The 57,671-nt window shown below is 35.6% G+C and carries 59 protein-coding genes, 4 pseudogenes and 2 riboswitches; of the genes and pseudogenes, 20 read left to right on the top strand and 43 right to left on the bottom strand.

Features of this window, described 5'->3' with window-relative positions; translation table 11 throughout:
* Window positions 1-20: 20 nt before the first annotated feature.
* The 16 genes and pseudogenes from ACIQ7T_RS11870 to ACIQ7T_RS11795 form a co-directional block, all read right to left on the bottom strand.
* Complete coding sequence (locus ACIQ7T_RS11870; RefSeq protein WP_402870515.1) at window positions 21-284, bottom strand: hypothetical protein; 264 nt, start codon at window positions 282-284, stop codon at window positions 21-23.
* 554 nt (window positions 285-838) lie between these two features.
* Window positions 839-1,330 (bottom strand): annotated as a pseudogene (locus ACIQ7T_RS11865) (VanW family protein).
* Window positions 1,331-2,147: 817 nt separating this feature from the next.
* Window positions 2,148-3,305, bottom strand: coding sequence for a PD-(D/E)XK nuclease family protein (locus ACIQ7T_RS11860; protein ID WP_402870512.1), 1,158 nt, complete (start codon window positions 3,303-3,305; stop codon window positions 2,148-2,150).
* Window positions 3,306-3,333: 28 nt separating this feature from the next.
* Window positions 3,334-3,615, bottom strand: a complete 282-nt coding sequence (locus ACIQ7T_RS11855) for a hypothetical protein (RefSeq protein WP_402870510.1) — start codon at window positions 3,613-3,615, stop codon at window positions 3,334-3,336.
* 403 nt (window positions 3,616-4,018) lie between these two features.
* Entirely contained in the window at window positions 4,019-4,255 is a 237-nt protein-coding gene (gene tlp / locus ACIQ7T_RS11850) for a small acid-soluble spore protein Tlp (RefSeq protein WP_053595505.1), read from the bottom strand.
* Between the two features lie 135 nt (window positions 4,256-4,390).
* On the bottom strand, window positions 4,391-4,738 hold the full coding sequence (locus tag ACIQ7T_RS11845; RefSeq protein WP_370081094.1) for a YhjD family protein: 348 nt from the start codon (window positions 4,736-4,738) through the stop codon (window positions 4,391-4,393).
* Entirely contained in the window at window positions 4,731-5,069 is a 339-nt protein-coding gene (locus ACIQ7T_RS11840) for a YolD-like family protein (RefSeq protein ID WP_370081092.1), read from the bottom strand. The genes ACIQ7T_RS11845 and ACIQ7T_RS11840 overlap by 8 nt, the downstream gene beginning before the upstream one ends.
* 57 nt (window positions 5,070-5,126) lie before the next feature.
* Entirely contained in the window at window positions 5,127-6,383 is a 1,257-nt protein-coding gene (locus ACIQ7T_RS11835; protein ID WP_370081090.1) for a Y-family DNA polymerase, read from the bottom strand.
* 509 nt (window positions 6,384-6,892) lie between these two features.
* Window positions 6,893-8,323, bottom strand: a complete 1,431-nt coding sequence (locus ACIQ7T_RS11830; protein WP_370081088.1) for a DHA2 family efflux MFS transporter permease subunit — start codon at window positions 8,321-8,323, stop codon at window positions 6,893-6,895.
* 260 nt (window positions 8,324-8,583) lie between these two features.
* Window positions 8,584-8,733: an iron chelate uptake ABC transporter family permease subunit gene (locus ACIQ7T_RS11825; RefSeq protein WP_402870504.1), complete on the bottom strand. Its 150-nt coding sequence runs from the start codon at window positions 8,731-8,733 to the stop codon at window positions 8,584-8,586.
* Between the two features lie 204 nt (window positions 8,734-8,937).
* Window positions 8,938-9,099: pseudogene (locus ACIQ7T_RS11820) on the bottom strand (iron chelate uptake ABC transporter family permease subunit); the annotation flags it as partial.
* A gap of 157 nt (window positions 9,100-9,256) precedes the next feature.
* Entirely contained in the window at window positions 9,257-10,252 is a 996-nt protein-coding gene (locus ACIQ7T_RS11815; RefSeq protein WP_402870501.1) for an ABC transporter substrate-binding protein, read from the bottom strand.
* 18 nt (window positions 10,253-10,270) lie between these two features.
* Entirely contained in the window at window positions 10,271-11,602 is a 1,332-nt protein-coding gene (locus ACIQ7T_RS11810) for an NtaA/DmoA family FMN-dependent monooxygenase (RefSeq protein WP_402870498.1), read from the bottom strand.
* Window positions 11,603-11,903: 301 nt separating this feature from the next.
* Window positions 11,904-12,734 (bottom strand): AraC family transcriptional regulator, encoded by an 831-nt coding sequence (locus tag ACIQ7T_RS11805; protein WP_402870495.1) that lies wholly within the window; start codon window positions 12,732-12,734, stop codon window positions 11,904-11,906.
* A 462-nt stretch (window positions 12,735-13,196) separates the two neighbouring features.
* Window positions 13,197-13,400, bottom strand: a pseudogene (locus ACIQ7T_RS11800) (Y-family DNA polymerase); the annotation flags it as partial.
* Window positions 13,397-13,618 (bottom strand): transcriptional regulator, encoded by a 222-nt coding sequence (locus tag ACIQ7T_RS11795; protein WP_402870492.1) that lies wholly within the window; start codon window positions 13,616-13,618, stop codon window positions 13,397-13,399. The pseudogene ACIQ7T_RS11800 and the gene ACIQ7T_RS11795, both read right to left, overlap by 4 nt.
* Window positions 13,619-13,946: 328 nt before the next feature.
* Between ACIQ7T_RS11795 and ACIQ7T_RS11790 the strand changes: the two genes are divergently transcribed.
* The 3 genes from ACIQ7T_RS11790 (at window position 13,947) to ACIQ7T_RS11780 (ending at window position 15,891) form a co-directional block, all read left to right on the top strand.
* Complete coding sequence (locus ACIQ7T_RS11790) at window positions 13,947-14,657, top strand: cupin domain-containing protein (RefSeq protein WP_402870654.1); 711 nt, start codon at window positions 13,947-13,949, stop codon at window positions 14,655-14,657.
* Between the two features lie 150 nt (window positions 14,658-14,807).
* Entirely contained in the window at window positions 14,808-15,095 is a 288-nt protein-coding gene (locus ACIQ7T_RS11785; RefSeq protein WP_370081077.1) for a hypothetical protein, read from the top strand.
* A gap of 310 nt (window positions 15,096-15,405) precedes the next feature.
* Window positions 15,406-15,891: a DUF3231 family protein gene (locus ACIQ7T_RS11780; protein ID WP_402870489.1), complete on the top strand. Its 486-nt coding sequence runs from the start codon at window positions 15,406-15,408 to the stop codon at window positions 15,889-15,891.
* Between the two features lie 118 nt (window positions 15,892-16,009).
* Here the strand turns inward: ACIQ7T_RS11780 and ACIQ7T_RS11775 are convergent, their stop codons facing one another.
* The 3 genes from ACIQ7T_RS11775 to ACIQ7T_RS11765 all read right to left on the bottom strand — a co-directional run bounded on the left by ACIQ7T_RS11775 (window position 16,010) and on the right by ACIQ7T_RS11765 (window position 20,822).
* Entirely contained in the window at window positions 16,010-18,616 is a 2,607-nt protein-coding gene (locus ACIQ7T_RS11775; protein WP_402870487.1) for a cation-translocating P-type ATPase, read from the bottom strand.
* A 475-nt stretch (window positions 18,617-19,091) separates the two neighbouring features.
* Entirely contained in the window at window positions 19,092-19,376 is a 285-nt protein-coding gene (locus ACIQ7T_RS11770) for a hypothetical protein (protein WP_370081071.1), read from the bottom strand.
* A 255-nt stretch (window positions 19,377-19,631) separates the two neighbouring features.
* The gene (locus ACIQ7T_RS11765; RefSeq protein WP_370081069.1) at window positions 19,632-20,822 is read right to left on the bottom strand and encodes an MFS transporter; all 1,191 of its coding nucleotides are present in this window, start codon (window positions 20,820-20,822) and stop codon (window positions 19,632-19,634) included.
* A 62-nt stretch (window positions 20,823-20,884) separates the two neighbouring features.
* A riboswitch (purine riboswitch) is annotated at window positions 20,885-20,984 on the bottom strand.
* A 192-nt stretch (window positions 20,985-21,176) separates the two neighbouring features.
* On the opposite strand from ACIQ7T_RS11765, the gene ACIQ7T_RS11760 reads away from it, so the two are divergent.
* Window positions 21,177-21,383, top strand: a complete 207-nt coding sequence (locus ACIQ7T_RS11760; protein WP_370081067.1) for a hypothetical protein — start codon at window positions 21,177-21,179, stop codon at window positions 21,381-21,383.
* A gap of 60 nt (window positions 21,384-21,443) precedes the next feature.
* Here the strand turns inward: ACIQ7T_RS11760 and lepB are convergent, their stop codons facing one another.
* From lepB to ACIQ7T_RS11745, 3 genes are all read right to left on the bottom strand, one after another.
* Window positions 21,444-22,001 carry a signal peptidase I gene (gene lepB / locus ACIQ7T_RS11755; RefSeq protein ID WP_370081065.1) on the bottom strand — a complete coding sequence of 186 codons (558 nt, stop codon included), beginning with the start codon at window positions 21,999-22,001 and terminating at the stop codon, window positions 21,444-21,446.
* A 388-nt stretch (window positions 22,002-22,389) separates the two neighbouring features.
* The gene (locus ACIQ7T_RS11750; RefSeq protein ID WP_370081063.1) at window positions 22,390-22,518 is read right to left on the bottom strand and encodes a hypothetical protein; all 129 of its coding nucleotides are present in this window, start codon (window positions 22,516-22,518) and stop codon (window positions 22,390-22,392) included.
* Window positions 22,519-22,980: 462 nt separating this feature from the next.
* Window positions 22,981-23,916 carry an LCP family glycopolymer transferase gene (locus tag ACIQ7T_RS11745; protein ID WP_370081061.1) on the bottom strand — a complete coding sequence of 312 codons (936 nt, stop codon included), beginning with the start codon at window positions 23,914-23,916 and terminating at the stop codon, window positions 22,981-22,983.
* 496 nt (window positions 23,917-24,412) lie between these two features.
* Between ACIQ7T_RS11745 and ACIQ7T_RS11740 the strand changes: the two genes are divergently transcribed.
* The 3 genes from ACIQ7T_RS11740 (at window position 24,413) to ACIQ7T_RS11730 (ending at window position 26,388) form a co-directional block, all read left to right on the top strand.
* Window positions 24,413-24,874, top strand: coding sequence for a GNAT family N-acetyltransferase (locus tag ACIQ7T_RS11740; protein WP_370081059.1), 462 nt, complete (start codon window positions 24,413-24,415; stop codon window positions 24,872-24,874).
* A gap of 111 nt (window positions 24,875-24,985) precedes the next feature.
* Window positions 24,986-25,687, top strand: a complete 702-nt coding sequence (locus ACIQ7T_RS11735; protein WP_370081057.1) for a hypothetical protein — start codon at window positions 24,986-24,988, stop codon at window positions 25,685-25,687.
* 119 nt (window positions 25,688-25,806) lie between these two features.
* Window positions 25,807-26,388, top strand: coding sequence for a hypothetical protein (locus tag ACIQ7T_RS11730; protein WP_402870479.1), 582 nt, complete (start codon window positions 25,807-25,809; stop codon window positions 26,386-26,388).
* Between the two features lie 177 nt (window positions 26,389-26,565).
* On the opposite strand, the gene ACIQ7T_RS11725 is transcribed toward ACIQ7T_RS11730, so the two are convergent.
* Together ACIQ7T_RS11725 and dacB are read right to left on the bottom strand one after the other, a co-directional pair.
* Entirely contained in the window at window positions 26,566-27,405 is an 840-nt protein-coding gene (locus tag ACIQ7T_RS11725; protein ID WP_402870477.1) for an MBL fold metallo-hydrolase, read from the bottom strand.
* 385 nt (window positions 27,406-27,790) lie between these two features.
* A complete protein-coding gene (gene dacB, locus ACIQ7T_RS11720; protein ID WP_370083414.1) occupies window positions 27,791-29,224 on the bottom strand; it encodes a D-alanyl-D-alanine carboxypeptidase/D-alanyl-D-alanine endopeptidase in 1,434 nt (477 codons plus the stop codon).
* A gap of 175 nt (window positions 29,225-29,399) precedes the next feature.
* Between dacB and ACIQ7T_RS11715 the strand changes: the two genes are divergently transcribed.
* Window positions 29,400-29,771, top strand: a complete 372-nt coding sequence (locus tag ACIQ7T_RS11715) for a hypothetical protein (RefSeq protein ID WP_370083413.1) — start codon at window positions 29,400-29,402, stop codon at window positions 29,769-29,771.
* A 43-nt stretch (window positions 29,772-29,814) separates the two neighbouring features.
* Here ACIQ7T_RS11715 and ACIQ7T_RS11710 read toward each other — a convergent pair whose 3' ends face one another.
* Both ACIQ7T_RS11710 and ACIQ7T_RS11705 read right to left on the bottom strand, forming a co-directional pair.
* Window positions 29,815-31,548 (bottom strand): ABC transporter ATP-binding protein, encoded by a 1,734-nt coding sequence (locus ACIQ7T_RS11710; RefSeq protein ID WP_370083412.1) that lies wholly within the window; start codon window positions 31,546-31,548, stop codon window positions 29,815-29,817.
* Window positions 31,545-33,287 carry an ABC transporter ATP-binding protein gene (locus ACIQ7T_RS11705; RefSeq protein ID WP_370083411.1) on the bottom strand — a complete coding sequence of 581 codons (1,743 nt, stop codon included), beginning with the start codon at window positions 33,285-33,287 and terminating at the stop codon, window positions 31,545-31,547. Before ACIQ7T_RS11705 ends, ACIQ7T_RS11710 begins: the two co-directional genes overlap by 4 nt.
* 565 nt (window positions 33,288-33,852) lie before the next feature.
* Between ACIQ7T_RS11705 and ACIQ7T_RS11700 the strand changes: the two genes are divergently transcribed.
* The 5 genes from ACIQ7T_RS11700 (at window position 33,853) to ACIQ7T_RS11680 (ending at window position 37,629) form a co-directional block, all read left to right on the top strand.
* On the top strand, window positions 33,853-34,278 hold the full coding sequence (locus ACIQ7T_RS11700; RefSeq protein WP_402870471.1) for a VOC family protein: 426 nt from the start codon (window positions 33,853-33,855) through the stop codon (window positions 34,276-34,278).
* 548 nt (window positions 34,279-34,826) lie between these two features.
* Window positions 34,827-35,189 (top strand): fluoride efflux transporter CrcB, encoded by a 363-nt coding sequence (gene crcB, locus ACIQ7T_RS11695; RefSeq protein WP_370083409.1) that lies wholly within the window; start codon window positions 34,827-34,829, stop codon window positions 35,187-35,189.
* Window positions 35,186-35,515: a fluoride efflux transporter CrcB gene (gene crcB, locus ACIQ7T_RS11690; RefSeq protein WP_370083408.1), complete on the top strand. Its 330-nt coding sequence runs from the start codon at window positions 35,186-35,188 to the stop codon at window positions 35,513-35,515. Before crcB (ACIQ7T_RS11695) ends, crcB (ACIQ7T_RS11690) begins: the two co-directional genes overlap by 4 nt.
* 30 nt (window positions 35,516-35,545) lie before the next feature.
* Window positions 35,546-35,893, top strand: a complete 348-nt coding sequence (locus ACIQ7T_RS11685; protein WP_197143467.1) for a hypothetical protein — start codon at window positions 35,546-35,548, stop codon at window positions 35,891-35,893.
* Window positions 35,894-36,132: 239 nt separating this feature from the next.
* Window positions 36,133-36,240: riboswitch (SAM riboswitch) on the top strand.
* A 108-nt stretch (window positions 36,241-36,348) separates the two neighbouring features.
* Window positions 36,349-37,629 (top strand): Na+/H+ antiporter NhaC family protein, encoded by a 1,281-nt coding sequence (locus ACIQ7T_RS11680; RefSeq protein ID WP_370083406.1) that lies wholly within the window; start codon window positions 36,349-36,351, stop codon window positions 37,627-37,629.
* A 606-nt stretch (window positions 37,630-38,235) separates the two neighbouring features.
* Here the strand turns inward: ACIQ7T_RS11680 and ACIQ7T_RS11675 are convergent.
* The 6 genes from ACIQ7T_RS11675 to ACIQ7T_RS11650 all read right to left on the bottom strand — a co-directional run bounded on the left by ACIQ7T_RS11675 (window position 38,236) and on the right by ACIQ7T_RS11650 (window position 42,444).
* Window positions 38,236-38,394 (bottom strand): DUF3951 domain-containing protein, encoded by a 159-nt coding sequence (locus tag ACIQ7T_RS11675; RefSeq protein WP_370083405.1) that lies wholly within the window; start codon window positions 38,392-38,394, stop codon window positions 38,236-38,238.
* 356 nt (window positions 38,395-38,750) lie between these two features.
* The gene (locus ACIQ7T_RS11670; protein WP_370083404.1) at window positions 38,751-39,296 is read right to left on the bottom strand and encodes a DUF2812 domain-containing protein; all 546 of its coding nucleotides are present in this window, start codon (window positions 39,294-39,296) and stop codon (window positions 38,751-38,753) included.
* Complete coding sequence (locus tag ACIQ7T_RS11665; RefSeq protein WP_370083403.1) at window positions 39,296-39,613, bottom strand: PadR family transcriptional regulator; 318 nt, start codon at window positions 39,611-39,613, stop codon at window positions 39,296-39,298. The genes ACIQ7T_RS11670 and ACIQ7T_RS11665 overlap by 1 nt, the downstream gene beginning before the upstream one ends.
* A gap of 138 nt (window positions 39,614-39,751) precedes the next feature.
* On the bottom strand, window positions 39,752-40,858 hold the full coding sequence (locus tag ACIQ7T_RS11660) for a PA2928 family protein (protein WP_370083402.1): 1,107 nt from the start codon (window positions 40,856-40,858) through the stop codon (window positions 39,752-39,754).
* Between the two features lie 407 nt (window positions 40,859-41,265).
* A complete protein-coding gene (locus ACIQ7T_RS11655) occupies window positions 41,266-42,096 on the bottom strand; it encodes a CbrC family protein (RefSeq protein WP_402870464.1) in 831 nt (276 codons plus the stop codon).
* Between the two features lie 39 nt (window positions 42,097-42,135).
* Window positions 42,136-42,444, bottom strand: a complete 309-nt coding sequence (locus ACIQ7T_RS11650; protein ID WP_370083400.1) for an antibiotic biosynthesis monooxygenase family protein — start codon at window positions 42,442-42,444, stop codon at window positions 42,136-42,138.
* Between the two features lie 91 nt (window positions 42,445-42,535).
* On the opposite strand from ACIQ7T_RS11650, the gene ACIQ7T_RS11645 reads away from it, so the two are divergent.
* The gene (locus ACIQ7T_RS11645; protein WP_370083399.1) at window positions 42,536-43,222 is read left to right on the top strand and encodes an ArsR/SmtB family transcription factor; all 687 of its coding nucleotides are present in this window, start codon (window positions 42,536-42,538) and stop codon (window positions 43,220-43,222) included.
* A 36-nt stretch (window positions 43,223-43,258) separates the two neighbouring features.
* Here ACIQ7T_RS11645 and ACIQ7T_RS11640 read toward each other — a convergent pair whose 3' ends face one another.
* Window positions 43,259-44,149, bottom strand: coding sequence for a DMT family transporter (locus ACIQ7T_RS11640; RefSeq protein WP_370083398.1), 891 nt, complete (start codon window positions 44,147-44,149; stop codon window positions 43,259-43,261).
* Between the two features lie 163 nt (window positions 44,150-44,312).
* Between ACIQ7T_RS11640 and ACIQ7T_RS11635 the strand changes: the two genes are divergently transcribed.
* Complete coding sequence (locus ACIQ7T_RS11635; protein WP_370083397.1) at window positions 44,313-44,984, top strand: response regulator transcription factor; 672 nt, start codon at window positions 44,313-44,315, stop codon at window positions 44,982-44,984.
* A complete protein-coding gene (locus ACIQ7T_RS11630; protein ID WP_402870459.1) occupies window positions 44,984-46,219 on the top strand; it encodes a sensor histidine kinase in 1,236 nt (411 codons plus the stop codon). Before ACIQ7T_RS11635 ends, ACIQ7T_RS11630 begins: the two co-directional genes overlap by 1 nt.
* Window positions 46,220-46,275: 56 nt before the next feature.
* Here ACIQ7T_RS11630 and ACIQ7T_RS11625 read toward each other — a convergent pair whose 3' ends face one another.
* The 4 genes from ACIQ7T_RS11625 to ACIQ7T_RS11610 are packed head-to-tail and all read right to left on the bottom strand — an operon-like array spanning window position 46,276 to window position 48,646.
* Complete coding sequence (locus ACIQ7T_RS11625; protein WP_370083395.1) at window positions 46,276-46,827, bottom strand: ferric reductase-like transmembrane domain-containing protein; 552 nt, start codon at window positions 46,825-46,827, stop codon at window positions 46,276-46,278.
* On the bottom strand, window positions 46,828-47,727 hold the full coding sequence (locus ACIQ7T_RS11620; protein WP_370083394.1) for an FAD:protein FMN transferase: 900 nt from the start codon (window positions 47,725-47,727) through the stop codon (window positions 46,828-46,830).
* A gap of 13 nt (window positions 47,728-47,740) precedes the next feature.
* Window positions 47,741-47,983 carry a hypothetical protein gene (locus tag ACIQ7T_RS11615; protein ID WP_370083393.1) on the bottom strand — a complete coding sequence of 81 codons (243 nt, stop codon included), beginning with the start codon at window positions 47,981-47,983 and terminating at the stop codon, window positions 47,741-47,743.
* Window positions 47,984-47,995: 12 nt separating this feature from the next.
* Window positions 47,996-48,646: a copper amine oxidase N-terminal domain-containing protein gene (locus tag ACIQ7T_RS11610; RefSeq protein WP_402870454.1), complete on the bottom strand. Its 651-nt coding sequence runs from the start codon at window positions 48,644-48,646 to the stop codon at window positions 47,996-47,998.
* Window positions 48,647-48,915: 269 nt separating this feature from the next.
* Here ACIQ7T_RS11610 and ACIQ7T_RS11605 point away from each other — a divergent pair, with 269 nt between their 5' ends.
* The 3 genes from ACIQ7T_RS11605 to ACIQ7T_RS11595 all read left to right on the top strand — a co-directional run bounded on the left by ACIQ7T_RS11605 (window position 48,916) and on the right by ACIQ7T_RS11595 (window position 50,382).
* Window positions 48,916-49,383 carry a LytTR family DNA-binding domain-containing protein gene (locus ACIQ7T_RS11605; protein WP_402870451.1) on the top strand — a complete coding sequence of 156 codons (468 nt, stop codon included), beginning with the start codon at window positions 48,916-48,918 and terminating at the stop codon, window positions 49,381-49,383.
* 81 nt (window positions 49,384-49,464) lie between these two features.
* On the top strand, window positions 49,465-49,980 hold the full coding sequence (locus ACIQ7T_RS11600; RefSeq protein WP_402870449.1) for a hypothetical protein: 516 nt from the start codon (window positions 49,465-49,467) through the stop codon (window positions 49,978-49,980).
* Between the two features lie 15 nt (window positions 49,981-49,995).
* Window positions 49,996-50,382 carry a DUF3021 family protein gene (locus ACIQ7T_RS11595; RefSeq protein ID WP_370082613.1) on the top strand — a complete coding sequence of 129 codons (387 nt, stop codon included), beginning with the start codon at window positions 49,996-49,998 and terminating at the stop codon, window positions 50,380-50,382.
* Between the two features lie 110 nt (window positions 50,383-50,492).
* Here the strand turns inward: ACIQ7T_RS11595 and ACIQ7T_RS11590 are convergent, their stop codons facing one another.
* The gene (locus ACIQ7T_RS11590) at window positions 50,493-51,512 is read right to left on the bottom strand and encodes a DUF418 domain-containing protein (protein ID WP_402870445.1); all 1,020 of its coding nucleotides are present in this window, start codon (window positions 51,510-51,512) and stop codon (window positions 50,493-50,495) included.
* A gap of 239 nt (window positions 51,513-51,751) precedes the next feature.
* Here ACIQ7T_RS11590 and ACIQ7T_RS11585 point away from each other — a divergent pair.
* Window positions 51,752-51,868: pseudogene (locus ACIQ7T_RS11585) on the top strand (RNA-guided endonuclease TnpB family protein); the annotation flags it as partial.
* Between the two features lie 109 nt (window positions 51,869-51,977).
* Here ACIQ7T_RS11585 and fic read toward each other — a convergent pair.
* The 5 genes from fic to ACIQ7T_RS11560 form a co-directional block, all read right to left on the bottom strand.
* Window positions 51,978-52,580: a protein adenylyltransferase Fic gene (gene fic, locus ACIQ7T_RS11580; protein WP_370082609.1), complete on the bottom strand. Its 603-nt coding sequence runs from the start codon at window positions 52,578-52,580 to the stop codon at window positions 51,978-51,980.
* Window positions 52,581-52,781: 201 nt separating this feature from the next.
* Complete coding sequence (locus ACIQ7T_RS11575; protein WP_370082607.1) at window positions 52,782-54,020, bottom strand: HAMP domain-containing sensor histidine kinase; 1,239 nt, start codon at window positions 54,018-54,020, stop codon at window positions 52,782-52,784.
* A 1-nt stretch (window position 54,021) separates the two neighbouring features.
* A complete protein-coding gene (locus ACIQ7T_RS11570; protein ID WP_370082605.1) occupies window positions 54,022-54,720 on the bottom strand; it encodes a response regulator transcription factor in 699 nt (232 codons plus the stop codon).
* Window positions 54,721-54,805: 85 nt separating this feature from the next.
* Entirely contained in the window at window positions 54,806-56,785 is a 1,980-nt protein-coding gene (locus ACIQ7T_RS11565) for an ABC transporter permease (protein WP_402870441.1), read from the bottom strand.
* Between the two features lie 2 nt (window positions 56,786-56,787).
* A complete protein-coding gene (locus ACIQ7T_RS11560; protein ID WP_370082601.1) occupies window positions 56,788-57,495 on the bottom strand; it encodes an ABC transporter ATP-binding protein in 708 nt (235 codons plus the stop codon).
* Between the last annotated feature and the right edge of the window lie 176 nt (window positions 57,496-57,671).

Raw genomic sequence — 57,671 nt, 5'->3', positions numbered from 1 at the left:
ATAATGGTGGTTTTAACTTTTTATTTTGATAAGAATTCAGATACCACCAAAGCCGTAATACAATAAATATCTATTGGTATCAATAAGAGCAATCCTATTATCCAGTTTAATTTTATATATACATTAGGTGGTATTATTTTCGATGCTATTTTTGTATTTCCTACGAGTTCATTATTTTCCCGTACCCCTTCAGAAATATTCTCAACCTTCAGTTCTGCTTGAGTTAAATTAGGATTATGAAAATCAACCTCTAAAAATGCGTATTGAGGATTTGAAATCGACAATTTCACACTCCTTCGTTTCATCCTAATTCCTTAATAAAAGCTTAAATTGCACGTGGCATTTGATCTATTATATTCACAAGATAGTAACAATATTCACTATTAGATTACAAAGTTTTGCAATGAATACATCAACATGTCGATTAAGAGTGTTTTTCGTTCTTTTATAATTTAATATTTAACCTTTATAATCAAAATGCTTTTACGCTTTCAACAAAAAAATTAATATCCCTTCTTTAAAAGAAAGCCCAGAATAGTTACTTCAATGATCCTCAAAATATCCTGTTTACCGTATTTAATGCCCCGATAGCACAAGTGAACTAATAAAGGGTGATTTCCCATATTCAAGCATGTGTTAATAATGCAATGGAAGAGGATATCAATCCCCACGACTTCACTAGAAATACGGTGTTAAATTTCACAGTAAAAATTCTCTTTTTTTTTCGTCTTCACGGCAATTCAGGAGCGAGCGGTATAGGATACTTCACCTCTGAAAAGTTTTTGATTAGCAATTCCTCTTTTATCATTTGTCCCATTACCTTATCGATCGTCTTTCGTCAAATTTCATTTTGACGATAGTTTTTCCCGTCTCTTTTTAAAAATTGATGGTTTTTCTCCTCAATATGATAAGAGTAAGGCATTTCTTCATTAGCAAAAATAGCGCCTAAATGTTTATCTGTTACCCAAACCTTTATTTGAAAAGATTTAGATGTCGGATTATAAAATCGTAAATCTATATAATTGTAAAAAACACTTGCACCACTCCCAAATGGAAGCGTTCGCCCCGAATCAGGAAATGGGTCGAAACTATGATGATGTCTTTCCGTAACATTAAGAGGTGTGTGTAGCGCCATCCAATACAGTAGATTAGCGAGCTGCATGCCTTCAATATAGCCTTTTGCCTAAGTCGTTTTCCCTACTAGTTGCCAAAAAGAAAAAGTTTCACCAAGCTTAATGATTACGTCATCGATTGCACTAGTAGCAATTTTTAAATTGATTATTTTATTTTCTTGTAATTTAGGATCACTGTTTCCTAATTTTCTTTTCAACAATGATTGATGTTTTTTACAAGTATAGGGAAATGTAGTTGATCACTCTTTATGCGTGGCAAACCGTTTTCTTTCTTTTAAATTTGCTAAAAATCGAAAAAGTCTTTTTTGTTCGATTCGTGTGTGATAGAAGATTGGATGAAGTTCAGATAGTCTCAATACTATTTTCCTCCCTATTTTTAAATTAGAAAATAATAATAAACTTTCTATTTATTAATATGCTTTTTTAGTTGTTGAATTCGTTCCACATGGATTTTTTATACATTCCATCTTACTTCTTGTACAACTGAGCATCTGATTCATTTAAATACAAATTTTCTTAATTAATCCCTTTGCCCCGCTTCTTAAATTAGACTGATATCTTTATTCCTTTTTTAGAACTACAAAAAGAACGAATTCATTCTGTGAGAATTCGTTCTTAAGTAATTCTCAAACTACCTCCAACCACCCACCACTTCACAATGCCGTGGCCTAAACCTTTAACGTCCAGGATTAAGTCCCTTATAAAAGCTTTAAGAACATTTTTGTATAAAAACTACATTGCTTCTAGCTAATGATAGCAGTGTTATCATAGTTCTTCCTTGAGTAAAATTTGTGTAATATAAATTCAATTTTTATCGTTTTCTATCGTATCCATTAAAATAGAAAAAAACACAAACGTTGGTATAGCAACGTTTTTAGGCCTTTGAAGATTTCTTAACTTAACTAACGATATCGATAATAGGGATAAGACCATTTTCATCAAAGTCCTAATTGTAAATTAATTGTTATACAGGTTTTCATATTAACTAATAATGATTAGTTAATCCCTTTTTCATTAAAATGTCTCAACAAATATCTCCGTGAGCAAAGCACATCCCATACCATCCGGATTGTTGTCGTCTTTCCAATAAATCATCGCATTTATAGGAGGATTAGAAAAGTCTAACTTTCTAATCACTTTTTTATTGTTTTCATCTGGATAATAAAATAAATTTTTATATTCTTTATGTGCGCTATTCACACCGTAGTGCTTTCTATTTCGATCGTTTACAATGTACGAACGGTCAAAGTTTGCATTTTTTAATGTTTTGCCTGATGCTACTTTTACTATATCACTTACCCATTTTTTTAAATCCTCATGATTTATATCTTTTTCAAACGGTGAGCTATCATAAAAGTCTTTTATGTATTGAATGACTGGTTTTCCATAGTCTGATTTCTCGTTTAAAAGATTTTTTTCTTCTTTATATGATTTAAAGCCTGAGTAAATGAAAGAGATGAATGACTTAATTGTATGCTTCGTGTAATCATAAATCGGTTCAATTTTTCCTATGGCTTCTTCTTTAAGAATCTTACTGAGCAAATCAACTATAGTAATCTCCAAGCTATCTAGTTCTTCTCTACCCCAAGACAGATGATAACAAGGTACTGATAACTTTTCTACTTCTATAGTAGATAATAATTCATTAAATTCATTTAAAGCTCGCTTACTTCCCGTATGTGTTAAGAATATAAAGGAAACTAAAGGTTGTTCTTTCTCTAATGAGGAAACTTTATAAAAATTAACTAATCCGATGATTTCCTCAAAAAGCTGATTATCTCCTTTTTGAATAGCTCCATCGTTAATTTTATTTTCCACACAAAACGAAAATTTTGGAAGACTATCAGAAAATGTTTGGTCAAAAAGTTCAATTACAATATCTATATCCCTTGTTTTTTTAGCAATTTCACTCACTGAGCTTATGACCTTTACTTCAGCTTGAACTCTTACTTCATACTTCGAATTTCGAGATAAATCTCGAATCCGGTTATTGTATATAAGCTCGTTATACTGCTCTTTATTTGCTAATATAATTGGTGTTAAAAAACTCTCTACAAATCTTGATCCTAAACCATGATTTTCATTAGGGTCTAGCAAATAAGCAAGAAACGAAGTTACATTAGGCTCATTGATAGAACCATCATTAGAAGATAAAACCTTAAAAATATTCATCCTTAAACCCCTCTAATTATAAAATTATTTACTTTTTCAATTCGAAATTATATTTCTTGTTTATTTTAGTAGCAATTTTGTCTAAAAACTTACTTACTGTCATCTTCTCAATTTCACTTGTATACCATGCCAACTTAGCCCCTTTAGAAACGCCATTATGATAAACCTCTAAAGGCATATAGCTCTTCGTAGTATACGTATAATCAAATCTAATGAGTAGTACACTACCATCTTCACATTCTAATTTTACTTTATAATTTGGATTCTTGTATTCCGTTAGAAGTTTAACTCCTTTTATCTTCGCTAACATGTCAAAGACCTCCAATATTTTTTAATATATTAATAATTATGTATAAATTTAATGTTATCAGCATTCAAGGAAATATCAACCTACTCATACCAAGGTCTTCAAGTAATTAGAACGTTCCGCTTCAATGATGAATTCTGTTGAAACTTTTTTTAATATTTCACCAAGCACTATAAACCTCCGTTCAGCAATTGCATTATCTACTAATCTAAAAAATCTCATCCGAACAAAGCTAATCCTCACTTTAATCGGGCTGTAATAAGTCATTTACAACCTCATAATAAAAGCAGATGGCTATGTAGAGGTCCATTACAGAACTTCTAAGCCATCTGCTTTTATAGGCAAGCACTTTTTTATCATTAAAAAGAATGGAGAGAAGTTAGTTCCTCTTCATAAGTCTTCAATCCTACACTTCTCCTTTTTTACGAGCCGCCATTTCATCTTTCATTTCTTCTTTTAATCCTTCAATTGACTTTTGACGTCGCTTATTTTTTTCTTTAATCATTTCACTTTGCATAGGGTCTGCAAACTCCAAACTAATTTCCGCTTCATGAAGTTTTTCTTCAGTGTTTTTAACGATATCACGGATTCGTTCAACGTTATTGGATCTATCATCTGGTTTTGAGTGTCTTGAATTAGCCATGGTAACCTCCTGAAATTTGACATAAATTTAGGTTGGCTAATTTAGTTGTTCCTATGTGTACTAATTTTTACTAAGAAGAATGTACGGTGCTGATCACTCAAATACATAAGATTCCTTACATGCAAATTTGATATTCTACACACATTTATTCAAACGGCTATGAATGAGCTCCTCTACCTGTGCTTTTAGAGCTTGATTGGCATAACGTAGCACTTCATCTTCGCCTGCTGTTTTGATGATTACATCGCTGAAATATTCATCAATTTTGACCCACTTTACAACGGCAATATTTTTCTTAGCTAGAACTCGCCTTTTATTGTAGAAATCATGTCTTATATCTTTTAATAAATCTTCTACAATATGGATGTAGATTTTGGACATTTTTAACTTTTCGAGCGATGAATAGTCTTGTTGTAATGACCTGATGGCCATATCTAATTTTATAAACTCATACAAAACACTACGATCCTCACCATTAATCATCAACGTCCACCATCTTTGCGTCTTGGATTGTATCAAATGCAATACGTTTGATGGCTACATCCGTCTCAAGTAACAATTCCTTTTTAATTGTATCAGTTCCTGTAACTAGCCCTGTCTCGTCATGCAAATTATTGTTGCTCCACAGCGTTAACGTAATCAGTTTTTGCATTTTAAAAGCGCGTTGTATAGTCTGTTCTATTTCCTCTAACTCCCACTCGGTTAATTCTCGCTTTTTATCGTAAAATTGCTCTTGCTTCCATACTTTAATGAGGCCAAGATGCTCAGGAAGCATCATCGCCGTCCACTTCATTGATCCACGGTCACGTATCATCTAAACACTCCTCGAATTCTTAATCGTTCTTCTATCTCGTCTTATCTCATTCCCCCCTTACGCTAAGTGCCCGCCTACTAAGCGATTACGTGTAATAGCTGTGCCAGCCTTTGTATAAGAAGCCGCCCTTAATAAGGCTACAGCGCCATATTTTCTTCGAATAGCATCCATAACGTGGCCAATTACTTGTCGTTGCTCCTTGCGCTCATCAAATAAATCCAATTGGATACTGCACGCTGGTTCTAGGTTCGTTATTCTAACTGACAATTGACGCGCTGGCTCGCCTGCAAAGTGCTCATCCAGTAATTCTAGACAAGTTTTATACATCACTAGCGTTTCACTTGTTGGCACTGCAATCGTTCTAGAGCGTTGGAAACCTTTTGTCATAGCACTACGACTATAAGACAAACCTAATGTAATTGTCCGACCGACATAACCTGCTTCGCGCGTTCGCCTCATCACGTCCTCACACATTTCTAGTAACGCCACGGATATTTCTTTTCTTGTATGGTAGTCACGCATTAACATCTGGCCTTTCCCAAAGCTTAGAGCTGAGTTTTTAACTAGAGGCTCTCCAAGCGTGGAAAGATCAATGCCATGCGCATGGTGGTACAGTTGATTACCCATGATGCCGAATTTTTTTTCTAATTCATTTAAATCAGCTTTTGCTAATCCACCGACTGTTACTATCCCCATTGCATTTAACTTGGCTTCCATCTGTTTTCCGATACCCCACATCTCAGATAAAGGACGCACAGGCCAAAGTTTCGTTGGCACATCTTCGTAAGTCCACTTTGCAAAACCTGACTTTTTAGCTTCAAGGTCTAAAGCAAGTTTTGCCATCAACATGTTCGGCCCCATCCCAATAGCACTTGGAATACGAAATTGATCATATATCGCTTTTTGAATTTCCTTTGCTGTATCCTCAGGAGGTCCCCAAAGCCTTTCTGTTCCAGTTAGGTCCACCCAACTTTCATCGACACTATAAACATGTATGCACTCTGATGGCACATACTTTGAAATAAGGCGAGTGATAGCCATAGACATTTCAATGAAGAAACTCATCTTCGGTTCAAAAAGTTTTATGTCTGGATGCTTTGGTATTTCAAAACGACGATTTCCTGTTTTTATCTTAAATCGCTCCTTCATAGGTGGCGATGCAGCTAAGACAACGCTACCAGGTTGAGTGAAATTAGCTATGATGGCGATTGGGGTTGTCATGACATCTAAACCTTCAAGCATTGCCATGCAACTAGCGTAAAAGCTTTTCATATCAATACATATAATGGAACGTTCAGGCAGATTTTCATCCATTAAATGATCCCTCGCTCTTTATAGACATGGAACAATAATTAAAAGTACGCTATTGACTATCTTAATTATTTTGACACACGTGATGACTCCAGACTTTGTACTGTACATCCTATTTACTAACTGATTGTGTTGCATCCCTTTTATTAACTGATCTTTCATTGTTTTTAATCTCCCCACGCAAAACAGAACGTTTGTTTGTATATATTATACGCACAAACGTTCTGTTTTAGAAGTGGTAATTTTTAGATCAGTCTTTTTAATTGATCTGAAGCTGATTTAAAGTCCTGTAATTCCCCAATATCGTGGAAGTTTCTCAATGGATTCCTACAGCTCTAATTCTTTCTAATACAAATGGTATTGTAAATTTTTAGGACTTACATGTTGAATTAACTGCATAATTGATTAGCCTTATAACAGATTCACCAAAGATTTTGTTTGGTTAGGACTTACAACAATACAGAATTTGCAGATGTTTTTCTATTTTTATCCTTGCATTATGATGTCAGCTACTATTTAACGCGAGAAGATTTAATGAAGAAGGAAATAATTAAACCAACCATAGCTATAATTAGAGTGAATATAAAGGAGTCCTGTACTCCCGCTGTTAATGAAGCTCTAATTGAAGAAGGGTCAGATAGATCAGTCATATTGTTCATATATCTTTTCTGAGAAGCGGACATAATCGTAATCGCAACTGCAGTGCCAATTGCTCCCGACATTTGCTGTAATGTATTCATTAAAGCAGTACCATCTGGGTAAAGATTTTTAGGTAATTGGTTTAGTCCATTTGTCTGAGCAGGCATCAAAACCATCGATACACCTAAAAATAGAATGGAGTGCATCACAATCACCATACTAACCGGCGTTTCAATGGTAACGTTTGACATGATCCATAACATGATAAACATGATTGCAAATCCAGGTATAACAAGTCCTCTTGGTCCGAATTTGTCAAAGATACGACCTGTGATTGGGGACATTAATCCATTCAGCACACCACCTGGCAACAAAACAAGCCCCGCGGTAAATGCAGTCAATGCTAGTCCTGTTTGCAAATATAATGGCAACAAAATCATCGTGGACATTATTACCGTGAAGCAAATAAATACGGCCAATAAACCTAGAGTAAACATTGGATATTTTAATACACGTAAATCAAGCATAGGTTTATCCATTTTTAATTGTCGCAAAGAAAACAAGGTAAGTGCAGCAAGACCTATAATAATCATCGTGATCACAATCGTACTTCCCCAGCCATTCTCACCCGCGCTGCTAAAGCCATAGACAATTCCTCCAAAACCAATCGAAGATAGAAGAATAGATAATATATCAATTTTGGGTTTAGTTATGGTTGATACATTCTGCATATACACTATACCCGATACCAACGCAAGAATCAGAAAAGGCAAACAAACCCAGAAAATCCAATGCCAAGTCAGTTTTTCAAGAATTAATCCTGAGATTGAGGGTCCAACTGCGGGTGCAAACATAATGACTAACCCTATTAGTCCCATTGTTGCACCTCTCTTATTGACTGGAAAAATCAATAAGATCGAATTAAACATCAGAGGTAGCAATAATCCCGTACCTATAGCTTGAATCACTCGAGAAAACATTAATACTTCGAAGCTTGGTGCAAGAGCTGCGACTAGTGTCCCAATAATTGAAAAAATCAATGACACAATAAATATTTGACGTGTACTAAACCATTGAAGTAAGAGACCCGAGACAGGAACTAATATCCCTAAGGTCAATAAATAACCTGTTGTCAGCCATTGAACCGTGGAAGAACTAATAGAAAATACTTGTATTAAATCCCCGAGAGCCATGTTTAAAGCCGTTTCACTGAACAATCCAATGAAACCAGCAATTAAGAAAGAAATTAATATTGGAGTAGTTTTAATCACTTTTGTTTGTTGTGTTTCTACTGTTAATGACATAAATAATCCACCTAAAATTTTATTTTGTTATAAGCTTGTCGTTAGTCTTAGCAGATTAATTTTAATGGCAATTTCTTCTGCACTTCTTTTTTGGTCAATGAGTGGGTTCCTTCTCTCTTACTCTACTTTCTTTTTTAAACAGCAGATATACGAAATAAGGAACACCGATAATGTAGATCACAAATGCCTACAGGCAGTTCAGCTGGAGCAAAGATCATCTTTCCGATATTACATATTTATAATGAATACCGACTAGTCTTCTAGCCACTATGAGGGGCAATTAAGCCAATAAATCCAACACTTCCTGCTACAGATAAACATGCGCTAACTAACCCGACGCAGCATAAAAGAAAAAACATTCTTTCCCGGTCTTTCTTTAAGCCTATTCCTATGGCTAATACCTCATCCAAATTTAATAGGTTAAGTCTGTGCGATTTCCATCAAATGATTGGCGTTAAAATTATTATCCATGGAATACGCTAATATATGAATCCTAGTCGTACTATAAAGGCTGCCTGATAACCAGACAGTCGCCATTTCAAAATCTTGTGGGTCCATCTTTAATGAAATATAAAGAGTAATGGCCCTAAAACCTGAACTAAAGGCGCTCCCTACTAAACATCGGCCACGCCCATAGTCGAAGGGGATGCAAGATAATTTCTTGTCATCCCCTTCATTAAAACTCCTGAAACCGCCATGAAGGCGTCAAATAGCGCCCCTATCACACGCGGATGGCCCGATGTTTGAATGATTAAATGATCCATATTCTCTGAATCAAAATGAAAAAACGCCTGTCACATCATTTCATAGCTCATTGATTTCGAACCATAGAAAAGAGATACGATTATTGTCACACTGAACAGAATGCCTAATATGACAATTAAAACAAACTTATGGCTTAATAACGATTTCATTCCTTCTTGATCCATTCCATTACTTGTTCAGATGCTTTTGCACACTTTCTAAAAACTTGATTCGACTATAAACAGGACCTCCTTCCATGAGCGGATCAACCACATTGACATATACGTGATCGTGTTTAAAGGCATTAATATTTTGGATAATTGGATTCTTCTTCAAGTCTTCGAATGCATTTTCCGCATCTTTGTTATCATTCGTAGAGAATTGCACAAACAAATAGTCTGGGTTCATTTCTGCCAATTGTTCGGCAGAGATTGCATCTTGCAATTTAGCCATGCCTATCTGATCTGGCATTTCTAAACCAATGTCATTGTATAAAAAGGGGTTAAAGTCTACATTTTTCGCAAAAATGTAAGTTTGCCCTCCGCGAATACGAACAGCAGCTACTTTTTTACCTTGAAGCTTTTCTTTTAATGATGCTTTTACTGCTTGTGTATCTGTTTTATATTGGGATAGAATTTTTTCTGCCTCACCTTGCTTCCCAGTTAATTCAGCCATTAATTTCAAATTGTCTTCCCAGTTTGTAGAAACGTGCGACACCAAAATAGTGGGAGCAATTTTTTGCAATTTCTCCACTGCCCCTTTTGGGAACTTGGTTGAACCTAAAATAACGTCTGGCTCTAATTGCAATATCTTCTCAAAGTTAGGTTGTCTTTTTTCACCAATTGATTCCGCCTTGCCCGTTACCGAAGCAAACATTTCTGGAAACTTTCCGCCCACCGATATTGCCCCTACTGGATGAACGTCAAGCATTACTGCATCTTCCATCGCTTCCATAGCCCCAGTAATCACAATTTTTTCTGCTTTTTGTGGAACGGTATACTTTTCACCGAGATACTCAATCGTTCTTGTTTCGCTTGTTCCTGTATTGTCCACTTGAGATTGCGCTGAATCTCCGATGCTGCCGGAGGTTGAGTTTGATTTGCTCTGTTTGTCTCCTCCTCCACATGCAGCCAAAACAATCATGAATGATGCTATCAAACCAACTAGTATAAACTTTTTATTCATTCTTCACCTGAACCCCTTTCAAACAGTATCCCTATAATGATCAGTAATATTAATCCCTAAATGCTCACGCAAGGTGACACCCGTATATTCACTTCTGAACAAACCTCTTTCAACCAATTGCGGCATCAGCTTTTCAAAAAATAGTTTCAAAGATTTTTCTGAACCACCCGGAATAGCTATAAATCCGTCAATAGCTCCAGCCTCAAATCGCTCAATTATATCGTTCAATACGTCTTCAACCGTTCCAACTGAAACCCAGTGAGCAGACCCGACAACCTCTGACCTTGTTAATACCTCTTCCACTGTAGGCTGATGGTTTGTAATATACCGGCGCAACAGCTCAGCATGTGTTCGGCTGCGAACTGGCTGATTCGGATCAGGTAGCATATCCGAAGTTACTTGACGATCCAAAGCAAAGCTACTCAAATCAAGACCCAGTACTGATTTAAGCGATGCATGTCTGCGCTCAATAGTCAAATGTGCGTGTGCGGCCTTATGTAATTCATGGGCTTCCTCGCGAGTTTCGGCCAAGAAAAAATATAAACCTGGCAAAACTTTTATGGCGTCCGGATCGCGCCCATACTCGATAGCTCTTCTTCTCAGATCATTTCGCAATTCCACTCCCGATTCAAGGTCTGGCATCGCTGCAAAAATAGCATCTGCTATTGAAGAGGCAAAATTTCGTCCTGTATCCGACGCACCTGCTTGAAATAAAGGAATCGGTCCTGATTTATGGGCAGGCAAAGTAAGTGGTCCCTTAACACTAAAAAACTCACCTGAATGATTAATTGGAGAAATCTTATCCATATCAGAAAACATACCTGACTCACGGTCAATAACGATGGCTTCATTCGGAAAACTTCCCCAGAGTTTGCGTACGACCTCAGTAAATTCAATTGCTTTCGCATATCTTTCTTGTGATGAAGGCATAGGTGACTCACCGAAATTTTCGGCACCTTCAATAGAAGTGACAATATTCCAGCCAGCACGTCCATTGCTTAGCCAATGCAAAGACTGAAGCTGTCTAGCAACAACATACGGTGGATTAAAAGTCGTAGAAATAGTCGTAACTAACCCGATCCGCTCTGTTTCACGAGCAATCGCTGCAAATATCATAGTAGGGTCAGGACTACCGAAATTAGCGGAATCGCCAAGCATCTGTGGACTAACAAAAAGATAATCCGCCCTGAAAAGAAAATCGAGCTTTGACCTCTCCGCCATCTTTGCCAAATCAATGTAAGGGTCAATTGAACCCATTTTTTCCACACCGCTGTCTGGGCGCCGCCAGTCGCCTCCTTTCAACCAAGCAGATAAGACTAACCCAATACATAATTGTCCATTTACAGTCAATATTATCAATCCTTCCTATTAAAAATAGTTTTGCGCCCACGAAATACTCTGATCAGATGTTACCTCTAAAAGGCTATAATTAATAATGATTCTCATTATCAAATACAGTGTAGCAAGGTCTTCAACAAATGCAAATACACAAATCACAAATACTATATGCATTATTATCTAATCTAGGTTTACTGAATGATGATTTAGCCGACATGCAAGATAGAGCTGGAAGGAAAGAATGAGACAAAAGGGAAAAAGCCTGCACTCCCGGTTCATCACCAGTTGCAGGCGTAATATATAAATCAGTAACTCAATTTATATGATTATCTAAATTATGTATGTATACAGAGGGAGACACACCAAATTTCTTTTTAAACACTCTACTGAAATATAGCGGATTGGTATAACCAACACTAATAGCAATATCGTGAATGGGAAAATTGCTTACTTTAAGTAAGTCACTCGCTCTTTCCATACGATAATTGATAAGATAGTCGATTGGACGAAATCCAGTATGTTTGTGAAAGAAATAGGAGAAGCGTTTGGGACTCATTGCATGCAGCTCCGCCAATTCGTCGAGTGTCAACGGATTCATATAATGCCGGTGTATGTATGCAATAGCCTCCTCTATCACCCTTTCACTTGGAGAACTACCACTCTCTCGATGCTTACACCCCACCAAAACTTGATGCATGACACTTAAAAATAACTCCTTGACACGAAGCTTCCCAATACCTCTAAGTGTATTGGCATTCTGATGAAGCATGATAAGTAATTCTAGCACTCTTGGATTTGCTCCCGCTTCCAGTTTGAAATGAGAGTCGCATTCATGACCGCTATATACTTTGTCTAACTTGTCAAATCTATAAAACAGTAAATAGTACTCGTACTCTGATTGACTTAAAACTTGCGCGTCCAGTTGCATGCCTGGAGCCACATGAATTACTGAGCCTGGATGTAATTCATAGACAGTTTCATTCACACTCATTCTAGCCTCTCCACGAATTACAAAAAGAAATCCATGCCGGACAGCCCTAAATTCACTTAGTATACTTTTCGGCTGGATGACTAAACGGTGAACACCTTCTATATCATAGAAACCTCTAGCAAATATCTCGGCTAATTTATCCAAATCTATCATGATAATGCACCTGCTCCCTATCCAAACATTGTACATCTGGGTTACTTTCATTAATGCCAAACAACAAATCTATTTCTCGAGATATCAGCCTAACCGTTATTTGTTGGGGATCCACACAGTCAATATTGCCACCCCTTTCTATATAGTAAAAATAGTTTTGTCCCATGAAGTACTCTAATCAGATATTACCACTAGAAGACTATTAGTTAATAATGATTCTCATTATTAACTAATAGTCTAGCAAGGTCTGCAACAAATGCAAATACACAAATCACAAATGCTATATGCATTATTATCTAATCCAGGTTTACTGAAAGATGATTTAGCCGATATTGTAAGAGCCTTGTTAACTTCCACATACAATTTCCAATGTTTATTTTCTTCATACATTGTATCTCGATTTAGTCAAAATCGTCAGTCCTTAAGGTTTGGTTTACTATATCTCCTAAAACACGAACATAAACGTCTATTTCCCGTTTTGATTTTAAATTTTTCCTTCATCATTGGTGAGGCTGCCAGTACGATACTACCGGTTGCTCAAAGTTGCCTATAACTGCAATGGGATCTTTCAAGACATCTAAACCTTCTAGCATTGCCATACAGCTTGCGTAAAAGCATTTCATGTCAATAAAAATTGTCCTTGTTCGGCAGATTGTCGTAATTCATATTACCTCACGCTTCCAGTGTGTAGCAGGCATTATTGCTAGAACATTGTTAATAATAAATGTACGCTTTGCCTGCCTCGTAAAGCAAAATGCTGTAAAGGAATCACCAACAATCTTTATGATTTTCACACGCCTTTTCGTAATAACACCAGACTTGGCTACATAGATCATGCTAACTACTTGTTGACGCTGCATTGCTTTTATTAACTGTTCTTTCATCCTCGGTGCTCCTTTTCACTAGCCCTGTTTATATGCAGTGAGCACGACAGAGCCGTTTTTAAAAACAGAACAAACGTTTGTGTTATTATTATACGCACGTACGTTCCTAATTAGAAGAGGGAATTTCAGCTAATTCTTAAGGAGTATTTAGAGGATAAATAAATCCATTTCGCCTTGGCGTAATTGTTGTTGTTGCTGTTGTCGCTTCGCTTTCGCACAGAAAACATTGCTGAATGAGGATAGTGGGCGTTCGTGTAAGCCTACAATAGCTTTGTACATATTCTGTGCTTAAGACATGTATTGAAAATTTATTAGAAAGGATGTAATTATTAGTTCAAATATTGACTATACTTCACCATCAACCCAGTTCACTTTTGATGTAAATGACAGCACTCTTTTTAAAAAAGATGATCGGAATTTTATAAATATTCTAGGTGTAGAACAATTAAATACGTTAGAAAATATATCTTTGCTTGATATTTTTCTAAGTAAGAATAAGGTGATAGAGCCTCACTATCATCAAAATGCAGCAGAACTAGTTTATTGTATTTCTGGTGCTGCCATTGTTTCTATATTTAATCCCTTTACAAAAGAGCTTAAAAACTATCCTATCGAGCCTGGCCAAGTCGCCAATGTACCGCAAGGATGGTGGCATTATGAAATAGCTACTGAGAATGACACGCATTTACTAGCTATTTTTAATGCTTCAATACCTGAAGTTATTTTAGGTTCAGATATATTGAAATTTACACCTTCCAATGTTATGGCTCACACGTATTGTTTAGATGAAAATCAGTGGAAGAAAACAACCGCGCCTATTGTACCGTCAACATATATTGGTCCACCTAAAGACTGCAACCGTGTAAAATCAACTTCTGAAAAGCAAAAAGATCAAACGGAGCAAAAAGATCCTCATCATAAACATAAAAATAAGTATAGACCTTCACAATTTATGAACCCATATCCGCCATATCAATATCCAAATATGAATCCATATATGAATCCTTATGGCCCAAATCCTTATGGCACATATTATTAAGCAATAGTAAAAAAACGGAAATCGTAATCGTTCATACGAGTGTATGACTCGACATCATAAGCTCTACACCTTTCATCGCATAAAAATAAATAAAAAGGAAAATCTATATTTTAAGTCATAGCTTCGTTATTACTAAAAGAGGTGTAGAAAATGGAATTATTTCCAGTGATCCATACAAATTTTTGGGATGCTGTAATAGCCGTTCCAGCTGTGTTACTTATTACACAGCTAATTAAGGTGTTTATGCATGTTAAGCCTAAATATGTTCCCGCGATCGCCCTTGTTATTGGCTTGGTTATTTCTATTTTTATTAGCCATAGACATAATCTTATTGCAGGAATATTTATGGGCTTTTTTTATGGTTATGCAGCTATTGGGAATTTTGCTGCATTAAAAACAACTATTAATAGCTTTAAAAGCAAGAAATTAAAGGAATAAACCTTTCACTAGTTCACCACCCAAAGTTTGGGATGATGTTTGTTAAAAAGCGGATATTGGTGGCCACACCTGATCAGTTTTCTCTTAGACCTAAGCAGATCTTGAATCGACCCGAGCAGTTTTCTCTTGGGCCTAAGCGTGTCCTTGGCTAATCGTTTTCACATGGACTACAGCGTCACAGATGAGACCCTGGAGCGCAAACGAAGCGACTCACCGTCATCAACCCTTTTATTGTAAAAAATGATTAGAATTTCATTTATTAGCACATCCTAATCTCATAATTAATGAACGAGAGTTAGGATGTGTAACAATGGAATTGATGAATGGAAATCTAACATCATTACGCTATAAGGAAATTTTTAAGATATGGACACAGATCGGCGTTAATCATGGCTATATAGCTTCAAATCATGCATTTTTTAAGCACGCCATTGATAAAAAATTGAAAGCTATTATCGTGGATTTTGTGCAATGTTTAAAAGAGGAAAATAAACATCTAACGGTGTTATTAAAGGAAAATGGGGTGCTTGCCCCTACTACATCAATCGACTACAGACAGTTGAAAATGGGTAATATCCGAGGAAAAAAAGCTATTAATGATACGGAAATTAGCACCATTTTATCGATGAATATAGCTTCTTCACTTATTTCAGTTAGTCAAGCTTTAGAAATATCTGTTAAGAAGAAGCATACTGCAAAATATGGAGAACTTCATATGAGGTATGCCACACTTGGCGCAAAGCTAGTGCGACTCAGTAACGACAAAGGCTGGCTACTAGCTCCTACTACACTTTGACACTCCCCTCTAAAGGGGCAAGCTGACTAACGTCAGTGGGATTCTTGCTACCAAAGGCGAAATCTGTAATGTTAAAAAGCTCTCGTTTGAAAGCGAGAGCTTCTATGTTTTTTCCTTCTTATCGCCTTCTTACGAACAACAGCTTGTACCACTGATTCACAAGGAACGGTAGCACAGACAAGCTATAAATAAAGCCTAATTGTGCGGTACTTAATGTGGCAACCTCAAACACACTTGTAAGCATTGGAATAAACAGTACTGCGTGTAAACTTAAAAAACCGATTAAGAATGCAAGCCAAGTATATTTATTCGAAAATAATCCAATGGCGAAGATCGATTCTTTAGCTCTAGAGTTGAAGCCATGCACTAATCGTGACAAGCATAATGTTGTAAATGCCATAGTGCTCGCCGTTAAAGTATCTCCCGTTGACAATCCGATTTCAAAGGCAATAGTTGTCGAAATTGCAATTAGTAATCCCTCGAGTACTACTTGAGTAGTAAATGCTTTATTTAATAATGGTGTATGAATATTTCGGGGCTTGTCCTTCATTGTTTTTTTATTATTCGGCTCTAGACCGATTGCAATCGCCGGTAAACTATCCGTTAGTAAGTTAATAAATAATAGATGCACAGCCGCAAAAGGAACTGGTAGACCTAAAATTGTTGCATATAAAACAACAAAAATGGCACCTGCATTCCCAGATAATAAGAACAAAATAGCGTTTTTAATATTCGTATAGATACTCCTACCGTTTGCAATAGCCTTAACAATCGTTGAAAAATTATCATCTGTTAGTATCATAGAGGAGGCATCCTTAGCGACCTCTGTGCCAGTAACGCCCATTGCCACGCCAATGTCGGCCTGTTTTAGGGCAGGTCCATCATTAACACCATCTCCTGTCATGGCGACGACATGTCCTTTTTCCTGCCACGCTTTAACGATACGAATTTTTTGAGCTGGTGTTACTCGGGCATAAACAGAAAAATCATTAACCTTTTCTTGAAGCTGCTGATCTGTTAGGCCTTCTATTTCATGCCCTTCAATCGCTTCAGAAGGATCATTTAAAATCCCGATTTGATTGGCAATAGCCGTTGCCGTAATTTTATGATCCCCTGTAATCATCACCGGTTTGATCCCAGCTTTTATACATTTTTCAACCGCACCTTTAGATTCTTCTCTTGGCGGATCCATCATCGCAACTAAACCAACAAAGATTAAATCTTTTTCAGCTCTTGCATCAATTGCTTGATTTCCCTTTACCTCTTTGTAGGCAACTGCTAGCACCCTTAACCCATTCATAGAAAAATCACGATTTACCGCTTCGATTTTTTGGCGTTGTTGTTTTGTAATATTAACTATACCTTTTGAAGTTTTTATTTTTATAATTTTAGGGAGAAGGACATCTAATGCTCCTTTTGTAATCATGATAGATTGCTGATTGATATTATTTACAGTACTCATGAGCTTTCTATCTGAATCAAAAGGGATTTCGGCCACTCTTGGATAATGATCTCTTATCTGTAATTCGTCAAAACCATATTGCTTCCCTAGTTTTACGAGTGCAATCTCAGTGGGATCACCGATTTCCTTATCGTCCCTTTCTACAGCATCATTACATAATATTGCCTTTAACATAAGATCTTTCTCAACTGCATTTCCAGTGTATAGCCGATCATGTGGAATCACTTTTTCATCCACATATAACTCTTGTACAACCATTTTATTTTCAGTTAATGTTCCTGTTTTATCTGAACAAATGACAGATACACTGCCAAGACTTTCAACAGCATAAAGCTTTCGAATAATGGCATTTTCCTTTGCCATTTTTTGTGTTCCAAAAGCTAGCACAATGGTAACAATGGAACTTAATGCTTCTGGAATTGCTGCGACGGCAAGTGAAACAGCAAACATAAACGATTCTACTAGCGCACGCCCTCTAACAAGGTCAATCACGAAAATGGCTAAACAGACTAACGTAATCCCTAAAGCTAATTTTTCTCCGAACTGATCCAAACTTACTTGTAAAGGTGTTTTCTTCTCTTTCGCAGTATCGAGTAAATTTGCAATTTTGCCGATTTCCGTTTGCATCCCGATAGCTGTAACCATGACAATACCACGACCTGTTGTCACAAAGCTTCCAGAGTACACCATATTCCTTTTATCAGCAACCGTTACATTGCCTTCCTTAATAGGATCGATACTTTTCGCTACAGCGATTGATTCACCTGTCAGCGAGCTTTCATTGATATGCAAATTATGGCTTTCTAATAATCTACCATCTGCATTTATATAATCGCCAGACTCCAAATACAGAAGATCTCCAACGACAATATCTTCTGAAGAAATCTCTATGAGCTGATTATTTCGCATTACTTTGGCAATCGGAGAGGTTAAGGCTTTTAAATTATCCAAAGACTGTTCTGCCTTGATATGCTGTACAGTACCTAGGATAGCGTTCAATATAACGACAACCATAATCACAATCGTGCTTCCAACTTCCCCTAATAGAAATGAAACGAAAGCAGCGATGATTAAAATAATGACCAATAAATCTTTAAACTGACCAAAGAAAACGGCGAATGCACTTGTTTTTTTTCCTTCCTTTAATACATTATAGCCGTATACTTCTTGCCTCTTTTGAACGTCATAATCACTCAATCCTTGATCTGTCACGTTCAAATTTTTCATAACTTCAGCTGATGATTGTTGATGATAGTCTGACATTCGATTCCCCCTCCATTTGAAATTATTAAGTAACTCACAGCAGCCACCCTGTCCCGAATTCCTTCTCACTGACTGAATTCAGGAGAAAATACTGTTATTAGTTAATAAGTTAGATTCCCAACAGTAGACCCCTTTGAATTATCTATCTTAGGCAGAGAGAAACTTATATATCCTAAAAATAGTATTGAATCATCAGACTCTCTATCTACTCGAGCCCCTAAAATACTTTAACTACAACAATCTATTCCTTGCCCTATTCCAGTATGATAATAATCGATATAGAAATTAAATATTTGTTTATAGATGAAAATATAATATAAAGTGAAGCTTGAATCAGTGGGGCTTCTTCATCTGCACTGTAGAAATTCGTGATGACCATTAAGGCCAATGTGAGCACAAAAAAAGACATTTGGAGTATGGCTACTCCAAATGCCCTTCGTCATATGCATAGACTCCCAATAGGCCAGTCTTGCCATTATTTTATTGTTTTATTTGCGACTAACAAATAATCGAGTGCACTCATTCTAGTAAGCTTATGAGTAAATTTTATAGCATCCGCTTGAGAATCAAACATAAAGTTTTCGAGTTCATCTGTTGGTATATATTGATCAGCGATTTTTCGTTTTAGTTTTCGTACAGATAAAGTGTGTGAATCCTCTTCATATAAAATAATAGCACCCACATTTCGGTAAAGCGTCTGGTCAATCGTTGCGACAACTTTCACATTTGATCCTTTGAATTCTGTTAAATCTATCTGCATGTATTTACCAACCTCCTCTAAACTTACATTCTATCTCCCTATATAATTGTCCTTCTTTTTCAGCAGCATTTCCTGGTTATTCAACCAAAAAACTCCATTATAAAAGTTCATCACCATAAGGAGTGGCTGATTTCCGTTCCGGCTGGGCGCTTTGCCGCTGACGCTTCGCTTTCGCGCAGATAAAACATTTGCCGCTGACGCTTCGCTTTCGCGCAGAGCAGAGCTTCCTGGGGGCATCCGATGAGCCACTCTAGACTATGAGTTGTTGTGAGCCGATTTCAGCTCTAGCTCAGCCTCATTTGAAACTGGCGCTCTTTTTAGAGAGAAAATAGCACAGCCTAGCGCACATAAAACTAAAATGACACCGAAGCTAGATAAATGCATAGCAGATCCTGTAACAGTAAACATAGCTCCACCAACAGCTGAACCTATAGATATACCGATTTGTAATGCAGCCGTATTTAAGCTTTGTTGAATATCAGATGTTTTTGGATCAGTTTGTATTAAATAATTTTGTAATGGAGGTGTAAGAGCCCAGCTAAGTGCACCCCATAAAATTGTTACGACTAAAAAGAGTGGCAACGCAACAATCGTGTAAGGAATACTCAATAATACAACGGCGAAGGTAGATACAATCAATAGAATGGCTTTACCAGTACCAATTTTGTCACCTAGCCAACCACCTAGAGCATTCCCACTGACAGACGCTATTCCGAAGATTAGATAACAGATACTAATCCAAGAGGCACTCATATCAAATGCTTCTACTAAAAATGGTGTTAAATATGCGTAAAGCATATAGTGACCAGCCAGCATAAATAGTGTTATCAATTGTGCACTTAAGATTTTTAAATTGGCTAATGATTTCATTTGAGCCTTTAATGGGACAACTTCTACAACTGGCATTTTTTCCAGTAGTAACGCAATAAGAATCATAGATACAGTTGAAAGAAGCGCTATTCCTAAGAACACAGCTCGCCATCCAAATGCTTCTGCCACAAATATCCCCATTGGCACACCGATGACAAGTGCAGAACTGACACCCATGAACACAAGCCCTAAAGCTTTTGCACGATGTCTTGGTTCAACAATTTTTGTTGTAATCGTTAAGGATAAAACGATGACCAATGCAGTACTCATTGCTGTGAAAATTCTAGCAATCATGACGATCGAGAATGTCGTACTAAAATAAGTCATCAGATTCCCTAAAGTAAAAATAAATAAAGAAATAAGATAAAGGCGCTTCCTTTCCACTTTTGCGGTTAATGATAAAAGGACAGGCGCAGATATTGCATAGACAAGAGCAAAGATTGTAATTAATTGTCCTGCAGTTGCTAAGGACACATTTAAATCCTCTGCAATTGTTGGTAATATACCACCTACAATTAATTCCACCAATCCTACCGCAAAGGTAGTAACGGCAAGAATATATACTCTCCAATTCATAGTAATCACCCTTCTGTTACACTTTCATTTTTGTAGGGAGAATAAAAAAAATCCTGACTACAAAAATAAAGCAAAATTTTTGTAGTCAGGATTTTATGGTTCCTGGTAGAGACCCTCAATCCATATCATTGAGGTTATACAGATCAAATATTTACGTTAGCTATAGTAGCATATTGAATTTTGCATGACAACATTTATTTCATAAAATCGGTTCACTATAACCTTTCAATCATTGAAATGCAAACGCTTACCGAATAAAAAATCATTTCAAAAGAGAGAAATTTTAGATTTTACTTATATTTTTTTAAGTTTGACCATACATACTAATATAACAGAACATTGCGAGGTGATTGTTTGCGTATATTAGGTTTAGTATGCTATTTTTTATTGTTGTTTTATGGTGTAGAACCAGTAATAGAAGAGCTCTCACTCGATAAACAAGCAATCATTTCTCCTAGTCTCAGCAAACAGCAAATCCCCATAAGAGAAACAGTTGAAAATTCAACAGTTTGTGTCTATTACCCCGCTTATAAAGTTTGTAAAGAATTATCAGCCAACTAAAAAAGTGAAAAAAGATGCAACTCAAGGCTGCCTCTTTTTTCACTGAAATTCCAATTTATTTTATTTTGGACCGATATGGAAACGACTAAACGGATATATTGTTAATTTAGCTTCACCATAGATGGCATCTTTAGAAATTAAGCCATAATGGCGGCTATCAGAACTTTTCAAACGGTTGTCCCCCAGTACAAAATACATACCCTCAGGAACCTTTTTTTCATTTAATAATTGCTCTAACGTGAAATTCTCTGTAATACGTAATTGATTAGGATCATCTGTTTGACGATTCACATAATCTTCTTTATAAGCTTTGCCATTTACATACAAAATATCGTCTTTCATTTCAACTGTATCACCTGGCAGGCCAATCACTCGTTTAATATAAAGTTCATCTTCTGTTGGTGATTGAAAAACAATTTGATCAAAGCGTTCAATTTTGCTCATTTTACTTACAATAATAATATCTTTATCATGATAAGTTGGGTACATAGAAGCACCTTGCACTTTAATCGGTGCAAATAAGAATTGCTTACAGCCCAAAACAACTATAGCTGTAATCACAATAATTTTAAGATAAGATATTAATTCTTTTTTGAAACTTGATTTCTCTTCTTGCATGCTCATTCCCCGATACTGTTTTTTTATAGTATAACATTTTCTACAGTATAATGACGAATTAATCACATAAATTGTTCCAAGTTCACCAAAATGACTCATCGGCATAACGTGAGGTTGATTTCTGTTCGAACTGGAGGCTTTCCCAGGGGCATCGGAAGATCTACTTCTCTTGAGCTCCTCATCTATGACGCTGTAGTCCATGTAAAAAGGAAACGCTTAGGTTAAATAGAAAACTGATCAGGTCAACCCAAGATCTGCATAGGTCCAAAAGAAACTAATCGGGTCAGTCCAAAATTCGCTCATACATTTTAACAAATGCCATCCCTAATTTTTGGTTATGAGCCACAAAAATAGACAAAGTTACTTTATAACTTTGCCTAGATGCATCCTATTCTTTTGTTTTTCGAGTATGAATGGTTACTTTGCGTAGTAGAGTGATGCTGCTATTAATTAAGTCGACCGCTAAACCAATACCTGCACGTAAGGTAACTACTAATAAAAGTGTGCCTATAATCAACACAATCACTCCCTCAACCATTTCTAATAAAATTATACATCAATTTTCTGACTTTTCAAACACGTGGTCCGAAATCAATTATGCCGCGGCATACACGTCCGGAATCGGCTTTGTGTTCAGGCTACATGAGGGCATACACGATGTCGTTCTTAAACTGAGTTCCTCTATTTCAGCGTGTTTGGACACCTACTGAAAAAATTAAAAAAACCATTCAACTAGGCATGCACCCTACCTGAATGATTTTTTTATTTTTTACATAAAAATTTTTAAACACAATAGTTGTAAATGTCGCATAGCTGAACTGACTCGACTTTTTTGAACCTTACGCTTAGGCACATAGCTTTGCATGCAATCGTTTAGAGCTGTATACCTAAGCACCTGGGTCCTCCCATTCATTGATCTCCCTCCCTTCATTGTCAATAAATTCACAGCTATCTTACTCAACTGGTCACTCCAAAGTATTTATTGCAAACTGGCTTTTAATTCCGATTTTATTTTTTCTAGCTCTGTCTCTTCAGGGATGAAATACCATATATGGTCAATCTTTTTGCCATTTCCTTCTTTAAATGATAACTGATCAATATTACCATCCATTTTTTTATAAATACTTTGTAATTGGATTAAGTCCTTCATCGTAAAATTCATACGAACATTATCTCCTACTACATCAAGCATATCTGTAGCCTTTAATAATATAGAAGGTGTCGAAGAGGCTTTTTTCAGAACCGCTTCAATAATTTGACGTTGTCGAATTTGACGACCAAAATCACCACGGGGATCTTCATAACGAATACGTGAAAAAATCAGTGCCTTATCACCGTCTAAAGTGATCTCACCCTTCGGATAATGGTAGGCGTTATAAGTTAAATCCATGTCGTTATCAATTGTAACCCCACCAATCGTGTCTATAATTTGCAGGAAGCCTTCCATATTAACAAACACATAATAATCGATTGGTATATCTAAAAAATGCTCCACCGTATTCACCGCCATTGGAACGCCTCCAAATGCATAGGCATGGTTGATTTTATCGACGGAATTATGTCCAATAATTTCTGTACGAGTATCTCGAGGTATGCTGAGCATCTTCATCGTGTGTTCTTCAGGATTCACGGTAATGACTATCATCGTGTCTGAACGGCCACTATCATTTTTACGTTCATCCACCCCAAGCATTAACACAGAAAACGGATCTTTTTTCGTAACTATTTTTTGTTCTTTATTTTCATCACCTGTCGTTTCAATTAAGGGTGTATTTATTTTATTCATCGTTTTTTGGATTGTATAATAAGCAGTACCTATAAAAATTAAAAAAATTGTTAATAAACTACCTACTATCCATAGCCAAATTTTCTTCTTGCTCTTTTTTTCCTTAGAGCGTTTCATATTTTTTTCCATACATTATGTCCTCTCTTGCCAAAAAATTTACCCCTACATTTGACGTTTGAAGTTGGAAAAAAGTTAATATAGTCTATATTATATGCATATTGGACGAAAAAAAGACGTACACTAGTATTTACTAAATGCACGACATTCTATTCCTTTAATTGTACATACCCCCTCATTTATTTAGTGTCAGCATATGACAATAAACCTTATTTGATTCTTTTATACAAGATGGAAACTTTTGTAGCTGACATTTCACTTTCGTTACAAAACATTTGCTAAAGAAATAAAATAACAATAGTAAAAGGCTCAAGACAGCTTTACATTGTATTAAAAGTCAAGAGTTAAAGTGATGCACTTAATATTTCATGATCCTGTATACAATGTGCAAAATTATAATATGCTATTTTTAAGCTGAACTAATTTTGATTAGTTCGGCTTTTCTTATGTTGCGGATTCAGTTAGCATTGAAATTAATAAAAGGTTTACTAATAAAAGGAGGATTTGAATGAATACAGAAATAAGGTTCAGAATGGCTACTGAAAAAGATTTAGATTGCATTATTGCAATGCTTGCAGATGATGTTTTGGGAAGTAAACGTGAGCGTTATGAGCATCCACTTCCTAATAGTTACATAAAAGCATTTGAGGCTATAACATCTGACCCCAATAATGAGTTAGTAGTGGCTTGTGACGGCAATGAAGTGATTGGGGTACAACAAATTACTTTTACTCCTTATATAACACATCAAGGTGGATGGAGAGCTACTATTGAAGGAGTGAGAACAGCTGCTTCTGTAAGAGGAATGGGTGTAGGTACTGAACTAATAAAATGGGCAATTCAACGTGCAGAAGAACGTGGTTGTCATTTGGTACAACTGACAACTGATAAAAAAAGACCAGATGCGTTAAGGTTTTATGAACGGTTAGGTTTTAAAGCAACGCACGAAGGTTTAAAGCTAAAGATTTAAAATTTTTTATTCAACCAACGAGGGCTTTACTTCAATAAGGGGTAGAGCCTTTTTCTGTTTCCTGGAATGAACAGTCAGTTATAGAGAACACTAATATGAGGTGTTTTCCTAATGAAGAAAGTTCTTATATTAATTATTGCCATTTCTCTTTTTGCCGTTTTATCAAAAACTAAAGCGATGATAAATGAATATGAGGAAATTACAAAATCTGATAAAGCAGATATTACCCTCTGTGCTAAAAAGATGAATGAAGCATATACAGATTTTAAAATTATTTTTAAAGGTGGTGTCCTTACAAGACCTTATTGGATAAATACAACAAGTCCTACTTGGTCACCTCAAATTATCTATGAGGATATCAATAAAGATGGAAAAAATGAGTTAATCATAATTTTGACCAAGGGTACTGGTACTGGAATATTAGAACGAGAAGTTCACGTTTTCCATATCCAGAATCAAAGAATAAAAAACGAGCTTGTTGAAGTACCAGTTGAAGTGCTTGTTGATAACCCGATTGCTATAGTGTTAAAAAACGTAAAGACTGAGTTATCACCTAACAAAGCCATTATTAGTATCGGAGAGAAAAAATTCACAATTAATGTTAAACCTTTAAAAATTGAACCTGAACATTTATTTCCTGATATATACTTTGGCAATCTTATCAATTTTGAAATAAATGACAATCAACTTATTGCGAAAATTGGAGGTCAAATTTCCCCAGCTGGAGGGAGTATAGGGGGTATTCAAATTACGTATATGTTTAAGGATAAAATGTATCAAGCAAAATCAATTGAATTTAATCCAAATGAATAATGTATTGTTAAATTAACAGGCGTTTCTATAATAAATTGAAACGCTTTTTTACTAACGGCGCAGGATAGTTAAAGAAGATTTAGGGTACGTTACTTATAAAAAGGAGTAACGTACCCTAAATGAAAAATCTATTCTTAATTAGTTTGTATACGTTTATATTTTCGTTCAGTCTTTCCATGTTATTAGGAAATCCTGTTTATTCACAAACTACATCTTCAGATAAAATTGAATATTTACATCCTGCAAATAAGGAAAAAGTTTTTGATGAAACTGTAGATGAATTTTACCAGGCATTAAGAGATCTAAAGTATCCTGTACATCAGGAGTTTTATCAAAGATTTAAGCAGAAGCCCAAGCAACAGCAACAGCAAAGAGATTTGGATACTGCTCTTTTTAAAGAAATGCCTGATGCATCTGTAAATATTAGAAAAAAGTTATTGTTTAATGAGATAGAAGGATTAAATTATATAACTTTTGATGGAAATATTCTTCGGCCCTACCCTGATATAGATATTAACTACCAGCAGACTGTTAGCCCTGATCGGCAAGTTTATTTCTTTTATTCCTTTAAAGACACAGACAAAGAATTTAGAGGTAGATATGCAATTTATGATGTTGAAACAAAGAAAATGGTAGCAGGTGGAGGTACTTATATGCCAAAGATCAATCTTACAAGGAACACTTACGATAAAGAAGGATAAATGTAGGTGAAGCATAACAAAAGAGCTTGTGTGTTTTTGCGCACAAGCTCTTAGATTGTGTGTGATGGAGTATTGTGTGGATTGTCGAAAAGTCGAGAATAGCCCTCTTTTAATAAGTAAATTTGACTTAAGTAGCTGTATCTTAACTCATGCTTTTATTAGCTAACTAAGTTAAAACTATAGATATGAAAGTTGTAATCCTACTCCAACTTCTCCTAAATTAGCAACTGTCGAAAGAGCTATTTTAGAGTGTAAATCTGTATAATGGCAAGCATGAAGCTTAGCAGGTTTAAGATTTTTTATATAATGAACTGTATTATCTAACTGCTCTTTCGTCGGATTTAATAGGTGAAATCCTCCAATAATATCAAATACTCTCTCTTCCTGACATACCTCTTTGGCATATTCTATAATGTTACATATCCCAGAATGTGCACATCCAACGATAATAACTAACCCTTCCGAAGATTTATAAACGATTGCTGTGTCATCCAAAACGAAGTCGTTAACACTCCCTTGATCTGTCACAACTTGCCCTATAGAATCTTTTCCTTCAAAATCAAATACTCTTTTAATTTCCCCTAGAAATACTAGTCGATCTGTTAGCCATAATGGTTCTTTAGTTAGTCGGACTGGAAAGTGTCTACTTAACTTTTCATGAGATAAGATACTCCCTATCTCTCCTACAGGATCAAATAATTTAGTGTTAAAAACCAATGGATGCCCAATAATCTTAGGCGTATTGTGGCGTATTTCTTCATTTTTTGCTTCCATATGTAGTCTAATTAAATGCGTCAGTCCCCATGTATGATCCACATGTCCATGCGACAAAACAACATAATCGAGATTTCTTAAATCAATTCTCATTTTATCTGCATTCTTTATAAAGACATCAGAATATCCAGTATCAAAAAGGATACGTTTATCATCCTCTTCAATAAAAAAAGAAAGCCCAGGTTCCCCTAAAAAATAGCGATCAATGAAAGTGTTATTATCTACTAAAACGGTTAATTTCATATAATATCCCCTTTTTTGTTAATTATAACAAAATAGAGTGAGGTCTGATCTATATGATTAATCTTTTTCTAGAACAATGCAAATCATAAATATTGAACTAACCTGTATCGTAAAAGGGGCTGGGACATAACTAAATGGTTCCTTCATAAAGCCGAATAATCTCTAAATTAACAAAACACGATAAATAGAAAAACCGAACTATTCCGAAACACTTCATGAGAGTTTCATTGGATAGTTCGGTATTTTTGTTGGCTGAAACACATTTGTCCCAGCCTCTTAAAAATAGCTTATTGTTTTGTAGAATAGCTTTTTCATCATCACAAAAGCGAACTACCGAGATTTTTACCTTTATCGTCTTTGCACATGCTAATACAAGTAATTAAGCTTACATTTCATTTGCAATCTGTTTAACAATTTCATCAATAGTTGGGATAGCTGAAGTTTTATTGGCCTGTGTCAAAATACTAAAGATATACCACTTGCCACTTTTTCCTTTTACATAACCACTTAAAGAATATGTTCCAGAAATATAGCCTGTTTTAGCAGATACACTATAGCCCTTCATACGATTTTCTAAAGTCGCACCAACAAGGCTACCCTTTCTTCCTGCATGCGGTAATGCATCTAAATATGAGTTATACCAGGATTTACTTCGAACTTTATATAATAATAGACTTTCTTGCATACTATTAACTCGATTTTGATGACTTAAACCTGAACCGTCTTCAAAATACCACTGATCCATAGTAAGCCCATTATCACTACCATATGTACGAATTGCTTGGATGCCAGCCGACCAGCTTCCTTCCCCGAGTCGCTCTCGTCCAAGTTGTTTTGTCAACATATCACCCATGCCATTAATGCTTAGCTTTAAATATTTAAAGTTAATATCAGTTAATGGCTTTGAATACGAAATACCTACTCGCTGTGCATTTTCAGGTACCTTCCCTGTTTCAAGAGGCATTGTTTGGATACCTTTTGCTACTAATTTTTCCCGAAATACATCGAGTGTATATAAGGTTGGATTAAAGACAGTTACATATGTACTTTTCTGTGAACCTGCTGGTAAGTTACCCGTTACAATGATTCGATCTGTACCATATTCTCTTGTAATTTTTACAGTACTTTTCTCGCCCTTTTTAACAATTTTTGTTTTGTTTACAACCGGGATAGTACTTGCAAACGGAACAAGCTGAACATTAGCCGTAGTGCCAACCTTTGAGCCTGTCACTTTCACTTGCACATTTGCAATATCATATTGATCATTTGGCGAAATCGTTAACGCTGAAATACGTGAAGCATAAGGTTGATCCTCTTCTTGAGGTACAATACCCTTCGGTAAGCGATCTTCATCAAACCAAGTATCATCCCCGATTAAAGAACCCGTAATTTTAGAGATACCCATTTTTTTCAGGCCATTGGCGAATGACTCTAAATGACTAGGTAAAAGCGTTGGATCTCCCCCGCCCTGTAAATAAATATTACCGTTTAGTACACCATCTTCAATTGATCCATCGACATATGTCTTCGTAGCAAAGCGATAATCAGGTCCTAATAAATCCAATGCAGCGGCACTAACTAAAAGCTTATGCGTAGAAGCAGGACGTATCATTTTGTCTCCATTATTATTGTAGAGCACTTTCCCTGTTTCTATATCTCGTACGGTAATGCTGTACTCGTTGTTCTTCCAATTCTTCGCAATAATGCTATTCACTTTTGTTGTCATCATTTGCTCACTAGCACCTGCCTTCTCAGGAAAGATGATGGTCGAGTAACAGACCATTAAAATCATTATTAAAAAATTAATTTTCTTTTTCATAGACCCTCCAATTGGCAAATTTCTACTTTTCACGCTTTTATTCTACGGAAAAAATTAGCATTTTACAATAAAACACTTTTTTATTTTACAAAGAATAATGTGTCATCTTTTTTATTCGACAAGAATAAACTGTAATAGCTAGCTAAATCATTTCGGGAAAGGAGTTGTTTTATAAATGGGTGCTAAATGGATAAAGATTTCAGTTTTATATTTAGTGATTGTTTTGGCCTTTGGACTGTTTATGCATTATACAATTCAACTCGAATGGAAGGCGACACATGCACATATTGGTGTAGTAGGTTGGCTAACAACTGGTTTAATCGGTTTAATTTATTCCGTATATAAAGATGCCGCCGAGACAGGATTAGCCAAAGCACAATTTTGGTTTTACAATATTGGATTGCCGTTCCTCTTAGTCGGTATGATGATGGTTTATATAGATGTACCGCGCTGGTTATTTGAACTCTTTGTATCTGGTGGCGGTATCGCAGTAGCAATTTCAGTGCTGTTCTTTGTTGTCAATGTCTTTAAAAATGTAAAATCTTAAATAGAAAGCCCCACTTTTTTCATAGAGTGGGGCTTCATTTATTTTATTGCAATGAATTCGCCTGCATTTGATACATTTTTTCGTAAATGCCGCCCTGCGCTAATAACTCATCATGTGTGCCACGCTCAACAATCTTACCTCGATCTAAGACAAGAATACGATCTGCATTTTTAATAGTAGAAAGTCGGTGAGCGATAATGAATGTTGTACGTCCTTTTTTTAGTACATCCATCGCATGCTGAATAATCTCCTCTGTTTCCGTATCGATATTAGAAGTAGCCTCATCTAAAATTAAAATAGCCGGGTCAAAGGCAAGCGCACGCGCAAAGGAAATTAACTGACGCTGCCCAGACGATAGTGTGCTTCCCTTCTCAATAACAGGCTCATCATAGCCATTTGGCAAGTTCGCTAAAACACGTTCCCCGCCAACAGCTTTTAATGAGGTTTCTATTTTTTCACGTGAAATTTTAGGATTATTCAGGCTAACGTTCGAAGCAATAGTGCCTGTAAATAAGTATGGATCCTGTAGAACAATGCCCATATGTTCACGCATTGTTTGACGAGGAACCGAAGTGATATCAATTCCATCAATCGTAATTTTCCCTTTAGATGGGTCATAGAAACGGAACAATAAGTTCATAATAGAACTTTTCCCAGATCCTGTATGACCAACTAAGGCAATGGTTTCACCTTGGTGTGCTTCAAATGAAAGGTTTTTCAATACGTATTCATCATTTTTATAAGCAAAAGAAACATCTTCAAACACCACATTTCCTTTATATCGAGGTAAACTTTTTTCAGATACCGGCTCCCCGTTAATATCTAACACCTCAAAGACACGCTTTCCTGCTACAAGTGAGCGCTCAAGCTGAGAAAATTGATTGACGATATTCGTGATCGGATTAAATAATCTCGTTAAATAATCAACAAAGGCATATAATGTCCCCGCAGAAATAACTTCCGTTGCCGTAAATGACTGTGTACCAAAGTAGATAATAAAAATAGTAAACATCGTAAGTCTTAATGCATTAACAAGGTTAAAGGAAGTTGCCGAATCAAGGAAAAGCAGCTTGCGTTCATACGCATAATGCTCATTATTCATGTCATCAAATTCCTTCGTCATTTGCTGTTCACGGCGGAATGCTTGAATAATCGTCATCCCTTGAATCGATTCATTAATCATTGCGTTAATATCGGCTATTTTCGTTCTAATAACATCATTATATTTCGAAGCAACTTTACGGTATAAAATCATCCATAAATAAACGATTGGTACCATAGTCAACGCTAGGAATGCCATTTTCCAATTTAAAATGAAGAGTGCGATATAAACACCTACAATAGAAATTAAACTCGTAACGAAGTTTGAAAGTACTTGAACATATAAATTACGAACAGCCTCGGTATCATTCGTGACACGGGCTACAATTTTCCCTGCTGGTAAATTATCGAAGTATTGAATTGGCAATGTTTGAATATGCTCAAATACATCCTTACGTAATTTTTGTACAACACGGTTGGCACCCATTTGTAAATAGATATACATAAAATAGCGTAAAACAGCTGTAGCTATTGCTAAAAGTAAATAGACAACTAATAGCCAAGTAATTGGTTTTAATTCAATGTGGCCAATTGTCATGTAATTATCAATGATATGCTTCGCAATAAACGGCCCAACAAGCTCCGTAAAGACGGCGATTGTTAAGAAAAATAGTCCAAGTAGTATCGGTTTTTTAAAATACATTGCATAGCGTGTTAAACGTTGACTCGTACTCATGAGGCACCTCCTTCTAGCTGCTGACGGTCAAATTGCTCTTTATACCATCCTTGTTGTGAAAGAAGCTGCTCATGTGTTCCCTGCTCTACAATTTGACCTTCATCTAGCACGATAATTAAATCGGCGTGCTGAATTCCTGATAAACGATGCGTTGTAATAATCGTCGTTTTGTCTTGTCGTTCTCGCTGTATATTCTCAATAATTCTTGCCTCTGTTTTGGCGTCTACAGCAGAAAGCGAGTCATCAAGCATTAAAATTTCAGGGTCTTTAATAAGAGCACGCGCAATTGAAACACGTTGCTTTTGACCACCTGAAAGAGATACACCTTTTTCACCAACAAGTGTCTCAAGGCCCATTGGTAAATTTTTTAAATCCTTTTCAAAGTATGCTGCACGAACCGCCTGCTGCAACTCAGACTGTGTAGCATCCTCTTTCCCAAATAAAATATTTTCACGAATAGTACGTGAGAATAGAACATGATCCTGTGGAACATAACCAATCCAGTCGAGTAACTGCTCCTTCGTTTGTGCAGTAATATCGACTCCATCAATCGATAGCTGTCCTTCGCCGATTGGATACTCGCGTAATAATTGTCGTAAGAAGGTCGTTTTACCCGCTCCTGTTTTACCAACAATTCCAAGTGTTTGCCCCTTTTTCAATGACAGCGAAATTTCCTGGAGATTTTTCACCTGACTCATTGGATATTGAAATGTTAAATCATCAAAGCCAATTGCACTTGGTGTCGAAATCATTCGTGGATTCGCAATATTCCGAACGTCCGCCTCATAGTTTAGCGTTTCTTGTACACGATCAAGAGAAGCGTTACCTTGTTGCATCACATTGATAAGTTCCCCAATTGCAAATATTGGCCAAACTGCTAGCCCCAAGTAAACATTGAACGTTACAAGCTGCCCAACTGTCATAGCCTCTGTTGCTACTAAATGAGCACCATAGCCAAGCGCTACAACATAACTAATCCCCGTACCGACCTTTGTAATCGGTCCGAATAAGGCGTTAATTTTTGCGGTATGCATATTTTTTTCATACACAATCTCGCTCATCTCTGCAAAATTTGTTTCGTCCTTTTTTTCTTGTACGTATGCCCGTACAACCCGCACACCTGCAACCGACTCTAGAACACTATCATTCAGCTCTCCAAAAACATCCTGCGCCTTCATATAGCGTTCGTGCACAATCTTCCCTAAATATTGAATAAGGATAGCCATGATCGGTACTGGCAGCATTGCAAAAAAAGTAAGCTTCCACGAAATCATAAAACCCATGGCAAAAATAATAAAGCCCATGTAGATTGTGGAATCAACCAATGTCATAATCCCGAAACCAGCGGTCAACGACACTGCGTTTAAATCATTAGTCGCACGTGCCATTAAATCCCCGGTGCGATTTTTTTCATAAAACGTCGGTGTCATGCGTAAAAAATGCTGCATAAGGTTTCGACGTAAAATTTTCTCTAAGTTAATAGCCCCTTCAAATAATCTGAATTGCCACACAAAATTAAGGGCATAACCCCCAATAATGATACACACGAAAATCAAAATATACTTCGTTAAAATAGCTGGTGTCATTTCTCCAGCAGTCAATATATCAATAATTGACCCTAGTAAATACGGTGGAACAACTTCTAAGCCACTCGCAATCATTAATAGCACGACAGCTATAGAATATTGCTTCCAATATTTCTTAAAAAACCAGCCTAATTTACTTAAAACATCAAACATACGTTATAACCTTCTTTCTCTAGTGCTGTTAAAGCTGTGCTACCCACTATCCAGAAATACCTTGATGAAAATCATTTTTTGTACTTTGTTTCGCATACACATGCACTCCTTTTTCATTGTCACTACAACCCTTTTTTGCAACAAAAAAGACACATACCCAAAAAAAGAGCATGTGTCTCTTCATAAAAGGTCAGGAGTTACCCATGCCCTTTATTTGCAACGCAAAATAAAAAAGTTAGAAGACATGGACAATGTATGCAGTTGTGCTTTGATATGATACTGGTAAAATTAACATCGTCATGCCCTCCTCTACTTAAGATTGTTATAGTGTTCTTGAAGATTATCACACTTTAGAAATATTTGTCAACCAACTAACTGTTATTTTTTACGTTTTTCAGGAAATAATTAACGCTTTAAAGCAATGAATTACTACAATTACAATCTTGGAACAAAGTAAACTAGGCACCTTAAATTTAGAATTTCAAACCTATAACTTTTTGTATTGACTTTAACGCAACGTAAGCCTTTATGGTTAGTTTGTATGAACCTAAAGGAGGAAATAAACATGAATGAATTTTATCAAATGCCCTTATTCGTAAAGCTAAAAGTAAGAAATATTGAAAAATCAAAGGAATGGTATGCAAACGTACTCAATTTCAATTCGGTATTTGATTTCCCAGATGCGAACGGAACAACTTCCATGACACATTTGAGAGGAGCCAAGTATCAAGATTTAATGTTATTAAAGGATGAAGAAGTCAGCACTTCTAACTCTGTCATTATTAATGTTTTCTCTAATAATATTCATAGTATTTATCTGGCTGCACTAGAAAATAAAACGAAAATCATTCAACAGCCGACAGTTCAACCATGGAATGCAAAAGAATTAACGATAGAAGATCCAGATGGTTATGTTTTTACAATAACTGAAAGTGTCGATTCCAATAAAGACTTCGATACTGTCATTGACAATGTTAATAATCAATCATAGTAATAAATTATGACATGATTGCAACAGCAGAAACAAGTTCATCTGTTACACTACTTGTGTGAAGCAGATGCTATATGTATACACGTGCGATGGCAGAGTGGCTAAAAGAATCAAGTTCCTTTTACGATGAAGGAAATAAAATCGGTAAGAAGTGTCCTTGATTCCTACAAATAGACAATACGATTGGCTGTGTTAACTAATTAACCTTTACTACTACTCCAACATTTACTATTATGGTTTGCCGCAGTTAAACGAAATAATAGAAACTGTCTTTATTTTCAAGAAGAGCGAAAGTCAACAATCTTCTATTTTTCAATTAAAACATGTTATTGAAACATCGCTGGAAGACCCTGTCGAACAAAGCTAGTTCGATAGGGTCCAAATCAATTTATCGGAACAATTTCAAGGTTTATCGCCCTAATTTTTAAATTTATCGCCTAACTTTTTTAATTTATCACCCAACTTTAATTTAACGCCTAACTATTATCTAAAATGGGTATCTCATGATACACTTTTTAATATAGACATTTTAATAAGGAGTCTTTACTTTGAAATCATTTTTAGCTGTTGGAATCGGCGGATTTTTGGGTGCCATCTGTCGATATAGCCTTGGTCTAGTACTTTCAAATAACGGTGGTTTTCCATTTGCGACACTTTGTATGAACTTAATTGGCTGCTTTTGTTTAGCATGGCTATTTACAACGTTTACAAAGCGAACACCTGTTATTATAGGAATTGGTACTGGCTTTTTTGGTGCTTTTACAACCTTTTCAACATTTTCTTTAGAAACGCTATTACTTTTGCAGGATAGTAAATGGCTACAAGCCGTTCTTTATATTTTTGTAAGTGTTTTTGGCGGTTTAGCTTGTGCATGGCTAGGATTTAAACTAGCAAAGGGGCGCTTCGTATGATAATGATTGGTATCGGTGGATTTTTGGGTGCACTAACAAGATTTTATCTAGGAAGATTGATTGTCCATACATACCCATGGGCAACATTTTTTATTAATATAACAGGTTCTTTTGCACTTGGCTTTCTATTTGCATTACATCCAAATGATTGGATTTGGCAGTTTATAGGGCTTGGTTTTTTAGGAGCATATACGACCTTTTCAACATTTGGTTTTGAATGTTTGCAACTCTTAGAGCAGAAAAAATGGAGGCAAGCGATTATTTATATATGCACTACAGTTTTATTCGGTTTACTTTTCGCGGCACTTGGCTTTGTCCTTGTGTAGCAGCATTTTTGAAATACTAGAGGTGATTTTTTGACACAGCCGTCCATTGAACAATTACAAGCGCTCGAAGCTGAAATTGAACAAACATTATATACTTTAATCGACTTAGAACTAGAAGAAAACTTTCCAGAAATGAATACTCGCTTTGCACAATTACTTGCAAAGGTTCAGGCTGCTCAGTTAATTGATTATAAACTTGACGTCCTCGTTGATCCTCAAGGATTGGCAACAGAAACATGCACTCTACTACAAAGTTTAATAGAAGCAAAGGCTAGACCACAAAAAAGACAACGCCTCCTAACACATCGTATGATTTTAAAAATATGGCTACGTAAAAATCAACGCTTTATGACGGAATTTTTACCACAAATGTTTTAGGTGAGGCGCCCCTCCAATTCTAAGGGCGCCTCCTTTTTCCCCCTTTCAGTTGTTAAATCAAGTTGTGCTGCGTAAAAACAGCGACACCAAAAATTCACGCTTTCCTATCCTCTAAACCTCTTACTTGTTCAATTTCCTTAATTAATATAGCTTTTAAACCAAGCTTGATTAAAAATATGTTGCAAAAATCGACTTTTTATTATAATATTTATTATTGTGAAAAAAAATAATATATTTGCTTCTTATCAAGAGAGATGGAGGGACTGGCCCGATGAAATCTCGGCAGCGGAACTTATGATTTAAGTTACTGTGCCAAATCCAGCAGGCAAAGGCTTGATAGATAAGAGGAGTGTTTTATAGATATAAGGCCTCTTCTTGTTGTTACAAGAAGAGGCCTTTTTATCGTAAAAAGAATGGACAAAAGACGTGTCCAATTTTATTTTTTGGAGGTAGACATGAAGAAAGAGAATCCATGGGCGCTGATCCCATTTGTTGTTTTTTTAATTTTATTTATTGGTTCAGGGGTTATTACAGGTGATTTTTACGCCTTCCCTGTCATTGTAGCCATTTCTATTTCAGGCGCTGTGGCTTTGGCAATGAATCGAAAAGAATCGTTTGCGCAAAAGGTTGATATTTTTTGCAAAGGCGCAGGAAACTTAAATGTCATGCTGATGGTCATTATTTTTCTCTTGGCTGGTGCCTTTTCAGCGGTAGCAAAAGGCATGGGGGCAGTGGACTCCACTGTAAACTTTGCTTTATCGGTCGTTCCGCCAAACTTACTTGTCGTAGGCTTGTTCATCATCGCCTGCTTTATCTCCCTATCAATGGGTACATCGGTGGGAACGATTGTTGCACTGGCTCCAATTGGAGTTGGGATAAGCGAGCATATCGACCTTTCCATGGCTTTAGTAATGGCAGCGATTGTTGGCGGTTCGATGTTTGGCGATAATTTATCTTTTATTTCAGATACAACAATTACTGCCGTTCGTTCACAAGGTGCACAAATGAAGGATAAATTTAAGGTGAATTTTTGGATTGTGTTGCCGGCAGCTATTGTAACGAGCCTTATTTTAGGAGTTATCACAATGGGTGAAACTGCACAAGTGGAGCATTTAAGCTATAGTTGGGTAAAAATTGTTCCCTATGTTTTGGTTATTATTTTAGCGTTAGCTGGAATGAATGTTTTCCTTGTTCTGGCATCTGGGATTGTTCTTGCCGGGGCTGTTGGCTTAGCGGATGGCAGCTATCACTTAATGAGCCTTTTTCAAAAGATCGGCGAAGGAATGTCAGGCATGTATGAAATGGCATTCCTTGCGATATTAATAGCTGGAATGGTGGAGGTTATTAAGTTTAACGGAGGGATTGACTTTCTACTTCACCTTGCAACAAAAAGGATTAAATCGAAAAAAGGTGCTGAATTTGGCATTGCCGGCCTAGTGGGTTTAACAAATTTATCTACGGCCAATAATACGATTGCTATTTTAATTGCTGGTCCACTTGCAAAAAATATTGCTGAACAGTATGAGATTGAGCCGAGAAAATCCGCAAGTATATTAGATATTTTCTCCTGTACGATCCAAGGTCTACTGCCATACGGAGCCCAATTCCTGGCAGCCGCAAGCGTAGCCGGAATATCGCCAGTGAGCATGCTGCAATACTCTTTCTATCCAGTCCTTATAGGAATTTGCGGAACCATTGCTATCCTCATCGGATACCCGAAAGAAAAGAAAGCCTGAGCTTCATCACTTAAAAAAAAATATTGTTTTACCATTAAAATAATCCAATTGTTTTGAAAGAAATAATCAAAACGATTGGATTTTTTATTTGAGGCTATTCATTTTTTGTGATAGAGATAATACTTAAAAGTTACAATTACACTTTCTCATTAGTTATTTCGTAGCGTCTATATTTGAACATAAATCCAATTCCAAGAATAGGTCCAATCGCTAATATTGTAAAGATCCACTCCCATCCAATGATCCTCAGTATAATAGGGATTAGATTTATTGAAAATATAGTAAGTAAGAAACCAATACACATTTGAAAAGTAAGGGCTGTACCTACATAATCAACCTCGGCTATGTCTGAAACTAACCTTCCTAAAAACAAAATCATTCTTTGATCTATACGAAAAGGTTGGATTGTCATTTACACAAAATTATTGACTGTCCCTTGATTAAATAATACCAAATACAGGATAAAATTCCTTCGTAAATCTTATCATTGATAAAATAAAAATAATCTACTATTATTTCTTATTGAAATAATAGTAGATTCTCATATTTTATACTATTAGTTACATGAAGCCTGCAGCTTACTGTTTGATGTTTGTAACCACTCACTTAATTGTCATGTTTACCTCTACCATTCATGGCATCATCATATGGTGTATAGGTCATAGTAGGTACTTTCTTTTTCACAAAAACGCGATATATTGCCCGAACCAAAATGCTTGAAAAAATCAGACTTACAATAAGCGCAACACTATTCCCAATATTCATTCCATCCTATCCTTTCTCACTGAGTAGTTAGTTATAGTTTTCCTACTTTGCAAGTGTACTACTAATTAATGTAGGCAACTGTACTATTATATTGTCATCAAACATTGGACATGCCTAGATTGTAATATAATGATCTAAAACACCCCAATTATTTTCGAAATAATTAGATATCTATATTCTACATACTAATACTTCGGCACGAAGTCAAATTTTTCCTGTGGTTCAGTTTATCTTTTCTTCATAACACTACGCTTGGACCAAGCGGCTCATCGAAATCGCCTAGTTGAAACAGAAACCCACCCCCTCATTTTACCGAACATGAAAAAAACAGCTGATAAACTTCAGCTGTTCGTTCTTTATATATGCTTTGATTTTAATCGTAGGTTCTTCCACATATGATAGTATACTCCACCAGAAGTCATCACTGCTGGAACAGTAAAAATAAAGGAATATTCAAATCCTTGCTCTGCAACGTGTTGAATTGTCCCAGTGGTAAACATCATAAATATCCACAAAACCATCGTTATAGCAAGAGAAATAGATGCAGCTAGGTTTACAGGCTTTGCAAGACGCGCTAGTTTATCAATAGAAGACTCAGCGTCACTATATATGGGTGTAGTTTCTGGTGCTGCCTTAAAAATATGCATATCTGCACTAGAACAAACATGTGTCCAGCCACCGTAAGCAAATAGCTCAAAATACTCCTCTTCTTCATCCTTCGGTAATTTACGATAATCAATACTAAAAATGACGTCTTCTGGTTCACCTTTCTCTAGCCCATAGCCAGCACATCGAAATCTTTTTAAATGCCACCCATTTGCCGCTTTTTCACTTAATTCTTTCATATCGCGCTCCTCAAAAAAAGCTAAACCATATGATGCCATATATCTCTTATTTCGCACTATTTTTGCCCCCTTTGTAGTCCCTGCTCTGCCAATTGAATCATGACCTTTCTTCTTTCAATATCTTCGAGCAATATTTCTCGACCTTTATCCGTTAAGACATAGACCTTTCTCCGAGAATCCGAATCATCATGTAGCTGAATAAGTTGTTCAGATAATAGTTTTTTAATAATTGTATAAAGGGATGCTGGACCAACTACGAAAGTCCCCTTTGTTGTCTCCTCTATTAAACTCATGACAGCATAACCATGGCGAGGCTCCGTTAAGGCAGCCATAATATAAAAAACAGAATCTGTTAACTGCTCTAATGATTTCATTGTCTACACCTCCAATATATCACAAAATGATATATCATTAAATAATATATCATTTTGTGATATATAGAGCAACTCTATAAAAAACCCCCTCACAAGTCGTTACTTGGAGGGGATAAATAATTCTACGCTCTTTAATTTTCACTGAACTGGGCGATTCCAACGTAGCTGATATCTGAACATTTCTTTTTTCGTGTTCTTATCTAACAACAAAAACTCATCTCCTGCTTGAATCGCAAAGTAGTTCTCTAATGTACGAACACCCGGATTTTTTTGCTCAGCGTTAACAACACCTATATTTTCTTCCCAAATAATGCGATGGTTTTTCATGTCATATAATAATACGATACTGTCTGCACTTTCTCGCTTCGTTTGTCGATAAGATACAATAGCTGTTTGTTGTTGCAAATCAACATCTAATACGGCAGGATCTAAATTCTTGTATACTTGTATGGCAGGTTCAGCTAATACATTGCTGCTAAATTCTCGAACCTCTTCATAATCCTCCAACGGTTGATTGTGCGAAGCAAAATAACCTGGAATATCGGATTCTATGAAAAATTTTGTAGAAAGATATTTTTCAGCTTTGTTATCTTCAGCTAATTTCTTGCCATCGAAGCGATAAAAGTTCCCATCGACACCCTCTAAATAAAGATTATTCTCTAATAAAACTATATTGTGAGAACCTATATCTAAAACATCTATTAACTGTTTATGCTTTTCCGTAAATTCTTTTTCAGAGAGCTTTTCTTTCCCCGTTTTCATATCTAATAATGAAAGTTTCCCGTATTCACCGTCACGATGATGAACAAGAAGTCCCCCCATAAAATTGCCTATTAAAGTCTCTTTACTTGAAGAGGATTTCGTCCACTGTTTTTCACCTGTTTGCAAATTAATCGCAATAATTTGATGATGTGAAATAATTTGCGTAATGCCATTACCTGTACCGTTATTTTCAGATCCTTTAACCATTTGGACAGCAATTTTCTGTGCATTATCTGTATATATGGGTGATTCTGAATTGATAGGGAAGCTTCGACCAGCTAAACCAAAGGCAATCATCAAAAGATTCCCTAAAAAAGCGTACAGGATAAAAGTTATGACAAGAGCAAAATTAAATCGGCGTTTGAACAAAGCATACAATACTAATAAAAGCCCAACGCCAATGACAATGCCTAAAAAGATATCGTGGATAAACCAACCATTAAAACGCCATGAATCTATATAACGTTGAAAAAAATTGTCCAATTCTCCTCCCCCTCATCAGATCAATTTCGCCTCGGCGTAATTGCGTTCGGATTTTGAATTGTGCCCAGGCCTGCACGAGGGCCGACACGATGTCGGTCATTTCGGTAATACCACAGGACGTGGTGTTTTTACCGATGCAGGTCAGTTAGCCGTTTTAGCTGGATGCGAAGGTTTTAGGCTAACTTCCTTTATTCATTCCTTTAAAAAATCCGTAACATCCACCGGAGGCTTTAGGCCAATACGATGTTGGTCACTCAGTCGTTGCCACAGGACGTGGCGTTCTTAGACTGAGTTCCTCTATTTCAGTAGATGTTTGGACACCTTGAAAAGAAACCACATCCTCATTCATCTCACCACTTTAAGAGGTAGGAGTCTTCTACTGAATGAAGATATACTGTTTTTCACGTTTAACTAAAATCAGAATAAAGGACATAGCGACCACATTCTAAGCATCGAAATAAATACCCTTGATGATGCCCATTATTCATAAGTGATTCTGATAACTCTTCAATAGAAAAACCAGTATAATTTTCAAATTGTTCTGTAATGCCCAACTCCACTAACTCACTCCAGCCAACATAGCCAATAAATGCACAATAATCTGAGCAATGAGCCATCCAATTATTACCTTGCCAACTAATAAAACCAGGTGTTCTACACATTACTTCCTCAGTAAAACTGGAATTTATAACATTCTCATCATTTAGTAAGTCCTGCTGGAAAGAACCGTCGTATTTTTTAGCAGCTGCACCACTATGTATACATGTAGGACAGAGATAATCAACCTCTTCAACAGCATAAATACTTCCAGTATAATAAACATCTACTTCCTGTTCGCAGCAATCACAAGTTACATCTTCTTCCGCTTCAAAGATTTTAGATTTTAATGGGTCTGGCAAATACTTAAATTTAGGTATTATTGTTTTAATTATTTTATCCTCTCTAATTTTACAAGGATACAAAGGTTTCACACAATTCGGATTATCTATGTAATATTTTATTGATCCAAATTTTTTCTGATCTTTCTTGTTCCCTACATCCATAACTAAAGTGAAAATCTTATAGGCATCCGAATACATCCTAAGCATACAGTAGATGTCTGCGAGTATCCTAAAATTACCTTCAGTTTGCTCTTGAAGTTTCACTTTTTCCTTAAACTCATGCATTTGATTAATACTGGCTGGATCAGAAGGATTAAAATTTCTTCTTTGTTCATGCCATTCTTCTAAAATAGTCATATATTAAATTCTCCTAAATTTGGTTTTGACGTTTCCCGATTACATTGTAAAAGAATAATCTTTTATGACTGTACAAATTTCCACGTTATATTCCATGTACCATTTTTCTTTTCCGAATTGCTGTGCAACTAGATGTTTTGAATTTTCTTTCCATGCTTGGATGGCCTCTAGTGACTCCCAATAGGATACAGTAATTCCTTTCCCTTCAGCATCTCTAGCACTTTCTACACGAAGAAATCCAGGTTGCTTTTGTGCTAGTTCGTCCATCACTTCTGCCATCTTGGCATAGCCTTCCCCATCCTCATCTGTTCTTTGTGATGTAAAAATTACAGCATAATATGTTTCCATAGCTATTTACTCCCACCTTTTTATGTATTATTGTAAACGATAAATACTTTTATGAAAATCGAAATATGGAATGCAGAAAGGATTGTGACAAATGAGTATTAATCCAAATATGGCTGAAATTGCTTCTCTCCTTGGAGAAACTTCAAGAGCTACGATGCTAGCTAGTATGATGGATGGTCGTTTTCATACAGCAAGTGAATTAGCTTATATGGCTGCCATTAAACCCCAGACAGCTAGCTTTCATCTTGCAAAGTTAGTAGACGGTAAACTTGTGAAAGTAGAGAAACAAGGCCGTCATCGATATTTTCAATTAGCAGACGAAGAAATTGCTCATTTACTAGAATCCTTCCTAGCGATTTCTCCACCACCTGAAGTACGCTCATTAAAACAATCAAGCCAAATGAAATTACTACAAGGTGCAAGAACTTGCTATGACCATTTAGCTGGTAAACTAGGTGTTCAATTAACAGACTCTTTGGTTAACGCAGGCTATCTAAAACTAGAAGAAAAGCAGTTTCTCATAACAGCTGAAGGTGCACAATTTTTTATAGATTTCGGTCTTGATTTAGATGATTTAAAAAGAAAGCGTCGATCATTTTCCCATGCATGTTTGGATTGGAGTGAACGACGTTATCATCTAGCTGGTGCTCTTGGTCAAGGAATGCTTACACATTTTTTAAGTTTGGGTTGGGTGACTCGTGTCCCGTCTATTCGTGCCATTAAAGTGACTGAAAAAGGAAGGGCTGGCTTTAAAGACGTTTTTCAATTAGATGTATAAACTAGCACAGGGCTCTGCCTACTTTCCGCGGACAGTCTATATTCGACTCCCCGCGGATATTTTTTTTGCGTTAGCCGTAAAGTTACGGTTCACCAAATAAATACCGACAATTATAAACAGCCCTCCTACGACTAGCGATGGTTTTAATGGTTCATTTAATAGTATCCAGCCTGTTATCACGCCGAAAAAAGGAGCTAAAAACAAAAAGGCACTCGTTTTTCCAGGATCACTATTTTGTAAAAGATAATACCAGCCGGCAAATTGAACAATTGACGAGAAAATGCTAAGCCATAATAAAATGGATACTGAATGAACATTCACAGTAAAAAATGGTTGTTCTAACACGAAACTTGCCATTAAAAGTAGTAAACCACCAAAAAGCATTTGATAGGCTGAAAGCACCCATGTATCAAATGATACTCCCCACTTTTTAGCTAGTAATGTCGCAATTGCCCAAAAAACAGCTGAAAGAAAACCAAAAAGAATGCCGATTTCACCTTCAATCTGTATACCCATTGTAATCGTAACACCAATTAACCCCAAGAAAACACCACACCATTGATACAATCGGTAACGTGCTTTCGTAAATATTGTAGCGAATATAACTACAAGCAAAGGATTCGTAAACGTTAGAATAGAAGATTCACTTGCTGTAATTGTCCGTAAGCTTAAAAAAATACAGCCCATTACACCCGCAGTTTGAAATGCTCCAATCGTTAAAATTTTCATCCAGCCTTCTTTTGAAGTAGGATGAGGTCTTTTTAACGCTAATACGACGACAGCCATCAAAATCCCTGCCAGTAGAAAGCGGAGTGCAGCCAATAACAGTGGAGATGCATAAGGCAATCCCAATTTAACAATGGCAAACGAAGATCCCATTAAAAAGGTCGTTAAAACTAACAATGCTGTAAATTTATAAATATTCATTATTTGTCCCCCTATTTCTATGTTTAAGAACATTATAGACAGGAAAAACTTCAACTCTTATCGAAGTATGGAATACAATAATGGAGGAAGGAACTTTTTTCAGTTTCATTTCATTTTTATATGCGTATACTTAGTTGAATATAGTATATAGGAGGAAGCTGCTTTGAAAATATTACTAGCAGAAGACGATGCACGGTTAAGAAGAAATATCGTTCATATTTTAAAGAAAGAATTTCATAATGTGACTGAAGCGGAGAATGGACAGGAAGCGCTAGACCATACGCTTACAGAACAATACGATCTTGTTATTTTAGATTGGATGATGCCGCACCTTAGTGGAATTCAAGTGTGCCAGCAGCTACGAAACACTGGATTCAATGGTAGTATTTTAATGCTAACAGCGAAGGACGACACAGAGGACATCATTAAAGGTCTTGATAGTGGCGCAGATGATTACATAGTAAAACCATTTAAAATAGAGGAACTGTTAGCAAGAGTTCGCGCATTACTACGAAGAAAAGATAAAGTGATAGAACAGGTCATCCAGATCGATCAATTACAGCTGAATGTAGATTCTCGTGTGTTTTTGTACAATAATGAAGTAGTTGATCTAACTAAAAATGAATTTTTACTTTTGGAGTATTTATTTATCAATAAAGGTCGTGTACTAACTAGAGAACAAATTTGTATTTATATTTGGGGCTACGATTACGATGTTTCGAATAATTCCTTAGATGCTTTAGTCAAGCTTGTTCGAAAAAAAATTGATGATGGTCAATCCAAATCACGTATTCAAAACGTTAGAGGGATTGGCTATAAACTGAGGGAAGACTAATGTTTCATAAAACGAAAAAAAAATTATCCTTTTTGTATGCAACGCTTTACTTATTGTTATTTTCACTATTCGTTATTGTTATATACTTTTCCCTCGTAAAATTAATGGAAAATCAACAAATAAACGAATTAGAAGACTTTTATGGTAAGCAAGAGCATGATTTCTTTGAACATGTTCATGCAGACACTAAAACTTTAAATTTTGACCCAAATCGCAGTTTTTTTTACTATATTTACACAAAAGATCATAAGTTTGTCCATGGTGATGAATCTTACAAGGGTCTGAAGAATCAGATTGAAAAAGCGTTTGGGAATGAAAATCCTGATGAGGAGCTCATACAACATTATGAATGGCAAGAAGAGCATTTTCTAATTTTGAAAAAGCCAATTTACAACGATGATACTGTAGCAGGCTATATTTTCGTTGGTAAATCTGTGACGTCACAGCATCACTTTTTCCAGATGACAAAGTATTTACTAATAGTATTAACTTGTATTTCTACGATCTTAATCGGTCTATTGGCCTATTATTTAGCTGGTAAAGCGATGGTCCCTATTCAATGGTCGTTCGATAAACAAAAAAAGTTCGTATCCGATGCTTCCCATGAATTACGAACACCATTAAGTATTTTTTATAGTTCACTTGAAATTTTAGAATTGGAAGAAGAAAAGCAATTAAGCCCTTTTGGGAAGGAATTAATTGTGGACTTAAAAGATGAGGCTGAAATAATGAAAGAGCTCATAGATAAACTGCTGTTCTTAGCAAGACACGATCAGCAGCAGGTTTCCATTCAAAAAGAAAGCATACCATTATCAACATTACTCCTAAAAGTGAGCACGAAATTTCAAAGGATTATGCCTCCTGACATACAGTTTTCTACTGAAATCCAAGAAAACATCGAGCTGCTTGGTGATGCTTCAAAGATACAAGAGCTGCTCTATATTCTTTTAGACAATGCGATAAGATATACAAATAGTGGAGCAATAACACTGACGCTTTTAAAAAATAGAGATTCTGTAAAAATTACTGTTGCTGATAGCGGCGTTGGTATAACTGAACAGGAATTACCTTTAGTGTTTGAGCGATTTTACCGAAGTGATGCTGCTCGTCAACGAAATGGTACTGGTTTAGGTCTTGCCATAGCAAAAGCAATAGTGGAGCAGCATGAGGGGGAAATTTATGCGACAAGTAAAGTCGATAAAGGCACTACATTTCATATTGAATTCCCAATATAAACATTATTCAACATAAAGGAAGCGGGGCTTTTTAAAACAGCCCCGCTTCCTCTTAATTATTGTTGTGACGTTGAAATATTTACTTTTTTCATGAACTGGCTTATTGTTCTTGCAACCAGCACTAACATGGTAATTCCCCCAGAAACTACATAAAACATAATAATCAACGTATTTTCTGTATCCGTTCCTATTAACACTCCATGAGCAAGTGATAATGCCCATGCTGGTAACACAAGAAAGTGTAGCTTTTTCCATAACGAGCGATTCATTGTTCGAATCCATAAATCCGATGTCATGACTACCATTAAAAATAAATAAAATGCTATTGTTCCAAGTGCCGATGGTAGAGACTGATATTTAGCGGAGAACGGAATTAAAATCCCCATTATACTATAAGGCTGATAATGATCGATTAAAAGCACTAACATATGCGCAATTACGGTAATTAATCCTAGCCATCCAGCATTTTGATGTATATGATAAATTAAGTTTTTATGGGATTTGACAAATGCTGCTTTTCTCAACAAACCAAATATAATGGAAATTGTAAAATAAAAATACGCTAAAAACCCTAATAATCGAATCCATTCCCACGTACTGATGATCATTTATTTCACCCCCGTCATTCTCCAGTTTGCTACTTGCCCTTCTTTAACAATGAAGCGGGCACTTTGTTGACAATTATTTTCGAACCATTGCTGCAATTCACCTTCATCCATAAGAAAGCATAGTTTAGCACCAACCTCTGCATCACATAATGAGGACGTTACGACTGAAGCTTGTAAGACTTCTGTATTAGCTATTTCACCTGTTTGTCCGTTTAATAAATGATGTTTCTTCATGGATCCTTGCATCCAGCTTCGATACACTCGATTGGATGTAGCGATAGCACCTGTTTTCATTTTGATGGAGCTAATTTCCTTGTCGATATCCCAGGCATCTGCAACACCAATTGTCCAAGTTTTTTCCCCAGAAGACCACATTTTCATATCCCCTCCCCCATCTATTAGTCCGAAATCGGGAGATATCTCTTGCTCAAGCCACTTCGCCAATATTTCAATGGCATACCCTTTGGCAAATCCACCTAAATCAATTTCCTGCTGAGCTACCTTCATGACTTGCTCATCGCCTAGAAATTGAAATGGTTGATTAGCAATAAGAGGTTTGTTCTGAAATACCTTGCTTTTAGCTGAATCAAATGGGAAAGATTGATTGTAGCCATGCTGTTCTAATTGGCGTTTAAGATACGGTGAAAATAAACCGTTAGAAAGTTGATAATATTGATTTGCTTGCATTAAACAATCATACAGTAACGAATTAATGCGTAGCGTTTCTCCAATTTTCAAATCATTTAGTTGTGATAATTCATTATTCGCTTGAAATCTTGACCATTCTTTTGCTACGTATTGAAGCCATTTCTCCGCTTTATCTTTCCATACGAAATAAACACCTTTTGGCATAGCTATATAAAATTCAGTATTCATTATTTGCAAAGTTAGTGTATCCACACGACCAACTCCATTAAGTTCTTTTCGTTTTGCGCTCGCTTTTAACAGCAGGCTGACTTGTCATTTCAAAGTTTGTCCAATCCAGCTGAGCTAGTTCTTTTTCTTTTTCCGTCATATTTTTCTGATCTACTTCCTGAATATTTTTTGTACGTGTAGTTTCGGCTTCTGTTGGATTGTTAATTTGGGTTAGTATCGCTGCAGATAAAAGTATCCCTGACGCCCCTAATACCCATTTTGCCTTTTTCGGATCTTTCATAGTGCTTCCCCCCTAATTCGTAATTGGTTGGCAGACAAATGTTTGATTATTTTCTTGCCACTCTGCTATATAGCCTAAGCCATTCGTTATTGTACTAATCGGTACATATAATTCTTCATTCATGTAAAATACTTGTGCAGGAGATGGTGTTTTCACATTGTTATCATAAACAACGTTAGTTCCTGCTCGGTAAATTAATTCATTTGCTCCATTTCGGACGTCTAAAATTTTACTTTCTTTGTAAAATGTCGCTTTTGCTCCTAGGGCCTGTGCTACTGCTTTACCCGGTACAAAAAATTCACCGTCTTTTGGTACAATAAAAAAGCTTAGCTCCTTATTTGTCCCTTCTACCTTTAACGTGACTTTTTGAGAGTTTATAAAAGGTAGCACTTCTTTATTTGCAGCAACTGTTCGTGTCCAAATATTCCAAGTACCTTTCGCACTTACTGCGTCTTGAAAATAATAAGTTTCCCCTTCTTCTTCATCGTCATAGTAATATTTCTTATCGTCATCATCATCGTCGTCTTTATAGTCCTTATATTCTTTATACTTTTCATGTTTTTTATCTTTATGTTCGTGATCATCTGCATGTACGACTACGTCATTTGTTATAAAACCTGTCAATATAAGAACTACAACAAGACTAATTTTTTTCATTTTCATCTACACTACTCCTTTCCTTTGACTTCATTGTAGGTTTTAAAAATGATATAAGACTGAATTTTTCAAACAAATTTTTACATACAATAAAAAGCCATTTCTACGGACAGATTCCTCTGCTTAGAAATAGCTTAGTTCATAAATCTATGATTCTTTTGTATATCTTGGTAAAAACTATCCTACAATTATAAAAATCAGCGTAACATTTGATATACTCTTTACATTCACTTTAAATTACTAACAACCAATTTTGAAAGGAAAATATGTCTTAAATGAAGGTTAACATTAAAATTATAGAAAAACTTAAAGAAGAATCATGTACATTTAACATTCACAAAGTAACGTCTTTTATTCAAGATATCGTATCAACTCTTGAAAAAAGCTCCGACAACTATTTACTAGCAAAGTCTACATCCAAAAACGAACAAGAAAAAATTCCTTATTCCAATATATTTTATTTAGAATATCTTGAACGAAAAATATTCATTTATACAAATGATACTATTTTTGAAACAAAAAGCCCTTTATATAAATTGGAGCATGATCTTCCCAATAACTTCATCAGAATCTCAAAAACGATCCTGATCAATATTCATTTTTTAAATAAATTTTCGGTTAAACCTAACGGTAATCTTGAAGCAATTCTATCGAATGAAGAGAAAGTAATTGTGTCAAGAAAATATGTATCTTCTTTGAAAAAGACACTAACAAGATATTCCAAAAGCCCACTTATGTATTGATTTTCACCACATATGTTTAGACGTATTTCTTTATTCCCTCTTTGATGCCATTATGAATAACATCAAAGGAGGCAATAAAGAATGTATAACATCATTAGAGAAGTAGTTTTAAGAACGCCATTGTCAGTATGGATATTATTAATTATTTTAACAAAAAGAGGTATCGCTATTTCCCAGGAAAGGCCAATCAATTTATCTAAAATGTTTTTAGTTCCTTTCATATTTATGATATGGGGATTTGAAAAAATGATCTCTCAATTTTCTCACTTAGAAATTTGTTTGATTAGCTATTTCTTTTTCATATTTCCTGGGACTTTAATTGGTTATTTGTTGTACAAAAAATATCAAATGTTCCTCAAACAGGAATCAGTAATCATCAGAAAGAAGTGCTATCTTCCATTAATCATTATTCTAATAAATTTTTTAGTGAAGTATCTCTTAAATGTAACTTTAGGCATCTCGCCATCATTTTATAATGACCTTTCATTTAATATCATTTATTCTGCCATAAATGGACTATCTATCGGACTTTTCTTCGGAGGAATTCTTTATACATATTATGTACAAAAAGAATTAAACAAGCCTATCTTATTTTGAGAGGAAGACATTTCGTTGCAATTAAAAAATAGACTATTTTCAGGTTTAGGCACTGGTGCATTTATTTATATGATGGTTTTACTATCGAGAAAAAATATCATTTCTTCAGAAGCTGAGATTATTAGTGTATTCATAATCTCAGCTTGCGCAGGTATTTTTACAATCATTTTTGACATTGAAAAAATGAACTATTTGTTTGCTTTAGTCATTCATTTTATCATGATGTTTCTAGTAGTCTTTTCTATATCTTTATATAACAAGTGGTCAGATCATTTTCTAAGCGTAGATTTCCTTGGTGGTTTTTTATTACTCTATTTGTTTGCTTGGATCATAACACTGATTAAGACTAAAAAAGAGGCGAATGAACTCAATTCCTTACTAAAACAGATAAGAAATTTTTAAAGGGATGCATTGGGTCACATTTAGTCTAGTGACCCCTTAATGCCCTATCACGCAAACGAATATAAACTTAAACTTTGTTTTTTCAGCATATTTTACGGTAATTAGGTAAATCAAGCTTCATTAAAACTCTCTTTAATGATTTTTTTCTTATTCGGAACTTTCGCCCAATAAGTAAAGTATCGTAATAACAATTCAACTGGCCCCATTTTAAAATACTTTAACCATACTATACTAAAAGTAATTAAAATAGCGTGGATTAAGAAACACACTATTAATGAATGAATAGGTGTCATACCAATTAGGAAGCTAAATACAATTAGTAAGGCACTTTGCGCAAGATAATTTGTTAAAGACATTTGTCCATAAAATTTTAATGGAGATAATATCATTTTTGCTCTATCCCATTGTAAAATAATAAGGAAACTGCTCATCATCATAAAAGGAACAATATAATCTTCTAGCATTTCTGTTCCTGCAGGAGTAATGTCAATTGACAGCTTTATATAAAATAAAGATACATAAGTACAAATATTAACTATAAAAAAAACCGAAATATACCTTAATCTCCCATGCATATTTTCAAAAAAATTAAATTGCCCCATCGTAAAACCTAGCATCATCGGTGCAAACCATTTACTTATGTTGGATAGTAAATCTAGCCATACTATTCTCTCACCATAATACGGTTGATAAAAAGCTGTAACAATAGATAAGGCTATTAGTGAAATCGTTATTATTAAGTTGTTCCATTTACTTCTTTTAAAAAATATTGCCATAAACAGGCCAAGTACTGCATACACCATTAATACATCGGTAATCCCTGGCGGTGCATATAATGTATGAATCAGTCCTAGTACAAATAAAAAACCGATTCTGCGGAAATACAAAAGGTATCTATTGTTTATTTTTTGTTTGGATCGATTCATAAAAAGATAACACCCAAATCCAAATAAGAAGAATAAAATAGGGTGAAATTCCCTGTTGAATATAGAATATAATACTCCGTGTAATTCATTATAGTTGGACGAATCCATAACCTGAAAGCTATTCACAAGAAGTACCCCCAGCAAGGCAAACCCTCGTAAGTAATCCATAGTGTCTATTCTTTCATACGTATTTAATTTATTCATTCAGAATCTCCTAATAGAAAACTATATTTTTTAGCATTAATACATAAAAAAGCTACTGTTTTTTTCATTTTGCCAGCTCCTTATTTTTGATACTTTAAACATAAACGTTATTTTTTGATAAATGAATGACTGTTCCCTTACAATATGACTTTTAATCTTACTAAATTGTAAAACTTGATTTTCCAAACGGGAAAGCCTACTCCTTCAGGTGTGGGATGTGAGTGAGGTCGGATACGGTTAAAAGTGTGTTTAAGAAAGTGAAGAAAAATAAATACAAGGTTGTTCCTGTGTTAAAGAAGCCAGTGTCTTTTCGGAATAACCAAAACTATTCTTTTGATTTCGCGCACATTTCAATCAAAGATACCTAACATCTTAGTTTTAATCATAAATAAAAGGAGCTATTTAGTTAGCTCCTTTTTTGCCCCTATTAAAAAGTAAAAAAGGACTGAATTTCAGCCCTTTCTATTATAAATCTTCTATATCATATTCAGTATATCCCTCATAATAGTAGCTAATATCAATACCCATCATGAAAACTTCACGGCTATTAATTTCATCTAATAATGCTTGTTGGAGCAATTGCTTAATTTCAACGTCTCTAATCGGACTACGTTCCATCGCCAACAAGTAATCTTCCTTATCAATCTTATTCCATTCAACAACCCTTTGAAGTTCTTTTTTAAAGATTAAATCTAGCCAAATTCTAGTAGCTCTACCGTTCCCCTCTCTGAAAGGGTGAGCGATATTCATTTCAACATACTTTTCAACAATTTCATCAAAAGTTGTTTGTGGCATCGTATCGATATGCTCTAAAGATGCTCTAAGATACATGATTGGAGCAAATCGGAAATTCCCTTTTGCTATATTGACCTCTCGAACCTTTCCAGCAAAGAAATAAATATCCTCAAATAGATAGCGATGAATTTCAGAAAGACCCTTGAAAGTGCCTACTTCTAAGCTATTTATTTTCCCTGAATCGTATAACTCTTTAGCTTTCTTCTTTGAAAGCCGTTCTTCTGTTCGATTCAAATCAAGTTGATTTGTGATACCTAATTTATTTTCAAGCATCGTCATACTCCCCTTAATTCTTTTTTAATTTTCGCACTTTCTAGAAAGTATAAGCAAATTATGACTGCCTACAATATTGCAGCCATAAGAGATATTTCTTTGTATGATTGTTTTTGATTATAGCATAAATAGCATAGATACCAGCTATAGCACTAAAAACGAAAATAACCCATGAGATTATTGTAAGTATACTCATTCATTCTAAAATTTTATGAAGCTTATTGTAAATTTTGTATAGGCATTTTTCTCACTTTCAACTTTTATTAAGGCTTGATGCGCTTCAATAATTGCTTTTGTTAACGCCAAGCCAATCCCCGTCGAATCATGTTTTTTAGAACTACTTGCTTTGTAGAATCGATTAAAGATATGCGGTAATTCCTCAACTGCAATCCCCTCTCCAAAGTCTTGAATCACAAGTTCCGTATAAATGGGTGTATCTTTGAGTTGAAGTGTGATTTTATCACCATTTTTGGAATGCTCAATCGCATTCTTTAACAAGTTCACCAAAGCTTCTTGCATCCATAATTTATCGTGGAAAACTACTATTTCTTCCGGCTCATCCCAGTCAATTAACAAATCTTTTTCATTGATCATATTTTCCAAACGATTTAAAACTTCATGAATCGTTTCCACCAAGTTTAACGGCTCTTTATCAAATGTAATAGCTCTGGCATCAATTTTCGCGACTTTTAACAAGTTTTGAATCAAGACATTCATTCTGCTGATTTGAACTTCATTATTTTGCAATAATTGAACTTGCTGCTGACGGGGCAAGTCTTCATTCAATAACAATTCATTGTAGATGGATATCGTCGAAAGTGGTGTTTTTAACTGATGGGATATGTCTTGTAATACTTGACCTAAAAACTTCTTTTCTTCAAGCAAATCACTCATGCTTTTTCTAATAATATCTTTCATGGAACGCAAAGAAATTACTAGTTTGGCAATATCGCCTTCTTTATTTTCATTTATTGTAACCGAGTAATCCCCTTCGATTATTTTTTTGGCAGTCGAAGTAAGTTGTTTGATTTTATTGAAGAAAATAGTGTATTGTATGTAATTTGCCAAAAACAATAGACATCCGAAAATAATCAACCCCAAAAAAATTGATTGATTATGGCTAAAAATATTGTTATTTAAAAGTGGAAAAAGTTCTGTCTCCAAATCTTCATATAATCCATATTGTTTAAAGATTTCTCTTCCTTTTTCCTGATACTCATTGGAATCAGAAGAATTGCTTGTTAAGACTTTCATAATTTCTGCTTCATTCTCAGGATTTTGTTCAACCAATCTGGCGGTAATTTCCCCCCAGGTTGTAATCGAATCACTTTTTAAATGATCGTAAAATAGTTGATGTGTCATATACTGATAGATAATAAATAGAAAAAATAAAGCGAACATTATGATCATATAGCCTTTTATCTCAGTATTTTTTATCATGTTACTGTCTGTACACATCCTTATCCCAACGATATCCTAATCCTCGTTGGGTGATGATAAACTGTGGATTTTTTGGATTATCTTCGATTTTGTCTCTTAAACGCATAATATATACAGATAACGTATTTTCATCAAAAAATACTTCATCACCTTCCGTAATTTCCAGAAGAATTTCATCTCTTTTTAATACTTTGTAAGCATTCTTCATAAAAGTTAACAGAAGCTTATATTCTAAATTCGTTACTGGGACAAGTTCTTGATTTTTATAAACCTTGACTTGATTCATATCAATTTTTATATTCTCAGATGTTAAAATCAATGAAGCTTCTTCTAACTTAGTTTGTTTACGTAATTGCACTCTTACTCTCGACATAAGTTCTCTAACTCGAAAAGGTTTTGTTATATAATCGTCTCCACCAATATCTAATCCCATTACTACATTCACTTCTTCGTCAAGGGCGGTTAAGAAAATAATAGACATGGCATCGTTTTGTTTTTTAAAGTGCATGCATAGATCATAGCCATTTCCATCTGGAAGGTTGATATCTAATATAGCCAACTTAAAAATAGTATGATCAAACTGGTTTCTCGCTTCTTTTACACTAGAAGCTCTAATCACCTCATACCCTTCGTTTCTTAATGAAAACTCGATGGCTAAACCAAGAGCCTCATCATCTTCAACCAGTAATATTTTATTCAAAAATACCCTCTCCTTCCTCTAACTCCATATTAGCAGTTACCGCCAAATCAGAATAGCCTGACTATAAATAGCCAGGCCTTTCGTATTATTCTTCCCTTATCGTATCTATAATATTATCCTGCTGGATTCTTCGGAGCGGTAGCAAAACAGATAAATAACTAATGAACAAAGCGGCAGCAAACGTAATGAAACAAGCCTCATAGGGAATCGTCCATGCAACCTTCAAGACACCGGAGGCAGCCAAATAAATAATATATGAAAGTATGCATCCGAAGAAAATGCCTTGCAAGCTTCCAGAAAAACCATAAATCAGTGCTTCATAGATAATCATTTTTTTCAAATCCCTTTGGGACATGCCTATGGATTTTAATGCAGCCAGTTCTTTTCGTCTAATCATGATACTTATAGTAATCGTATTGAGGATATTTAAACTGCCAATTAAAGCAATGACCACAATAAAAGCATAGACAAGAATTTTGGTCACGAGAACGGATTCCTTCTTGGCTTTATTCTCTTCTAAGTGATTAACCACTGTAATGGAGTGTTTATTTCCAAAAGTCTCCTGGATGTCCTCAACAGTCGCGAGAGATTGAGCTGTATCCTTCAATACAATTTCAAAACTTAAGTCCTGTTCGTAAACTTCGGATACATTTTGAATTAACTTTAACTGATCCATAATTTGCAGGTTCTCAGAAGATGCTTGATTGTCATTTGGAAGATAGATTGTAAGATCCGATTTAGTGGAAGAATCGTTCATAAAATTGGATGAAAATGCGATATCCATCAACGATGAAAAAGTAATAAACAATACACTGCTTATAATAATTGATAAAATGGTAACCATATAACGATTTTTATTTCTTTTTACATTTTTCAAGGCCATGCTCAATGGGAAAGATAAAGGCTTTTTCAGAGCGGTATTCTTTTGTTTTTTGATTGCCTCTTTTTTAATTGACAGTCTGCTGCTGATTGCTAGCAATGGAGATATTTTGCCTGCAAAAAAAGCAGGGTAATAACTAGACGCTAAAACAGTTATCAGGGTAAGAAGCGAACTAATTAAAATTATCTTCCAATCGACATTGAATATCGAAATATCCTGACCATTTTCTAATACAATCAAGAAAATAGTTTGGAGAATAGCAAGTGCCAATAAGCTGCATACAATCCCAATTGGTATAGCGATGACAGCCAGCACAACAGCTTCTTTCATAACAATTTGTCTAATTTGCTTTCGCGTAGCGCCGATGCTTCTCAGCAAGCCAAACTGCTTCATCCGCTCTACGACACTGATTTGAAAGGCGTTATAAATGACAACAATTGTAGAAATGACAACTATACTGACAACAATAACAAGAATGGCCAGGAGCGATTGATCCGATTCCGGTTCCAAAGCTTGAATCAATTGAGTATTAATATCAATGTTATTGTCTTCAGTCATTGATTTAAGTTCGTCTAAAACCTCGTTAAAGTCTGCTTTCTCGTTAATTTCAATTAATATCCTTCCTTCTCCAATAGCAAACTCACTTTTATATGTTAATAATCGTCCCTCTTTATTTTTCTGTGTAAACTCACTATTATTCAGTAAACCAACCAGTTGATATGTTTTTCCATCCAGTTCAAATGAATCACCGATTTGAAGATCTTTTTTTATATAAGATAGTACCCAGGAATCTACAGCTGCCTCATCGTCATTGGTTGGTAATTTGCCATCAAGAAGGCTATAGGTTAAAAATTTCAAGGCGTCATGATCCGCGAAATTCATTTTCACAGAAACATCTCCTACAGGAACGATGTCTCCCTTAGACATTAAACCAAACGATTCAATTTGGGGATTAAATTTGACTTTATTTAAAAGCTCTTCGTCATAATCTGAAATACCTACATGAAAAGAAACTCCGCTTAACTTCTTGTTATTCTCAATATGGGTAAGTTGTGATCCTTTCATAAAGAGGCCAATCGTTGAAATTAACGCTACAGAGAGTATGATGCCAACCAAGGTCAAAATAGTTCGTTTCATATTCTTCTTTAAATACCTGGTACCTAATTGCTGATAACTATGAATCAAAATCATTGTCCTCCAGTCTGAAACTTTTTCTCAGTCAGTCGCTGATCAGAAATGATTTTACCGTCTTGTATTGTGATGATCCGATCCGAAGCCGATGCTATCGTTAAATCGTGAGTAATCATGACAATGGTTTGATTGTATTTTTTTGCCGTGAATCTTAATAAATCCATCACTTCTTTCGTATTTCGAGTATCCAAATTACCAGTAGGCTCATCAGCAAGAATCAAATGCGGACGATTAATAAGCGCCCTGCCAATTGAAACCCGTTGCTGTTGCCCTCCAGATAGTTCGGAAGGCAAGTGATTCATACGTTCTTGAAGCCCAAGGATATTAATAATTTCATTTAGATATTCCATATCTATAGATTCACTATCCAATAATGTAGGCAAAGCAATATTTTCCTGGACATTTAATACTGGTATCAAATTAAAGAATTGAAAAATAAACCCGACTTTTCTTCTTCTGAATATGGAAAGCTCATCATCTGTATATTTATAAATATCACTGTCCCCAATGAACACCTTTCCTGAACTAGGGTGATCCAACCCACCTAAAATATGTAGTAGTGTACTTTTTCCAGAACCAGAAGCACCGACAATTGAGACGAATTCGCCTTGCTGAATTGAAAGATCAATCCCTTTTAATGCATCTACCCTGTTATTACCTTCCCCGTAACTTTTCACTACATTTTCCATACGTACAACTTCCATATAACCCAACCTCTCCTCAATCAATTATGCCTCGGATTAATTGCGTCTAGAATCGGCTTTGTGCTTAGGTCTGCGTGAGGACCGACACGATGTCGGTCATTTCGGTAATGCCACAGGACGTGGCGTTTTTACCGATGCAGGTCAGTTAGCCGTTATCGCATGGATGCGATGATTTT

It is taken from the genome of Lysinibacillus sp. NPDC096212 (assembly GCF_044763105.1).
In the GTDB taxonomy this organism is placed as follows: Bacteria; Bacillota; Bacilli; order Bacillales_A; family Planococcaceae; genus Lysinibacillus.
This window is presented reverse-complemented; position numbering and strand designations above follow the sequence as displayed.

What these genes read in the sequence shown, in the direction of transcription:
- ACIQ7T_RS11860 (WP_402870512.1), bottom strand. Translation starts at nt 3,305, where the DNA reads ATGAATATTTTTAAGGTTTTATCTTCTAATGATGGTTCTATCAATGAG.
- ACIQ7T_RS11855 (WP_402870510.1), bottom strand. Translation starts at nt 3,615, where the DNA reads ATGTTAGCGAAGATAAAAGGAGTTAAACTTCTAACGGAATACAAGAAT.
- tlp (WP_053595505.1), bottom strand. Translation starts at nt 4,255, where the DNA reads ATGGCTAATTCAAGACACTCAAAACCAGATGATAGATCCAATAACGTT.
- ACIQ7T_RS11845 (WP_370081094.1), bottom strand. Translation starts at nt 4,738, where the DNA reads ATGATTAATGGTGAGGATCGTAGTGTTTTGTATGAGTTTATAAAATTA.
- ACIQ7T_RS11840 (WP_370081092.1), bottom strand. Translation starts at nt 5,069, where the DNA reads ATGATACGTGACCGTGGATCAATGAAGTGGACGGCGATGATGCTTCCT.
- ACIQ7T_RS11835 (WP_370081090.1), bottom strand. Translation starts at nt 6,383, where the DNA reads ATGGATGAAAATCTGCCTGAACGTTCCATTATATGTATTGATATGAAA.
- ACIQ7T_RS11830 (WP_370081088.1), bottom strand. Translation starts at nt 8,323, where the DNA reads ATGTCATTAACAGTAGAAACACAACAAACAAAAGTGATTAAAACTACT.
- ACIQ7T_RS11815 (WP_402870501.1), bottom strand. Translation starts at nt 10,252, where the DNA reads ATGAATAAAAAGTTTATACTAGTTGGTTTGATAGCATCATTCATGATT.
- ACIQ7T_RS11805 (WP_402870495.1), bottom strand. Translation starts at nt 12,734, where the DNA reads ATGATAGATTTGGATAAATTAGCCGAGATATTTGCTAGAGGTTTCTAT.
- ACIQ7T_RS11795 (WP_402870492.1), bottom strand. Translation starts at nt 13,618, where the DNA reads ATGAAAGAACAGTTAATAAAAGCAATGCAGCGTCAACAAGTAGTTAGC.
- ACIQ7T_RS11785 (WP_370081077.1), top strand. Translation starts at nt 14,808, where the DNA reads ATGGAATTATTTCCAGTGATCCATACAAATTTTTGGGATGCTGTAATA.
- ACIQ7T_RS11780 (WP_402870489.1), top strand. Translation starts at nt 15,406, where the DNA reads ATGGAATTGATGAATGGAAATCTAACATCATTACGCTATAAGGAAATT.
- ACIQ7T_RS11775 (WP_402870487.1), bottom strand. Translation starts at nt 18,616, where the DNA reads ATGTCAGACTATCATCAACAATCATCAGCTGAAGTTATGAAAAATTTG.
- ACIQ7T_RS11770 (WP_370081071.1), bottom strand. Translation starts at nt 19,376, where the DNA reads ATGCAGATAGATTTAACAGAATTCAAAGGATCAAATGTGAAAGTTGTC.
- ACIQ7T_RS11765 (WP_370081069.1), bottom strand. Translation starts at nt 20,822, where the DNA reads ATGAATTGGAGAGTATATATTCTTGCCGTTACTACCTTTGCGGTAGGA.
- lepB (WP_370081065.1), bottom strand. Translation starts at nt 22,001, where the DNA reads ATGCAAGAAGAGAAATCAAGTTTCAAAAAAGAATTAATATCTTATCTT.
- ACIQ7T_RS11745 (WP_370081061.1), bottom strand. Translation starts at nt 23,916, where the DNA reads ATGGAAAAAAATATGAAACGCTCTAAGGAAAAAAAGAGCAAGAAGAAA.
- ACIQ7T_RS11740 (WP_370081059.1), top strand. Translation starts at nt 24,413, where the DNA reads ATGAATACAGAAATAAGGTTCAGAATGGCTACTGAAAAAGATTTAGAT.
- ACIQ7T_RS11735 (WP_370081057.1), top strand. Translation starts at nt 24,986, where the DNA reads ATGAAGAAAGTTCTTATATTAATTATTGCCATTTCTCTTTTTGCCGTT.
- ACIQ7T_RS11730 (WP_402870479.1), top strand. Translation starts at nt 25,807, where the DNA reads ATGAAAAATCTATTCTTAATTAGTTTGTATACGTTTATATTTTCGTTC.
- ACIQ7T_RS11725 (WP_402870477.1), bottom strand. Translation starts at nt 27,405, where the DNA reads ATGAAATTAACCGTTTTAGTAGATAATAACACTTTCATTGATCGCTAT.
- dacB (WP_370083414.1), bottom strand. Translation starts at nt 29,224, where the DNA reads ATGAAAAAGAAAATTAATTTTTTAATAATGATTTTAATGGTCTGTTAC.
- ACIQ7T_RS11715 (WP_370083413.1), top strand. Translation starts at nt 29,400, where the DNA reads ATGGGTGCTAAATGGATAAAGATTTCAGTTTTATATTTAGTGATTGTT.
- ACIQ7T_RS11710 (WP_370083412.1), bottom strand. Translation starts at nt 31,548, where the DNA reads ATGAGTACGAGTCAACGTTTAACACGCTATGCAATGTATTTTAAAAAA.
- ACIQ7T_RS11705 (WP_370083411.1), bottom strand. Translation starts at nt 33,287, where the DNA reads ATGTTTGATGTTTTAAGTAAATTAGGCTGGTTTTTTAAGAAATATTGG.
- ACIQ7T_RS11700 (WP_402870471.1), top strand. Translation starts at nt 33,853, where the DNA reads ATGAATGAATTTTATCAAATGCCCTTATTCGTAAAGCTAAAAGTAAGA.
- crcB (WP_370083408.1), top strand. Translation starts at nt 35,186, where the DNA reads ATGATAATGATTGGTATCGGTGGATTTTTGGGTGCACTAACAAGATTT.
- ACIQ7T_RS11680 (WP_370083406.1), top strand. Translation starts at nt 36,349, where the DNA reads ATGAAGAAAGAGAATCCATGGGCGCTGATCCCATTTGTTGTTTTTTTA.
- ACIQ7T_RS11675 (WP_370083405.1), bottom strand. Translation starts at nt 38,394, where the DNA reads ATGAATATTGGGAATAGTGTTGCGCTTATTGTAAGTCTGATTTTTTCA.
- ACIQ7T_RS11665 (WP_370083403.1), bottom strand. Translation starts at nt 39,613, where the DNA reads ATGAAATCATTAGAGCAGTTAACAGATTCTGTTTTTTATATTATGGCT.
- ACIQ7T_RS11655 (WP_402870464.1), bottom strand. Translation starts at nt 42,096, where the DNA reads ATGACTATTTTAGAAGAATGGCATGAACAAAGAAGAAATTTTAATCCT.
- ACIQ7T_RS11650 (WP_370083400.1), bottom strand. Translation starts at nt 42,444, where the DNA reads ATGGAAACATATTATGCTGTAATTTTTACATCACAAAGAACAGATGAG.
- ACIQ7T_RS11645 (WP_370083399.1), top strand. Translation starts at nt 42,536, where the DNA reads ATGAGTATTAATCCAAATATGGCTGAAATTGCTTCTCTCCTTGGAGAA.
- ACIQ7T_RS11640 (WP_370083398.1), bottom strand. Translation starts at nt 44,149, where the DNA reads ATGAATATTTATAAATTTACAGCATTGTTAGTTTTAACGACCTTTTTA.
- ACIQ7T_RS11630 (WP_402870459.1), top strand. Translation starts at nt 44,984, where the DNA reads ATGTTTCATAAAACGAAAAAAAAATTATCCTTTTTGTATGCAACGCTT.
- ACIQ7T_RS11625 (WP_370083395.1), bottom strand. Translation starts at nt 46,827, where the DNA reads ATGATCATCAGTACGTGGGAATGGATTCGATTATTAGGGTTTTTAGCG.
- ACIQ7T_RS11615 (WP_370083393.1), bottom strand. Translation starts at nt 47,983, where the DNA reads ATGAAAGATCCGAAAAAGGCAAAATGGGTATTAGGGGCGTCAGGGATA.
- ACIQ7T_RS11610 (WP_402870454.1), bottom strand. Translation starts at nt 48,646, where the DNA reads ATGAAAATGAAAAAAATTAGTCTTGTTGTAGTTCTTATATTGACAGGT.
- ACIQ7T_RS11605 (WP_402870451.1), top strand. Translation starts at nt 48,916, where the DNA reads ATGAAGGTTAACATTAAAATTATAGAAAAACTTAAAGAAGAATCATGT.
- ACIQ7T_RS11600 (WP_402870449.1), top strand. Translation starts at nt 49,465, where the DNA reads ATGTATAACATCATTAGAGAAGTAGTTTTAAGAACGCCATTGTCAGTA.
- ACIQ7T_RS11590 (WP_402870445.1), bottom strand. Translation starts at nt 51,512, where the DNA reads ATGAATAAATTAAATACGTATGAAAGAATAGACACTATGGATTACTTA.
- fic (WP_370082609.1), bottom strand. Translation starts at nt 52,580, where the DNA reads ATGCTTGAAAATAAATTAGGTATCACAAATCAACTTGATTTGAATCGA.
- ACIQ7T_RS11575 (WP_370082607.1), bottom strand. Translation starts at nt 54,020, where the DNA reads ATGATAAAAAATACTGAGATAAAAGGCTATATGATCATAATGTTCGCT.
- ACIQ7T_RS11560 (WP_370082601.1), bottom strand. Translation starts at nt 57,495, where the DNA reads ATGGAAGTTGTACGTATGGAAAATGTAGTGAAAAGTTACGGGGAAGGT.